The organism is Streptomyces sp. NBC_00483 (genome assembly GCF_036013745.1).
Taxonomy (GTDB): domain Bacteria; phylum Actinomycetota; class Actinomycetes; order Streptomycetales; family Streptomycetaceae; genus Streptomyces.
Window position 1 is genome coordinate 3,704,963 of record NZ_CP107880.1, and the last position, 56,893, is coordinate 3,761,855.

50 protein-coding genes and 1 pseudogene (2 of these 51 cut by a window edge) are annotated in these 56,893 nt (G+C 71.2%); 25 read left to right on the plus strand and 26 right to left on the minus strand.

Annotated features, from left to right (window positions below):
* On the plus strand, positions 1 to 231 hold the 3' portion of the coding sequence (locus tag OHA73_RS16375; protein WP_266719645.1) for a cation:proton antiporter. It extends 951 nt beyond the left edge of the window; 231 of the gene's 1,182 nt are visible here — the last part of the coding sequence; its start codon lies beyond the left edge, outside the window; its stop codon occupies positions 229 to 231.
* A 21-nt stretch (positions 232 to 252) separates the two neighbouring features.
* Here OHA73_RS16375 and OHA73_RS16380 read toward each other — a convergent pair whose 3' ends face one another.
* The gene (locus OHA73_RS16380; protein WP_266719643.1) at positions 253 to 1,425 is read right to left on the minus strand and encodes a PP2C family protein-serine/threonine phosphatase; all 1,173 of its coding nucleotides are present in this window, start codon (positions 1,423 to 1,425) and stop codon (positions 253 to 255) included.
* A gap of 150 nt (positions 1,426 to 1,575) precedes the next feature.
* Between OHA73_RS16380 and OHA73_RS16385 the strand changes: the two genes are divergently transcribed.
* The gene (locus OHA73_RS16385; protein WP_327655399.1) at positions 1,576 to 2,808 is read left to right on the plus strand and encodes a GNAT family N-acetyltransferase; all 1,233 of its coding nucleotides are present in this window, start codon (positions 1,576 to 1,578) and stop codon (positions 2,806 to 2,808) included.
* Here OHA73_RS16385 and OHA73_RS16390 read toward each other — a convergent pair.
* Complete coding sequence (locus OHA73_RS16390; protein ID WP_327655400.1) at positions 2,805 to 3,620, minus strand: Fpg/Nei family DNA glycosylase; 816 nt, start codon at positions 3,618 to 3,620, stop codon at positions 2,805 to 2,807. The genes OHA73_RS16385 and OHA73_RS16390 overlap by 4 nt on opposite strands.
* Positions 3,621 to 3,863: 243 nt before the next feature.
* Complete coding sequence (locus OHA73_RS16395) at positions 3,864 to 4,352, minus strand: ribose-5-phosphate isomerase (protein WP_266719637.1); 489 nt, start codon at positions 4,350 to 4,352, stop codon at positions 3,864 to 3,866.
* A 161-nt stretch (positions 4,353 to 4,513) separates the two neighbouring features.
* Here OHA73_RS16395 and OHA73_RS16400 point away from each other — a divergent pair, with 161 nt between their 5' ends.
* Positions 4,514 to 5,938: an amino acid permease gene (locus OHA73_RS16400; protein WP_266719635.1), complete on the plus strand. Its 1,425-nt coding sequence runs from the start codon at positions 4,514 to 4,516 to the stop codon at positions 5,936 to 5,938.
* Between the two features lie 83 nt (positions 5,939 to 6,021).
* On the opposite strand, the gene OHA73_RS16405 is transcribed toward OHA73_RS16400, so the two are convergent.
* A complete protein-coding gene (locus tag OHA73_RS16405) occupies positions 6,022 to 7,527 on the minus strand; it encodes a serine/threonine-protein kinase (protein WP_443063086.1) in 1,506 nt (501 codons plus the stop codon).
* Positions 7,528 to 7,704: 177 nt separating this feature from the next.
* Between OHA73_RS16405 and OHA73_RS16410 the strand changes: the two genes are divergently transcribed.
* Positions 7,705 to 8,478 (plus strand): LPXTG cell wall anchor domain-containing protein, encoded by a 774-nt coding sequence (locus OHA73_RS16410; protein ID WP_327655401.1) that lies wholly within the window; start codon positions 7,705 to 7,707, stop codon positions 8,476 to 8,478.
* A gap of 23 nt (positions 8,479 to 8,501) precedes the next feature.
* Here OHA73_RS16410 and OHA73_RS16415 read toward each other — a convergent pair whose 3' ends face one another.
* Entirely contained in the window at positions 8,502 to 9,107 is a 606-nt protein-coding gene (locus OHA73_RS16415) for a biotin transporter BioY (protein ID WP_267070452.1), read from the minus strand.
* A gap of 282 nt (positions 9,108 to 9,389) precedes the next feature.
* Between OHA73_RS16415 and OHA73_RS16420 the strand changes: the two genes are divergently transcribed.
* The 4 genes from OHA73_RS16420 to OHA73_RS16435 all read left to right on the plus strand — a co-directional run bounded on the left by OHA73_RS16420 (position 9,390) and on the right by OHA73_RS16435 (position 13,459).
* The gene (locus OHA73_RS16420) at positions 9,390 to 10,745 is read left to right on the plus strand and encodes an amino acid permease (protein ID WP_327655402.1); all 1,356 of its coding nucleotides are present in this window, start codon (positions 9,390 to 9,392) and stop codon (positions 10,743 to 10,745) included.
* A 167-nt stretch (positions 10,746 to 10,912) separates the two neighbouring features.
* Positions 10,913 to 12,331: an amino acid permease gene (locus OHA73_RS16425; protein ID WP_327655403.1), complete on the plus strand. Its 1,419-nt coding sequence runs from the start codon at positions 10,913 to 10,915 to the stop codon at positions 12,329 to 12,331.
* 131 nt (positions 12,332 to 12,462) lie between these two features.
* A complete protein-coding gene (locus OHA73_RS16430; protein ID WP_266719625.1) occupies positions 12,463 to 13,104 on the plus strand; it encodes a superoxide dismutase in 642 nt (213 codons plus the stop codon).
* 133 nt (positions 13,105 to 13,237) lie between these two features.
* Positions 13,238 to 13,459, plus strand: a complete 222-nt coding sequence (locus OHA73_RS16435; protein WP_266719623.1) for a hypothetical protein — start codon at positions 13,238 to 13,240, stop codon at positions 13,457 to 13,459.
* Here OHA73_RS16435 and OHA73_RS16440 read toward each other — a convergent pair.
* Positions 13,456 to 14,088, minus strand: coding sequence for a mycothiol-dependent nitroreductase Rv2466c family protein (locus OHA73_RS16440; protein WP_267070449.1), 633 nt, complete (start codon positions 14,086 to 14,088; stop codon positions 13,456 to 13,458). The genes OHA73_RS16435 and OHA73_RS16440 overlap by 4 nt on opposite strands.
* Before the next feature lie 138 nt (positions 14,089 to 14,226).
* On the opposite strand from OHA73_RS16440, the gene pepN (OHA73_RS16445) reads away from it, so the two are divergent.
* Together pepN (OHA73_RS16445) and OHA73_RS16450 are read left to right on the plus strand one after the other, a co-directional pair.
* On the plus strand, positions 14,227 to 16,812 hold the full coding sequence (gene pepN, locus OHA73_RS16445) for an aminopeptidase N (protein WP_327655404.1): 2,586 nt from the start codon (positions 14,227 to 14,229) through the stop codon (positions 16,810 to 16,812).
* 243 nt (positions 16,813 to 17,055) lie between these two features.
* A complete protein-coding gene (locus tag OHA73_RS16450; RefSeq protein ID WP_327655405.1) occupies positions 17,056 to 18,117 on the plus strand; it encodes a hypothetical protein in 1,062 nt (353 codons plus the stop codon).
* Positions 18,118 to 18,126: 9 nt separating this feature from the next.
* Here the strand turns inward: OHA73_RS16450 and OHA73_RS16455 are convergent, their stop codons facing one another.
* Positions 18,127 to 19,269 (minus strand): serine hydrolase domain-containing protein, encoded by a 1,143-nt coding sequence (locus OHA73_RS16455; protein WP_327655406.1) that lies wholly within the window; start codon positions 19,267 to 19,269, stop codon positions 18,127 to 18,129.
* A 98-nt stretch (positions 19,270 to 19,367) separates the two neighbouring features.
* Positions 19,368 to 21,134 (minus strand): TIGR03767 family metallophosphoesterase, encoded by a 1,767-nt coding sequence (locus OHA73_RS16460; RefSeq protein ID WP_327655407.1) that lies wholly within the window; start codon positions 21,132 to 21,134, stop codon positions 19,368 to 19,370.
* 507 nt (positions 21,135 to 21,641) lie between these two features.
* On the opposite strand from OHA73_RS16460, the pseudogene OHA73_RS16465 reads away from it, so the two are divergent.
* Positions 21,642 to 22,055 (plus strand): annotated as a pseudogene (locus OHA73_RS16465) (IS630 family transposase); the annotation flags it as partial.
* A 72-nt stretch (positions 22,056 to 22,127) separates the two neighbouring features.
* Here the strand turns inward: OHA73_RS16465 and OHA73_RS16470 are convergent.
* Positions 22,128 to 22,505, minus strand: coding sequence for a nuclear transport factor 2 family protein (locus OHA73_RS16470; RefSeq protein ID WP_266719611.1), 378 nt, complete (start codon positions 22,503 to 22,505; stop codon positions 22,128 to 22,130).
* A gap of 678 nt (positions 22,506 to 23,183) precedes the next feature.
* On the minus strand, positions 23,184 to 23,633 hold the full coding sequence (locus OHA73_RS16475) for an NUDIX hydrolase (protein WP_327655408.1): 450 nt from the start codon (positions 23,631 to 23,633) through the stop codon (positions 23,184 to 23,186).
* Between the two features lie 214 nt (positions 23,634 to 23,847).
* On the opposite strand from OHA73_RS16475, the gene OHA73_RS16480 reads away from it, so the two are divergent.
* Positions 23,848 to 27,171: a S8 family serine peptidase gene (locus OHA73_RS16480; protein ID WP_327655409.1), complete on the plus strand. Its 3,324-nt coding sequence runs from the start codon at positions 23,848 to 23,850 to the stop codon at positions 27,169 to 27,171.
* 123 nt (positions 27,172 to 27,294) lie between these two features.
* Here OHA73_RS16480 and OHA73_RS16485 read toward each other — a convergent pair whose 3' ends face one another.
* Positions 27,295 to 28,008: a hypothetical protein gene (locus OHA73_RS16485; RefSeq protein WP_267070442.1), complete on the minus strand. Its 714-nt coding sequence runs from the start codon at positions 28,006 to 28,008 to the stop codon at positions 27,295 to 27,297.
* Position 28,009: 1 nt separating this feature from the next.
* On the minus strand, positions 28,010 to 28,603 hold the full coding sequence (locus OHA73_RS16490) for a sigma-70 family RNA polymerase sigma factor (protein ID WP_443063087.1): 594 nt from the start codon (positions 28,601 to 28,603) through the stop codon (positions 28,010 to 28,012).
* 117 nt (positions 28,604 to 28,720) lie between these two features.
* Between OHA73_RS16490 and OHA73_RS16495 the strand changes: the two genes are divergently transcribed.
* Positions 28,721 to 29,740 (plus strand): aspartate-semialdehyde dehydrogenase, encoded by a 1,020-nt coding sequence (locus tag OHA73_RS16495; RefSeq protein ID WP_266719602.1) that lies wholly within the window; start codon positions 28,721 to 28,723, stop codon positions 29,738 to 29,740.
* A 27-nt stretch (positions 29,741 to 29,767) separates the two neighbouring features.
* Here OHA73_RS16495 and OHA73_RS16500 read toward each other — a convergent pair whose 3' ends face one another.
* Positions 29,768 to 29,947: a hypothetical protein gene (locus tag OHA73_RS16500; protein ID WP_266719600.1), complete on the minus strand. Its 180-nt coding sequence runs from the start codon at positions 29,945 to 29,947 to the stop codon at positions 29,768 to 29,770.
* Positions 29,948 to 29,987: 40 nt separating this feature from the next.
* Complete coding sequence (locus OHA73_RS16505) at positions 29,988 to 30,494, minus strand: DUF1203 domain-containing protein (protein ID WP_327655410.1); 507 nt, start codon at positions 30,492 to 30,494, stop codon at positions 29,988 to 29,990.
* Between the two features lie 138 nt (positions 30,495 to 30,632).
* Here OHA73_RS16505 and pepN (OHA73_RS16510) point away from each other — a divergent pair, with 138 nt between their 5' ends.
* A complete protein-coding gene (gene pepN, locus OHA73_RS16510) occupies positions 30,633 to 33,206 on the plus strand; it encodes an aminopeptidase N (RefSeq protein WP_267070439.1) in 2,574 nt (857 codons plus the stop codon).
* 46 nt (positions 33,207 to 33,252) lie between these two features.
* On the plus strand, positions 33,253 to 33,477 hold the full coding sequence (locus OHA73_RS16515; RefSeq protein ID WP_267070438.1) for a DUF6332 family protein: 225 nt from the start codon (positions 33,253 to 33,255) through the stop codon (positions 33,475 to 33,477).
* A 46-nt stretch (positions 33,478 to 33,523) separates the two neighbouring features.
* On the opposite strand, the gene alc is transcribed toward OHA73_RS16515, so the two are convergent.
* Together alc and OHA73_RS16525 are read right to left on the minus strand one after the other, a co-directional pair.
* Entirely contained in the window at positions 33,524 to 34,654 is a 1,131-nt protein-coding gene (gene alc / locus OHA73_RS16520) for an allantoicase (protein WP_266719592.1), read from the minus strand.
* Positions 34,655 to 34,763: 109 nt separating this feature from the next.
* Positions 34,764 to 35,684 carry a LysR family transcriptional regulator gene (locus OHA73_RS16525; RefSeq protein WP_267070437.1) on the minus strand — a complete coding sequence of 307 codons (921 nt, stop codon included), beginning with the start codon at positions 35,682 to 35,684 and terminating at the stop codon, positions 34,764 to 34,766.
* Positions 35,685 to 35,728: 44 nt separating this feature from the next.
* Between OHA73_RS16525 and OHA73_RS16530 the strand changes: the two genes are divergently transcribed.
* Together OHA73_RS16530 and OHA73_RS16535 are read left to right on the plus strand one after the other, a co-directional pair.
* Positions 35,729 to 36,055, plus strand: coding sequence for a hypothetical protein (locus OHA73_RS16530; RefSeq protein WP_323187272.1), 327 nt, complete (start codon positions 35,729 to 35,731; stop codon positions 36,053 to 36,055).
* 192 nt (positions 36,056 to 36,247) lie between these two features.
* Positions 36,248 to 36,463 carry a hypothetical protein gene (locus OHA73_RS16535; protein WP_267070436.1) on the plus strand — a complete coding sequence of 72 codons (216 nt, stop codon included), beginning with the start codon at positions 36,248 to 36,250 and terminating at the stop codon, positions 36,461 to 36,463.
* Here OHA73_RS16535 and OHA73_RS16540 read toward each other — a convergent pair.
* From OHA73_RS16540 to OHA73_RS16580, 9 genes are all read right to left on the minus strand, one after another.
* The gene (locus OHA73_RS16540) at positions 36,430 to 37,395 is read right to left on the minus strand and encodes an arsenic resistance protein (protein WP_267072898.1); all 966 of its coding nucleotides are present in this window, start codon (positions 37,393 to 37,395) and stop codon (positions 36,430 to 36,432) included. The two genes, OHA73_RS16535 and OHA73_RS16540, sit on opposite strands and share 34 nt — an antisense overlap.
* Positions 37,396 to 37,879: 484 nt before the next feature.
* Positions 37,880 to 38,863, minus strand: a complete 984-nt coding sequence (locus OHA73_RS16545; protein ID WP_327658472.1) for an alpha/beta hydrolase — start codon at positions 38,861 to 38,863, stop codon at positions 37,880 to 37,882.
* Between the two features lie 48 nt (positions 38,864 to 38,911).
* The gene (locus tag OHA73_RS16550; protein ID WP_327655411.1) at positions 38,912 to 39,886 is read right to left on the minus strand and encodes a DMT family transporter; all 975 of its coding nucleotides are present in this window, start codon (positions 39,884 to 39,886) and stop codon (positions 38,912 to 38,914) included.
* 141 nt (positions 39,887 to 40,027) lie between these two features.
* Positions 40,028 to 40,672, minus strand: coding sequence for a response regulator (locus OHA73_RS16555; RefSeq protein WP_267070434.1), 645 nt, complete (start codon positions 40,670 to 40,672; stop codon positions 40,028 to 40,030).
* Positions 40,636 to 41,898, minus strand: a complete 1,263-nt coding sequence (locus OHA73_RS16560; protein ID WP_327655412.1) for a sensor histidine kinase — start codon at positions 41,896 to 41,898, stop codon at positions 40,636 to 40,638. The genes OHA73_RS16555 and OHA73_RS16560 overlap by 37 nt, the downstream gene beginning before the upstream one ends.
* A 43-nt stretch (positions 41,899 to 41,941) precedes the next feature.
* On the minus strand, positions 41,942 to 43,441 hold the full coding sequence (locus OHA73_RS16565; RefSeq protein ID WP_327655413.1) for an FAD-dependent monooxygenase: 1,500 nt from the start codon (positions 43,439 to 43,441) through the stop codon (positions 41,942 to 41,944).
* Positions 43,442 to 43,568: 127 nt separating this feature from the next.
* Positions 43,569 to 43,808: a hypothetical protein gene (locus tag OHA73_RS16570; RefSeq protein WP_266719579.1), complete on the minus strand. Its 240-nt coding sequence runs from the start codon at positions 43,806 to 43,808 to the stop codon at positions 43,569 to 43,571.
* Positions 43,809 to 43,828: 20 nt separating this feature from the next.
* Entirely contained in the window at positions 43,829 to 45,871 is a 2,043-nt protein-coding gene (gene malQ / locus OHA73_RS16575; RefSeq protein ID WP_327655414.1) for a 4-alpha-glucanotransferase, read from the minus strand.
* A 5-nt stretch (positions 45,872 to 45,876) separates the two neighbouring features.
* Positions 45,877 to 46,095, minus strand: coding sequence for a hypothetical protein (locus OHA73_RS16580; RefSeq protein ID WP_266719575.1), 219 nt, complete (start codon positions 46,093 to 46,095; stop codon positions 45,877 to 45,879).
* Between the two features lie 258 nt (positions 46,096 to 46,353).
* Here OHA73_RS16580 and OHA73_RS16585 point away from each other — a divergent pair, with 258 nt between their 5' ends.
* The 4 genes from OHA73_RS16585 (at position 46,354) to OHA73_RS16600 (ending at position 52,027) form a co-directional block, all read left to right on the plus strand.
* Positions 46,354 to 49,329, plus strand: coding sequence for a beta-N-acetylglucosaminidase domain-containing protein (locus OHA73_RS16585; RefSeq protein WP_327655415.1), 2,976 nt, complete (start codon positions 46,354 to 46,356; stop codon positions 49,327 to 49,329).
* A 111-nt stretch (positions 49,330 to 49,440) separates the two neighbouring features.
* Positions 49,441 to 49,983 (plus strand): PadR family transcriptional regulator, encoded by a 543-nt coding sequence (locus OHA73_RS16590; RefSeq protein ID WP_267070429.1) that lies wholly within the window; start codon positions 49,441 to 49,443, stop codon positions 49,981 to 49,983.
* Positions 49,980 to 50,678, plus strand: a complete 699-nt coding sequence (locus OHA73_RS16595) for an ABC transporter ATP-binding protein (protein WP_327655416.1) — start codon at positions 49,980 to 49,982, stop codon at positions 50,676 to 50,678. The genes OHA73_RS16590 and OHA73_RS16595 overlap by 4 nt, the downstream gene beginning before the upstream one ends.
* Complete coding sequence (locus OHA73_RS16600) at positions 50,675 to 52,027, plus strand: FtsX-like permease family protein (RefSeq protein ID WP_327655417.1); 1,353 nt, start codon at positions 50,675 to 50,677, stop codon at positions 52,025 to 52,027. Before OHA73_RS16595 ends, OHA73_RS16600 begins: the two co-directional genes overlap by 4 nt.
* Before the next feature lie 69 nt (positions 52,028 to 52,096).
* Here OHA73_RS16600 and OHA73_RS16605 read toward each other — a convergent pair whose 3' ends face one another.
* Positions 52,097 to 53,170 (minus strand): mechanosensitive ion channel family protein, encoded by a 1,074-nt coding sequence (locus OHA73_RS16605; RefSeq protein WP_266719566.1) that lies wholly within the window; start codon positions 53,168 to 53,170, stop codon positions 52,097 to 52,099.
* Between the two features lie 316 nt (positions 53,171 to 53,486).
* On the opposite strand from OHA73_RS16605, the gene OHA73_RS16610 reads away from it, so the two are divergent.
* The 4 genes from OHA73_RS16610 to OHA73_RS16625 all read left to right on the plus strand — a co-directional run.
* A complete protein-coding gene (locus OHA73_RS16610; protein WP_266719564.1) occupies positions 53,487 to 54,023 on the plus strand; it encodes an HNH endonuclease in 537 nt (178 codons plus the stop codon).
* Positions 54,024 to 54,224: 201 nt separating this feature from the next.
* The gene (locus OHA73_RS16615) at positions 54,225 to 55,409 is read left to right on the plus strand and encodes an ROK family transcriptional regulator (RefSeq protein ID WP_327655418.1); all 1,185 of its coding nucleotides are present in this window, start codon (positions 54,225 to 54,227) and stop codon (positions 55,407 to 55,409) included.
* Positions 55,410 to 55,487: 78 nt separating this feature from the next.
* Entirely contained in the window at positions 55,488 to 56,837 is a 1,350-nt protein-coding gene (locus OHA73_RS16620) for an extracellular solute-binding protein (protein ID WP_266719560.1), read from the plus strand.
* An 18-nt stretch (positions 56,838 to 56,855) separates the two neighbouring features.
* Positions 56,856 to 56,893 carry the 5' portion of a carbohydrate ABC transporter permease gene (locus OHA73_RS16625; protein ID WP_266719558.1) on the plus strand. Its footprint extends 898 nt past the window's final position, so only the first 38 of its 936 coding nucleotides appear in the window; the start codon lies at positions 56,856 to 56,858; its stop codon lies off the right edge, out of view.

Below are 56,893 nucleotides of genomic sequence, written 5' to 3' on the forward strand. Positions count from 1 at the left end.
AACATCTCGACCACGTTGCTGGCGCGCGGCGAGTTCGCGCTGATCCTCGCCACGATGGCCGCGGGCGCGGGGCTCGACGAACGCCTGTCGCCGTTCATCGCGGGATACGTGCTGCTGCTCGCGGTGCTCGGGCCGCTGGCCGCCGGCCGGTCCGAATGGCTGGCCAGGATCCTGCCGCTCAAGGAGCGGGCGCCGGTGCTCGATGAGCCACGGGTGGGCGCCGGGGTGTAGGGCGCTGGGGTAGGGAAACCCTCACGCGTCCCGGCAGATCAGCAGCAGCGCCCGGTCGTCGTTGACGTCCTTGGCCACCGCCTCGATGAGGTGCCAGGCCGCGCCGTGGAAGCCGCCGGTCACATACCGGTCGGCTTCCCCGGTGAGGCGGTCCATGCCCTCGCTGATGTCCCGCTCGGAGGTCTCGACGAGGCCGTCCGTGAACAGCATCAGCACGTCACCGGGGCGCAGCGTCCCCTTCGTGGCGTCGAATTCGGCCCCGTCGTAGACGCCGAGGAGCGGGCCCTCGGCCGCCTTCTCCTCCCAGCGGCCCGTGCCCGCGCTGAGCTGCAGGCCCGGCGGGTGGCCCGCCGAGTACAGCTCGTAGTCCCCGGACTCCAGGTCGAGGACGAGGTGGATCGAGGTCGCGAAGCCCTCGTCCCAGTCCTGGCGGAGCAGATAGCCGTTCGCCGCGGGCAGGAAGGCGTGCGGCGGCAGCGAGCCGAGCAGGCCGCTGAAGGCGCCGGCCAGCAGCAGGGCCCGGCTGGCCGCGTCCATGCCCTTGCCCGACACGTCCGTGAGGACGACCTCCAGCGTGCGGCCGTTGTTCGTACGGGCCGCCACCACGAAGTCGCCGGAGAACGACTGGCCGCCCGCAGGACGCAGCGCCATCTCGCGGTGCCAGCCCGGCGGCAGCTTGGGCAGCCGGCTCTGCGTGCGGATACGTTCGCGCAGGTCGAAGAGCATCGTTCCGCCACGCCGCCAGGGCACGCCGACCCGGCTGCGGAACTGGGCGATGAGCAGGCCGAAGAACCCGCAGGCCGCGACCGTGAGCACGGTGCCGGGCGTGACCCCGGCCGCGCGCTGCGTGTAGGGGCCCAGCTGGAACGATTCCACGATCAGCGCCGCGGCCGCCGCCGCGTACAGGCCGAGCAGGCTGGCGGGGCGCAGCAGCAGGCCGCCCGCGACGATCGGCAGGACGAGGACGGCGGGCGCGCACCACACCGGATTGAGGATGGTGGCGAAGGCGATCACCGGGATGGTGATGAGCAGCCCGACGAGCGCGATCCAGTCGGAACCGTCCCCGCGGAAGTAGTCCACTCCGGATTTGCGCACGGCTGTGCGGACCCGGTGTACGCGCATTCTCAACCGGGCCGGGAACGTATCGGCCTCCGCGCGCTGTTTGCGCCCGCGCCGCTCTCGTCGTAGCGCCATTGTTCGTGGACCCTATCCACCGGGTCAGGACCTGTGCACGGGAGGTCCCACTTGTCCCCCTTTCCGGGCACGCCCGTCAGCCCCGGTACAGCCCCGGTGCAGGGAGTAAATTCCCTCGCCCGCCGCTGCCCGCCCTGGTAGGGATGGCGTATGGCGACCGATCTGCGCACCTTGCGGGACAGCGAGTGGGACCACTGGTACGGGAAGCTGGAGCGGGCCTTCGGCGGAGTGGCCGAGGCGGCCGAGGAGCGCGGGCTCTACCGGGAGCTGACCGTCCTCGACCGCTCGCTCGGGGTCTGGGACGGGGCCGAGTGCGTGGGCACGGCGGGCGCCTTCCCGTTCCGCGTCGCGGTGCCCGGCGGGGCCTTCGTGACCGCGGCGGGCGTGACGATGGTCAGCGTCGCCGCGACGCACCGCAGGCGCGGCATCCTGACCGGGATGATGCGCCGTCAACTCGACGACGTACGAGAGTGGGGCGAGCCCCTCGCGGTCCTCACGGCGTCCGAACCCGTCATCTACGGGCGGTTCGGCTACGGCATCGGGACCCGCAAGGCCGCGGTGCGCATCGAGTCCCGGCAGGTACGGATCGAGGCGCCCGCCGAGGCCGACCAGGTGCGACTGCGGTACGTGGAGGTCGCGGAGGGCGCCGAGCGGTGCGAGTCCGTGTATCTGCGGACCGTGGGGACGCGGCCCGGGATGCTCGCCCGGACGCCCGGCTGGGAGCGGCTTCCGCTGCTCGACCCGGAACAGGAGCGGGACGGGGCCTCGCCGCTCCAGTGCGTCGTGGCCGAACGGGACGGGGAGGCGGTCGGGTTCACGCGTTTCCAGGTCCGGCCGGACTCCGCGGGCGGGGTGGAGCGCAACCGGGTCCTGGTGCGCGAGGTGACCTCGGTCGAGCCCGCGGCGTACGCGGCGCTGTGGCGGTTCCTGTGCTCCATCGACCTGACGGAGACCGTGGAATGCGGGAACCTTCCGGTGGACGACCCGCTGTTCTCGCTGGTCTCCGACATCCGGCGGTGCGGCGTACGGGTGCGTGACTCGATGCACGTACGCCTGGTGGAGGTGGGCGAGGCGCTCGAAGCGCGTACGTATCTCACGCCCGTGGACGTCGTGTTCGAGGTGGCGGACGCCTTCTGCCCCTGGAACGAGGGGCGTTGGCGGCTCACCGGCGACGCGAAGGGCGGCGCGTCCTGCAAGCGGACCGAGGAGCCGGCCGATCTCGCCCTGTCCGTACGGGAGTTGGGCGCGGCCTATCTCGGCGACGTGTCACTGATGGAGCTGGCAGGGGCCGGGCGGGTGCGGGAGCTGCGGCCCGGAGCGCTCGCGGAGGCGTCGGTGGCGTTCGGCTCGACCGTCGCGCCGTGGCTGCCGCACGGGTTCTAACGGGGCGGTTGGCACGTGGGGCACCAGAAGAGGTTGCGGGCCGCCAGTTCCGCCGTGCGGATCTCGGTGCCGCACAGGTGGCAGGGCTGTGGCGCGCGCCGGTAGACGTAGACCTCGCCGCCGTGGTCGTCGACGCGCGGCGCGCGGTTCATCGCCTCGGGGGTGTGCTCGGGGCGGACGGTGTCGATGCGGTTGGCGCGGACGCCGTCGTGCATCAGCGCCACCAAGTCGTCCCAGATGGCGTGGAGTTGGGACTCGGTGAGGTTCTTTCCCGGGGTGTACGGGTCGATGCCGTGGCGGAAGAGGACCTCGGCGCGGTAGACGTTGCCGACGCCCGCGATCACCTTCTGGTCCATGAGGAGCGCGGCGATGGTGGTGCGGCTGCGGGAGATCCGGGCGTAGGCCCTGGCGGGGTCCTCGCCCTGGCGCAGCGGGTCCGGGCCGAGGCGGTCGTGTATCGCCTGCTTCTCGGCGTCCGTGATGAGCGCGCAGGTGGTGGGGCCGCGGAGGTCCGCGTAGTGGGTGTCGTTCGCGAGGCGCAGGCGGACGGTGTCCGTGGGGGGCGGGGCGGGGGTCGCGCCGAAGGTGTACTTGCCGAAGAGGCCGAGGTGGATGTGGATCCAGGCGCCCTCGTCGCCGAAGCCGAGGAAGAGGTGCTTGCCGATGGCCTCGGTGTGGGTGAGTTCTTGGCCGGTGAGGAGCGCTGCCGCGTCGGAGAACTTGCCCTGGGGGCTGGTCACGGTGGCCTTGCGGCCGGCGAATTTCTCGGCGTGGTCCTTGGCCAGGCGGTGGATGGTGTGGCCTTCGGGCACGCCGGTTCCTTTCGGCTAACCGTGGTTGACGTCACGGGGCTCTGCCCCGGACCCCGCGGGCTCTCGTCACCAGAGCGGGGCTGATTTGGGGCTCTGCCCCATACCCCGCTGCTCAATCGCCGCAGGGGCTTAAATGGCCGGCGGGGCTTGGTATTTCAAGCCCCGCTCTTGTGACGAGAGCCCGCGGGGTCCGGGGCGGAGCCCCGGGGGCGCAACCCCGGTGCGGGTGCGGACCCGGAGGGGCTAGTCCTGCTGCGGGTGGTGCGCGGGGATCGCGGGGAGCACGCCGGACGTCTCGTAGGCCGACAGCATGTCGATGCGGCGCTGGTGGCGCTCCTCGTTGGAGTACGGCGTCGCCAGGAAGATCTCGACGAACTTCGTCGCCTCCTCCTCCGTGTGCATCCGCCCACCGATGGAGATCACGTTCGCGTTGTTGTGCTCACGGCCCAGCGCAGCGGTCTGCTCGCTCCAGGCGAGAGCCGCACGGACGCCCTTCACCTTGTTCGCGGCGATCTGCTCACCGTTGCCGGAGCCGCCGATCACGACGCCGAGGGCGTCCGGGTCCCCGGCCGTCCGCTCCGCGGCGCGGAGGCAGAACGGCGGGTAGTCGTCCTGGGCGTCGTAGATGTGGGGCCCGCAGTCGACGGGCTCGTGGCCGTGGGCCTTGAGCCATTCGACCAGGTGGTTCTTGAGTTCGTAGCCGGCATGATCCGAGCCGAGGTACACGCGCATGGGTCCGAGTGTGGCACGACGCGCGCCGGGTAGCCGCCTCCGGGTGCCCGCCGGGGCGCCCGTCGTGGCCTTGACAACAATCCGGACTCAAAGCTTCCGCACGGGCGACCCGGTGCGTTGAATGCGAACCCACGTTTACCGCAAACGTAAGGACCCAGTGCATGACCACGCAGTCGCCCCCCACCACCGGGGCCTCCTCCGGTACGCCGCCCACCGGCGGCGACGGTGACGGACTCAAGGCAGGGCTGAAGAACCGGCACCTGTCCATGATCGCCATCGGCGGTGTCATCGGAGCCGGTCTGTTCGTCGGCTCCAGCTCCGGCATCGCGGCCGCAGGACCCGCCATCCTCGTCTCGTACGCCCTCGTCGGCGCGATGGTCGTCTTCGTGATGCGGATGTTGGGCGAGATGGCCGCCGCACGGCCCTCGTCCGGCTCCTTCTCCGCCTATGCCGACCAGGCCCTCGGCCGCTGGGCCGGCTTCTCCATCGGCTGGCTCTACTGGTTCTTCTGGGTCGTGGTGCTCGCCGTGGAGGCGACGGCGGGCGCGAAGATCCTCAACGGCTGGATACCGGGCGTCCCGCAGTGGGGGTGGGCGCTGATCGTGATGATCGTGCTCACCGTCGTGAACCTGGCGGCCGTCGGCTCGTACGGAGAGTTCGAGTTCTGGTTCGCCGGGATCAAGGTCGTCGCGATCGCGGCGTTCGTGATCGTGGGCCTGCTCGCCGTCTTCGGGCTGCTGCCCGGCTCCGACAACCCGGGGTCCGGGCTCCAACACCTCACCGATTCCGGCGGCTTCTTCCCGAAGGGGCCCGGAGCGATCCTCACCGGTGTCCTGATGGTCGTCTTCTCCTTCATGGGCTCCGAGATCGTCACGCTCGCCGCCGGTGAGTCCGAGGACCCGCAGAAGGCCGTCACCAGGGCCACGAACTCCGTGATCTGGCGCATCGGCATCTTCTACCTGGGCTCGATCTTCGTCGTGCTTACGCTGCTGCCGTGGAACGATCCGTCGATCGTCAAGGAGGGGTCCTACGTGGCCGCTCTGAACTCCATCGGCATCCCGCACGCCGGGCAGGTCATGGACGTCATCGTGCTGACCGCGGTGCTGTCGTGTCTGAACTCGGGGCTGTACACCGCTTCCCGTATGGCCTTCTCGCTCGGGCAGCGCGGTGACGCGCCGAAGGCGTTCGCGAAGACCACGTCGCGCGGTGTGCCGCGGGTCGCGATCCTCGGGTCCGTCGTCTTCGGGTTCCTCGCGGTCTGGTTCAACTACCAGTGGCCGGACACCGTCTTCAACTTCCTGCTGAACTCCTCCGGAGCCGTCGCGTTGTTCGTGTGGCTCGTCATCTGTTTCACGCAGTTGAAGATGCGCGGGATGATCCTGCGGGACCAGCCGGAGAAGCTTGTCGTCAAGATGTGGCTGTTCCCGTATCTGACGTGGGCGACGATCGCGATGATCTCGTTCGTGCTTGTGTACATGTTGACGGACAAGGACGGGCGGGAGCAGGTTCTGCTTTCTCTGCTCGTTGCGGCGTTCGTTGTCGGGTTCGCGCTCGTACGCGAGAAGGTTCAGCGGGCGAAGGCGTGAGTGTTGCGGGGTCCGGGGTCGGCGTCTCGGGGCGCTGCCCCGGGCCCCGCGGGCTCTCGTCACCAGAGCGGGGCTGGATTGGCTCAATCGCCGGCGGGGCTTGATTGGGGCGTGAACGTCTTCTTCACCCGCTCGTACGTTGCCTTCGCCTGCCCCGCCACCTCCGGTCGGTACCACGTACCCACCTGGTAGGACCTGTTTCCGCGGTCGAAGCCCAGGAGTTCCGCGTGCCAGCGGGCGCCCTTCAGGGTGAAGAGGTACTCCCAGACCACCGCGGGGCGGCCGCGGAACGTGGTGCGGGTCAGGCGGAGCTTCTCGTAGTCCTGGCCCTGGTGCGCGGCGCGTTCGGACTTCTGCCACGTGGCCAGGAGGTCGTCCTTCGCGAGGGCCGACTGGGCGACGAGCTCCTGGGTGCCGTCCGGTGACGTGTAGTGCACCTCGGACGCCGTCTTCACCACCCGCTCCCAGCCCTTCGGCGGCACCCACGCGTACCCCGCCTCCCGGCGCGCGCCCGCGGGGAGGCTCTCGGCGGGCGGCCGGGACGTGCCCTCGACGGTGGGCGGGCGGGATGTCGTGGGTGTCGAGCCGCCCGCCTGCGGGTCCCCGTTCGGCAGCGTGAGGGCGAGGGCCGCCGCGAGGCCCACGGCCAGTACTCCCCCGGTCGCGATGAGCGTGGTCCTGCGGCGGTTCCCGCGCGGAGGCTGTGCGGGCGCGGGCGCAGGTGTGGGCTCCGGGCGGCGCAGGCCGATGTCGAGGGTGCGGGTCCCGGGCGCCGGCGCCTCCGGGAGTTCCGGGGCCTCGGTGGGGGCCAGCGCCCCGGTCACCGTGTCGACGTCGGGGCGGTCCTGCGGTTCCTTCGCCAGCAGGCCCGCGAGGAGCGGACCCAGCGGACCCGCGTCGGGCGGCAGGCGCGGCTCCTCGTAGAGGACGGCGTGCAGCGTCGCGAGGGTCGTCTCCCGGGAGAACGGCGAGCTGCCGCCGAGCGCCGCGCAGAGCGTCGCCCCCAGCGACCAGAGGTCGGACGGCGGGCCCTGTAGATGGCCCGAGACCCGCTCCGGGGCCATGTAGTCGGGCGAGCCGACCAGCATGCCGACCATGGTGAGCGCCTTGGCGTCCTGGATCGCGGCGATGCCGAAGTCCGTGAGCATGACGCGGCGCTGCCCCACGCGCTCCATCAGTACGTTGCCGGGCTTGATGTCCCGGTGCAGCACGCCGCCCGCGTGCACCTGCCGCAGCGCCCCGGCCAGGCTCAGTCCGATCCGCGCGACCTCGTCCGCCGGCAACGGCCCGTCGTCGACGAGGAGTTGCTCCAGGGAGCGGCCGTCGACCAGCTCCATGACGATCCACAGGCGTTCGCCCTCGTCGACGACGTCATAGACGCGCACCACACCCGGGTGGTCGATGCGGGCGGTGGCGCGGGCCTCGCGCAGCGTGCGCTCGCGGCGGGTGCGGGCGTCCTCGGGGTCGAGCCCGTCGATGCGCATTTCCTTGACGGCGACCCGGCGGTCGAGCATTTCGTCCACCGCGCGCCACACGCGCCCCATTCCACCCTGGCCTATGGATTCGTCCAGGCGGTAGCGGGACGCCACCAGTAACCCCTGAACGCCTCCGCTTGTATTTCCAGGCAATCGACTGCACCCCCGGCACACAACGTCGACACTTCCCGCCGCCCCAGCATAGTGCGGAGAAATCTTGTGGTACCTCTTCAAGTGCCGCGAATTCGGCCGCGGTTGGGGGAAGTGGAAATACCTAGGGGGACGACGAGTATGGGTTCACGACGTCAGGTCAAAATCGCCGGGACACTGTGCGCGGGCGCCGTGACGGCGTTCATGGTGCTGCCGGGCGCCGCGCTCGCGGACCACGGGCCTGGTCCGGGCAGCGGCGAGGGGGGAAAGGCGGTGGACGCGGCGCCCTCGGGCGTGAAGCTGACCACGGCGCTGCCGAAGAAGATCTCGGCCGACAACTCGACCGGGGAGACGCAGAATCTGATCGCGAGCGTCAGCAATCAGGGCAGCAAGGGAAGCGGCCGGATATTCCTGGCCGTGGTGGGGTTCGACGGGCTCGTGGTGAAGGATGTTCCGAACTGCACCGCGATTCCGGAGAACAAGCTGCCGAAGGGCTCCAACAGCGGATTCTCCTGCCCCATCGACAACCTCAAGGCAGGAAAGACGCAGTCGTACAAGGTCGCCGCGACATTCGATCTGAAAAAGACCGGGAAGATCTGCCTGCCGGTGCAGAGCGGGGACACGAAGAAGACGTTCTGGCAGCAGGGCCCGGTGCCGTTCGGCACGACGAGCCCCTCGCCGAACGCACCCGTCACGCCGCTGCTGCTCAACACGGAGAACGAGCCGGCCGCCCCCGCGGGCGACAAGGGCGACGAGGGCGGAGGCGGGGGCGGCGGGGGCAACGATCAGGAGAACCTGCCGTCGACCGGCGTCGGTGACGCCGCGCTGCCGCTGGGCGCGATCGGCGCGGCCCTGATGGCCGCCGGCGGGGCGGGCCTGTGGTGGACCCGCCGCGGCAGCTCCGAGGTGCGCTAGCCGACTAGAGGTGCACCAGCGGACTACTTGTCGGCGAGCTTCCAGGCGGTGGGCAGCGCGCCCATCGCCAGGGCCGCCTTCAGGACGTCGCCGATCAGGAACGGGGTGAGGCCCGCGGCGATCGCGGCCGTGAGGCCCATCCCGGTGGACAGGGCCAGGTACGGGACACCGACCGCGTAGACGATGGCCTCGCCGAGCAGGAACGTGCCTGCGGTGCGCAGCATCGAGCGGTCGGCGCCGCGCCGGGCGAGCGCACCGACCGCGGCCGAGGCCAGCATCAGGCCGATGACGTAACCGAACGAGGCCGTCGCCATGCCCGAGCCGCCCTCCGCGAACCACGGCACGCCGGCCATGCCCGCGAGCGCGTAGACGGCGAGCGCGAGGAAGCCGCGGCGGGCGCCGAGCGCGGTGCCGACGAGCAGCGCGGCGAAGGTCTGACCGGTGACCGGCACAGGCGAGCCCGGGACCGGGAGCGCGATCTGCGCGGCGATGCCGGTGAGGGCGGCGCCGCCGAGGACAAGCGCCGTGCTCTTCAGGGCCACGGCGGACTTGGTGCGGGAGGCGGGCAGGAGGTCGGCCAGGACCTTGCCCGGACGGGCGGCGGTCGCGACAGCGGCGGCGGTACTCATGGGGACTCCGCGTTCAGTGAGAGGACCTTGCGGTCGGGCAGGGCAGGACTTTGTGACGCTATCCCAGGGGAGTTGGGCCGATCACGGTCGCCGGTCGACAAAGGGGCCCACGCCGTGTTGGTGGGCTCTGAACAAACAACGGCACCTACACCTCGTACAAGGTGATGCTCGTCACTGGGAGAGTCTGTTTTGCGTGCGGAGGTGCTTGAACGGGAGACTGTAGGTTCCCGCCAAACCGCGCACGCCCGCGCGACCAGCACATCCGAGATCGGCTGAAGCCCCATGCACGACGAACCACTCTCCGCCGGGCTGAAGCAGCGCCACCTCACGATGCTCGGCCTCGGCGGGGTCATCGGCGCGGGCCTGTTCGTCGGCTCGGGAGCCGGTATCGCGGTCGCGGGGCCCGGCATCGTCGTCTCGTACCTGATCGCGGGCACACTCGCGATGCTGGTGATGCGGATGCTCGGCGAGATGTCCGCCGCGATGCCCGCGTCCGGTTCCTTCTCGGTGCACGCGGAGCGGGCGCTCGGCCGGTGGGCCGGGTTCACTGCCGGATGGCTCTACTGGTTCATGCTCGTGGTGGTGCTCGCCGTCGAGGCGACGGGCGCGGCGCAGATCGCGAACGGGTGGGTGCCGGGCGTCCCGCAGTGGGCGTGGGTGCTGCTCTTCATGGTCGTGTTCACCGTCGCCAACCTGACGGCGGTGAAGAACTTCGGCGAGTTCGAGTTCTGGTTCGCGGCCCTCAAGGTCTTCGCGATCATCGCGTTCCTGGTGCTCGGCGCCCTCGCGATCTTCGGGATCCTCCCCGACACGGATCCGGTCGGCCTCACCCATCTGACCGGGGACGGCGGGTTCCTGCCGCACGGCTGGGAGGGCGTCGTCTCCGGCGTCCTCGCGGTCGTCTTCGCGTTCGGCGGCCTGGAGGTCGTCACGATCGCGGCCGCCGAGTCCGAGGACCCGGCCCGCTCGGTGGCGCGCGCGGTGCGCAGCGCGGTGTTCCGGATCCTGTTCTTCTACGTCGGTTCGATGCTGGTCATCGTGACCGTGCTGCCCTGGACGGAGCAGAAGGCGGGGATCAGCCCGTACGTCACCGTGCTCGACTCGATCGGTGTGCCGTCGGCGGCGCAGATCATGAACATCGTGGTGTTCGTGGCGCTGCTCTCCGCACTGAACGCCAACCTCTACGGCTCGTCCCGCATGATCTTCTCGCTGGCCGAGCGCGACGAGGCGCCGAAGTCGCTGCTGAAGGTGAGCGGTGGCGGGGTGCCGCGCCGCGCGGTCCTGGCCTCGGTGGCCTTCGGCTTCATCTCGGTCCTCCTCAACCTGGAGTGGCCGGACACGATCTTCCTCTACATGCTCAACTCGGTCGGCGCGGTGCTGCTGTTCGTGTGGGCGCTGATCGCCGTGTCGCAGCTGCGTCTGCGGCGGCGCATCGAGCAGGAGGCCCCCGAGCGCCTCGTGTTGAAGATGTGGGCGTTCCCCTGGCTGACCTGGGTGGCGATCGCCGCGATGGCCGTGGTCTTCGGCCTGATGCTGACCGACGACACGGCGCGGCCGCAGTTGATGTGGTCGACCGGGGCGACGCTGCTCGTCCTCGCGGTCGCGGGCGCCCGGGAGTTGCGCGCACGGCGTGCCTGAGCGGTGTCCACGCGTTCACCGAACGTCGACATGATCATTGCGGCGTGTGAGCGTCGTGTCCGTATACCGGAAACCTATTCCCTCTGAGCGGGCCGCCCACCCAGACTGTGGCAGTTTTACGTTCCGTTTACGCCAGGACCGTCACAGCTACTGAACAGGGCACACCCATGTCTCGGAACTCAGCGCAGTCCCCTGCGGAGGGGACGGACGCGCGGCCGGTCGAGCAGGCGCCGGCCGAGCCGTCGCTGTCGCACGGCCTCAAGCAGCGCCATCTTTCCATGATCGCGCTGGGCGGCGTGATCGGCGCGGGCCTCTTCGTGGGCTCCGGCACCGCGATCGCCGCCGCGGGCCCGTCGATCATCCTCGCCTACGCGATATCCGGCGCGCTCGTCATGCTCGTGATGCGCATGCTGGGCGAGATGTCGGCCGCGTACCCGGCGTCCGGATCGTTCTCCGTGCACGCCGAGCGGGGCATCGGGCCGTGGGCCGGATTCACCGCGGGCTGGTCGTTCTGGTTCCTGCTCTGCGTGGCCGTCGGCCTGGAGGGCATCGGCGCGGCGGGCATCGTGCACGGCTGGGTGCCGGGCGTGCCCGAGTGGGCCTGGGTCGCCCTGTTCATGCTGCTGTTCACGATCACGAACCTGTCGGCCGTGAAGAACTTCGGCGAGTTCGAGTTCTGGTTCGCCGCGCTCAAGGTCGGCGCGATCGTGCTCTTCCTCGTCATCGGCATCCTCGCCATGCTCGGCGTGCTGCCCGACGTCGGCGCACCCGGCATGTCCAACCTCACCGGCCACGGCGGCTTCATGCCGAACGGCACGGAAGGGTTGATCGTCGGCCTGCTCGCGTCGGTCTTCGCGTACGGCGGTCTGGAGACGGTGACGATCGCCGCCGCCGAGTCGGAGCACCCGGTGCAGGGCGTCGCGAAGGCGGTCCGCACGGCGATGTGGCGCATCGCCCTTTTCTACGTCGGCTCGATGGCGGTCGTCGTGGTCCTCCTGCCCTGGACCGCGAAGGAGATCCCGACCAAGGGTCCGTACGTCGCCACGCTGGACTACCTGGGCGTGCCCGCGGCCGGCCAGATCATGAACGTGGTCATCCTCGTCGCGCTGCTCTCCGCCATGAACGCCAACATCTACGGCGCCTCCCGCATGGCCGCCTCGCTGGTCGCCCGCGGCATGGGCCCGAAGGCCATCGGCAAGGTCACGAACGGGGTGCCGCGGGTCGCGGTGCTGCTGTCGGCGGTCTTCGGCTTCGTGTGCGTGCTGCTCAGCTACTGGCGCCCGGACGACATCTTCGCCTGGCTGCTCAACACCATCGGCGCGATCATCCTCGTCGTCTGGTTCTTCATCGCCGTCTCCCAGCTGGTGCTGCGCCGCAAGCTGGAGCGCGAGGCGCCGGAGAAGCTGGTCGTGAAGATGTGGGCGTACCCCTACCTGACGATCATCGCGCTCGTCGGCATGGTCGCCGTCTTCGTCCTGATGGCCCGCGAGCACGACACGCGGGTCCAGCTGTACTTCTCGGGCGGCCTGGCGATCATCCTCGCGGCGGTCGGGTACGCGCGGCAGAAGCTGGCCGAGAAGAAGTAGCCGTACCGAGTTCAACGCAGAGGGCCCCCGGACCACTTGGTCCGGGGGCCCTTTCGTTGCGTCCGACACTCCTGCTGTTAGCCTGCACTTGCAATAGAGTTGCAATAAGCAGTCGGAGGGCACGGAGAGACATGGCCACGTACACGCTTCCTGAGCTTCCGTACGACTACGCGGCGCTTGAGCCGGTCATCAACCCGCAGATCATCGAGCTGCACCACGACAAGCACCACGCGGCGTACGTGAAGGGCGCGAACGACACCCTGGAGCAGCTGGCCGAGGCGCGCGACAAGGAACAGTGGGGCTCGATCAACGGCCTGGAGAAGAACCTGGCCTTCCACCTCTCCGGCCACATCCTGCACAGCATCTACTGGCACAACATGACCGGTGACGGTGGCGGCGAGCCGCTCGCGGCGGACGGCGTGGGCGAGTTGGCCGACGCGCTCACCGAGTCCTTCGGTTCCTTCGCCGGGTTCAAGGCGCAGCTGACGAAGGCCGCGGCCACCACGCAGGGCTCCGGCTGGGGCGTCCTCGCGTACGAGCCGGTGAGCGGGCGGCTCATCGTCGAGCAGATCTACGACCACCAGGGCAACGTCGGCCAGGGCTCGACCCCGATCCTCGTCTTCGACGCGTGGGAGCACGCGTTCTACCTGCAGTACAAGAACCAGAAGGTCGACTTCATCGAGGCGATGTGGCGGGTCGTCAACTGGCAGGACGTGGCCAAGCGGTACGCGGCCGCGAGGGAGCGGGCGTACAACCTGCTGCTGGTGCCGTAGCGCCGTGATGCGTCCCGCCTCGTGATCGTCTTCTCAACCTTCACGTTGGCGGGCGGCGGAAACGACGGACCCCCGTGAGGATGTGACTCACGGGGGTCTGTTGGTGTGCGGGATTCCGGGGGACCTTGGCGGGATGACAGCGGAGTTCTTGAACCTGCACTGCGACACGTGCCACGGCGGCCCCCGACCCTTCCGTCGCCTCAAGGCCCACGAGAAGGCACACCTGGCTGCCAAGGGACAGATCGAGGCCGACATCCACGCGACGTGGCGATGTGACACCGAAGGGTGTCTCACCTACCGGCGCCACGGCCGCACGTGGGGCGGCGGGAGCTTCCCGCCGAGCATCGACGACTAGTCGAAGATCGGGCCCACCGTGCGCGTGCGCTTGATTTCGTAGAAGCCCGGGACCGAGGCGACGAGGAGCGTGCCGTCCCAGAGCTTGGCCGCCTCCTCGCCCTTGGGCGCCGGGGTGACGACCGGGCCGAAGAAGGCGATCTGGTTGCCGTCGGCGCCCGGCACCGCGATGACCGGCGTGCCGACGTCCTGGCCGACCTTGTCGATGCCCTCCTTGTGCGAGGCGCGGAGCTCTTCCTCGTACTTGGTGGCGTCCCAGTGGTCGAGGAGGGACTCCGGCAGGCCGACCTCCGCCAGAGCGCCGGCGACGGCCTCCTTCGTGGGGCCCTCGCCGCGGTTGTGGATACGGGTGCCGAGCGCGGTGTAGAGGTCGCCGAGGACCTCCGCGCCGTGCTCCTGCTGCGCGGCGATGACGACACGGACCGGGCCCCAGGCCTGGGTGCGCATCATCTCCTGGTACTCCTCGGGCAGCTCGTCGAGGCGCGGCTCGTTGAGCACCGCGAGGCTCATCACGTGCCAGCGGACCTTGATGTCGCGGACCTTCTCGACCTCCAGGACCCAGCGCGAGGTCATCCAGGCCCAGGGGCACAGGGGGTCGAACCAGAAGTCGACGGGGGTCTTCTCGGACATGGTTCTCCTCAAGATTCACCGGGTGGTCTCGGCAGCGCCAACGCGGCCCGTGCCCGGTCCATTCCCCGATGTCCGGTGTCGGAGCCGCGTGCGAGGATCGTAGGCGGCTGAACAGTTACGTCACAAAGGAGTGCCGCCGTGCCCGGTGAGAATCTGTCCCGCGACGAGGCCCGCGAGCGGGCGGGTCTGCTGTCCGTCGACGGGTACGAGGTGGCGCTCGACCTGCGCTCCGCGGTCGGCGACTTCGCCGGCGAGGGGCCGCGCACCTTCCGTTCCGTGACCACGATCCGGTTCCGGTCGAACGAGGCGGGGGCGGCCACGTTCGTCGACCTCATCGCGCCGTCCGTGACGGCCGTGTCGCTGAACGGCGAGGACCTCGACCCGGCGGCCGTGTTCGACGGCAACCGCATCCAGCTGGAGAACCTGGCGGAGGACAACGAGCTGGTGGTCGACGCCCAGTGCGCGTATTCGCGTACGGGTGAAGGCATGCACCGCTTCGTCGACCCCGAGGACGGCGAGGTGTACCTGTACACGCAGTACGAGCCCGCCGACTCGCGCCGCGTGTTCGCCAACTTCGAGCAGCCCGACCTGAAGGCGCCGTACCGGTTCAGCGTGCAGGCCCCCGAGGGGTGGACCGCATGGTCGAACGGCACGGGCGAACTCGTCGACGGCGTCTGGCAGTTCGCCGAGACCAAGCCGATCTCGACGTACATCACGGCGGTCGTCGCCGGGCCGTACCACTACGTGACGGATTCCTACGAGCGGACCTTCGATGACGGGTCGAAGCTCGTCGTCCCGCTCGGCGCGATGTGCCGCAAGGGGCTCGCCCCGTACTTCGACGCCGATGACGTCTTCACGGTGACCAAGCAGGGCCTCGACTTCTTCCACGACCACTTCGACTACCCGTACCCCTTCGGGAAGTACGACCAGGCCTTCGTGCCCGAGTACAACCTGGGCGCCATGGAGAACCCGGGGATGGTGACCTTCCGCGAGGAGTTCATCTTCCGCGGGAAGGTCACGCAGGCGTCCTACGAGCGGCGCGCGAACGTGATCCTCCACGAGATGGCCCACATGTGGTTCGGCGACCTCGTCACCATGCGCTGGTGGGACGACCTGTGGCTGAAGGAGTCCTTCGCGGACTTCATGGGCGCGTTCTCGATGGTGGAGGCGACGCGGTTCACGGACGGCTGGATCACCTTCGCCAACAACCGGAAGTCGTGGGCGTACCGGGCGGACCAGCTGCCGAGCACGCACCCGATCACGGCCGACATCCGGGACCTGGAGGACGCGAAGCTCAACTTCGACGGCATCACGTACGCCAAGGGCGCCTCTGTACTGAAGCAGCTCGTCGCGTACGTCGGTCGGGACGCGTTCCTGGAAGGCGCGCGGCGGTACTTCAAGCGGCACGCCTACGGGAACACCGAACTGGGCGATCTGCTGTCGGCACTTGAGGAGACGAGCGGGCGCGACCTCGCGGCCTGGTCGCGGTCCTGGCTTCAGACCGCCGGCGTCAACTCCCTTACCCCGCAAGTCACGTTGAACGCCGAGGGGCGGATCACCGAGCTGGCGGTGGTGCAGGAAGCGGCCGAGTCGCACCCCGAACTGCGCCCGCACCGGGTGGCCGTGGGCCTGTACCGGCGTGCGGCAGGCGGCGCCGTCGAGCGGTACGCGCGCGCCGAGGTCGACGTGGACGGGCCGCGGACGGTCGTGGGCGAGCTGGCCGGGGCCGAGGCTCCCGAGCTCGTACTGGTCAACGACGACGACCTCACCTACTGCAAGATCCGGTTCGACGAGGGGTCGCTGGCGACGCTGCGGGACCACCTCGGGGACATCTCCGACCCGCTGGCGCGGGCCCTGTGCTGGTCGGCGCTGTGGAACGCGACGCGGGACGCGTTGATGCCCGCGCGTGACTTCATCGATCTCGTGCTGCGGTTCGCGGGGCGCGAGTCCGACATCGGGGTGCTCCAGACGCTGCACGCGTGGGCGCGTTCCGCGCTCGTGCACTACGCGGTGCCCGAGTGGCGCGAGGCCGGCGGCCGGCTGCTCGCCGAGGGCGCGCTCAAGGAGCTGCGGATCGCGGAGCCGGGGAGCCAGCACCAGCTGACGTGGGCCCGGTTCTTCGGAGCGGTCGCGTCGAGCGAGGCCGATCTGCAGTTGCTGCAGGGGCTGTTGGACGTTTCCGGCGGCGCGAAGATCGACGGGCTCGACGTCGACCAGGAGCTGCGGTGGGCGTTCCTGGAGACGCTCGCGACGTACGGGGTCGCGAACGAGGGCGTACTGGCGGCGGAACTGGCGCGGGACGACACCGCCTCCGGCAAGCGGCACCAGGTGCGGTGCCTCGCGGCGCGGCCGTCGGAGGCCGTGAAGGCGCAGGCCTGGGCGCAGGTCGTGGAGTCGGACGCGTTGAGCAACGCGCTGGTGGAGGCCACCATTTCGGGGTTCCAGCAGCCGTCGCAGCGGGCGCTCACCGCGAAGTACGCGGAGAAGTACTTCGCGGTGATCGAGCGGGTGTGGGAAGAGCGGTCGATCCAGATCGGGATGGATGTGGTGCGGGGGCTGTTCCCCGGGCTGCAGGACTCGCAGGCGACGCTGGATGCGACGGACGCGTGGCTGTCCGGGCATGAGGGGGGTGCGCCGGCGTTGCGGAGGCTTGTGCTTGAGGCGCGGGACGACTTGGCGCGGGCGCTGCGCGGGCAGGCGTGTGACGGGGCTGCGGGCATGTAGTCGGGGCGGTTGCGGTACCCCGGGGTTTCGGCCTCGGGGCTCTGCCCCGGCCCCCGCGGGCTCTCGTCCAAGAGCGGGGCTTAAGTGGTGTTACTGAATGCTGGCAATCGCGGCCGTAACCCCCGGTGCCGCCTGGTCTTTTCGGCAGGAGGTGGGGACACCTTTAGGGCGACGATGTCCGGAGTTTCCTACGGGGGTGTAACAGCGGTTAGTGGGGGGTTCTTGGGCGGGAATGGGCGGGTCATGAACCAGAACACCCCCGCCCCGCTGTCGCCCCGCCCCCTGCGCCACCTCAACCAGAACCAGCGGCAGCTGATGAGCGCCGCGCAGCTGAAGGCGCACGGCGTGGGCGCCGCCGCCGTGTCCGAGCAGTGCCGGGCCGGTGGGACCTGGCAACAGTTGCTGCCAGGTGTGTATTTGTTGCACCCCGGCCAACCCGGCGACGAGGAGCGGCTGCACGCCGTGCTGATGTACTCGGGGCGGGCCCCCGAGCGGCGCGGGCGCCCGGACGGGGTGCCCACGCAGCACGCCCCCGGTCGCGCGCCGTACTCCGACACCATCGTCACCGGGCTCGCCGCCCTCGCGCTGCACGGCTTCTCCGCCGCTCCCCCGCTGTCCTCGCTCGACCACATCGACGTGCTCGTCCCGCGCACCCGGCGGCTGCGCTCCACCGCCTTCGCGCGGCTGATCCGGACCACCGCCCTGCCGACTCCCGTACAGCTGAAGGGAGTTCCGGTCGTCCCCGTGCCGCGGGCGCTCGCCGACGCGGTGTCCCGGCTGTCCGACGCGGGCGCCGTACGACGGCTGCTCACCGAGGCCGTACGGGGCGGGCACTGCGAACCGGCCGCCGTCGTACGGGAGTTGTCGGCGGCCCGGCTGCTGACCAGGCCGCACGTCATCGACGCCGTCGACTCGCTGCTCGCCGAGGGGCGGACCATCGCCGAGGACCGGCTGTACGCGATGGTGCGCGAGTACGGGCTGCCCGACCCCGTGTGGAACGTGGATCTGCGGCTGCCCGGCGGCCCGCACCTCGGCGGCGTCGACGCGTTCTGGCCCGATCACTCCGTCGCCGTGGAGCTGGACACCCGGGCGCCGCGCCATGGCCTTCGACAGGACGACGACGCGCTGTGGAGCGAGTACGCCCGTAAGCGCGAGCACCTGGAGCGGCTCGGGATCACCGTCGTGCACATCTCCCCGAAGAAGCTGCGCGAGTCGATCGAGCAGCAGGCCGCCATCGTGCGGACCGCGTTGATGGCTTCCGGCGACCGGGACCCGGCGGCGTACGTCGTGGTGCTGCCGCGGTGAGTCGGTGGGCTACTTGCCGCAGAACTCCGCCTCGGCGACCTTCGTCATGTCGCCCGTCCAGTCGCCGTTGAAGTTGAGGGCGAGGGAGTGGCTGCCGTCGGGCGTCGTCAGGACGAGCGACGACGAACCGTGGATGCCGCCGCCGTGGCCCCACACGACCGTGCCGCACTCCAGCTTCCAGCGCTGCAGGCCGAGGCCGTAGGCGGAGTCCGGTCCCTGGGTGCCGCCCGGCGCCGTGGTCCGCATCTCCTTCATCTGCTCGGGCGGCAGCAACTCGCCGCGGACCAGGGCGGTGTAGAAGCGGTTCAGGTCGGCGGAGTCGGAGACCATCTCGCCGGATCCGAAGGAGCCGCTCGGGTTGAACTCGGTGACGTCGTACGTCGGCCCGGCGCTGTCGCCCAGCTTGGAGTACGCCCGGGAGGCGGGGCGCGGCATGCGTGGGTCGGTGCCGGGGACCTTCGTGGCGCGCAGGCCCAGGGGCTCGATGATGCGGTGTTCGATCTCGTCCCCGTACGCGCGGCCGGTCGCCTTCTCGATGACCATGGCGGCGAGCGCGTAGTTGGTGTTGGAGTAGTCCCAGCCGCCTCCCGGGTCGAAGCGCGCCTTGTTGCGCACGCCGATGCGTACGAGCTCCTCCGGCGCGAAAGTGTCGTTGCGGTGGTCGAGGAAGTTCTTGGTCATGTACGCCTCGTTGAACCGCGCGTCCTCCAGGTAGTCGGCGATGCCGCTGGTGTGGTTGAGCAGATGCCGCAGGGTGATGCGCTCGGCGTCGTATCCGTCGCCGGTGACGAGGCCGGGCAGCCAGTGCTCGACGGTGTCGTCGAGGTCCAGCTCCCCTTCGGCCTCCAGCTGGAGGAGGACCGTGGAGACGAACGTCTTGGTGACGGAGCCGACGCGGTAGTGGTCGTGGGCGCCGCGCGGCTTGTGGGTGGCGAGGTTTCCGACGCCCGAAGTTCCCTTCCACGTACGGCCGTTGTCGCGGACCTGAGCGGTGGCGCCGGGGACGCCCTCGCGTACGGCGGCGTCCAGGGCCCGCTGGGTGGCTCGGTGGCCGTCGCGGGCCGGGCCCGATGCGAGGGCCGGAGTGGCGAGCGCCCCGGTCGTGATCGCCAGTACCGTCGCCGCCCCCAGCAGGGCCGTGCGCTTCAGCATGTGTCTCCTCCGTTGCCGTGCCGTGGTGTCGCGTTCGACCGGAGGGACTTCGGGGGTGGGTGCGGGAGTTGAGCCGGTGTCGGCCGGTTGAGCCGGAATCAGCCCTTTCGGAGGACGAGTTCGGTATTGCGGTCGCCCGGGGTGCCGGAGAGCGTGGCGCGCGAGCCGGGCGCGTTGTAGGAGAGCTCGCGGTAGAGGGCGGCAAGACCCGTCTGCGTGAGGTCCGTGAAGTCGGTGCGGTGCGGGGCCGAGGACTCGATGAGCGTCGTGAAGACGGACAGCGTGCCGTCGCGGTTGTCGGCGACCTCGATGATGCGGGCGAGCTGCGGAAAGTCGACGTGGGATGCGGTGGAGATCTCCCAGAAGCCGGTGCCGTCGCCGGTGCCCGCATGTGGCGTGATGTCGTTCTTGTGACTGTGGCCGTTCACCCAGGCGAGGACGGGGCGGTGGGCCGCGAGCAGGGCGGTCAACTCCTCGCCGCCGTGCCGTCGTTCGCCGCGGCGGTCCGGGTCCTCGCGGAGGTTGCGCATCGTCTTGGAGGTGTGGTGGGAGAAGACGAGGACGTGGTCGCCACGCCGCTCGGCGGCCTTCAACTCACCCTTGAGCCAGTCCAGTTGGGACGCACCGATCGAGCCTTCGTAGTGGCCGGCCGGGTCCGTGGTGTCGAGGCTGATGCCGAGGACGTCGTCGGAGATCCGGAACGCGTAGTGCTGCGTCGCGTCGGCCAGGTTGGCCTGGGTGTAGCCGTGGCCGATCGGGCCCGGCCCCATGTGCGCGGGGTCGAGGTGGGCCGCGACGTACTCGACCGGCGTGAACGGGGCGCGCGACTCGTCGGGCGTCACCCGGCGCATCTTCCGCTTGTGCGAGACGAGCAGTTCCTTGAACGCCTTGCCCTTCGGGTCCCCGCCGTTCTGTACGTTGTCCCAGATCGCCTTGCCCGTGGCGGTGTCGAGGTCCATCAACTTGCGGTCACCCACCGCGAATTCGGCGAAGTACGGGTCCGCGGGCGCGTAGCAGCCGCCGGGCAGCGAGTCGTGGTTGCCGACCGTGGAGTACCAGGGGACGTTCAGGCCGGGGCTCTGCAGTTCGGAGATCGCGGCGTCCAGGAAGCCGGGGATGCGGGGGAAGCCGTGGTCCCGCTTGTCGCCGTCCCGGAATGCTTCGTCCGGCTGCCAGTAGAGGGGGAGCCCGCTGTTCTGGACGCCCTCGTAGTGGCGGGGGTCGCCGGTGTTGGGGCTGATGCGGCCGCCGCTCATCGCTTTGAGGAACCAGTCGAGTTCGGAGCGGGCGTTGTTGTCGGTGTTGTCGCCCGTCGTCATCACGAAGTGCAGCGGCGAGGCGGTGACGGGTGCGCCGCGCAGGGCGTTCACCCGCTCCACGAGGGCGACGGCCCCGGCGACGCTCAGCGCCTCCTGCGGCCGCCAGGCGCTGGCGGTCTGCGACCTCAAGTACTCGTAGCGCAGGGGGTGTTGTACGTCGACCAGGTGGAGGTCGGTGAACTGGACGAACGCGGCGAGCGGCTTCCGCTTGGCCTCGCGGTCGCTGCGGGCGGAGCCGAGTTCGGTGCGGACGACGCGGGTCCAGGCCGGTCCGTCGCCCAGGCGCCGGTAGCCGGAGCCCGCGGCGGCGGTCGCGACGGCGGCGAGGGTGGTGCCGCGGGTGTAGGGGGCGAGTGGGGCGGCGGGCGCCTTGCGGGACATCGCCCGTGCCGGGGCGGCGGCCGGGTGGGCGGCGGCGCTGGTGCCGCCCGCGGGTCCGAGGGCGTATCCGATACCGGCAGAGAGGGTCACCGCGCCGGTCGCGGTCAGGAATGCGCGGCGGTCGATCTCTGCGGCGGCTGTGGTGACAGAGCGTATGCGCGGCATGGCGCGGTCTCCCCGAGTGCGAACGCGTCGACAGTGACGGCCGGGCCGGTCCGGTCGAACCGCCCCTCCGTACTGGATGGTTGGCAGTGGGGATGACCTGCGCGTGAACGGCGACGCAACGCGTGGCGCCGATCACGTACGTGGATCTAGGGCCGGGTGTGGGGGTGCCGCATCGTCACGCGGGGGTGGGCCGTGGGCGCCCTGTCGGTCACGCCGTGTTCATCTTTCGGGGAAGGGGGGCGGTGCGCGGGGGCGGTGGTGGGGGGGGCGGTGCCGTGGCCGGGGGCCGTCGTGAGGGGTGCGCGGCACCGGGGGATGCGGGGCTGCGCCGTGGCCGACGCCCGCCGCGAAGGGTGCGCGGCACCCGGGGGTGCGGGGCGGTGACGTGGCCGACGCCTGAGGTGACTGGCGCGCGGCGCCGGTCCTTGTCCGGCTGCGCCGGTGCCGGGTCGTCTCCCACCCACCCGCCCCCTCCGGGGGCTTCGGCCCCCGTGGCTGGGGCTGTGACAGTTCGGGCCGTTGGGGATCCGGCCCGCCGCAGGCTCCTGCTGGGCGAAGCAGTGCAAGCCGAACCGGCTGCCGGCGACCTACCGCCGCACCCACGGCGTCACCTGCTTCCACGGCTGCTACTCCGTGGGCGACGACCGCCTGTGGGGCGTCAACCGTCGCCGCAAGGGCACCGCCAACACCCTGGCCGCGCTGAAGTCGATCCGTGCCGCCCGACCCGACGGCGCCCCGATCCACATCATCCTGGACGACCTCTCCGCCCACACCGGCGCCGACATCCGCCGCTACCTGCGCCGGCGCAACGCCAACGCCCGTCACCCCGACGTAGTTGCCGCCCAACGCAAGGAACGCGCCCGCATCCGCAGCGAGAAGGGCATTCGCTGGGGCGGACGCTCCCTCAACGCCGCAGCCTGACCGACCGTGAACCGCAGCCCCGGAGTGCCGAAAGGGACAAGTTCACGAGAGGGACAGCGACAGAAGGACGACTCAGGAGGCGGACGGCTTGATCTCCCCCGCAAAGACGATGACCTGGTCGATGAGGCTCCGCCGCAGATGGACGACGTCCGTTCCCGCCAGGCGGGGGCCTCCATCCGGCGTGGTGAAGACCCACTGGTACCGGGCCCACTCGTCCGGCATGTCCACCGCCGAGCAGCGCACCATCGTGCCGGTCCCCGCCGGGTGGCGCCGGATGTCCAGCACGAACCGCTCGACCGCCGCGATTCCTTCGCTGCGACCCAACGGCCCCCAGAAGACCACGTCCGAGGTCAGAGCCTGGGAGAGCAGGGCAGTCACATAGCCGTCGTCCGAGGCGTTGAACGCGGAGATGAACGTGTCGATCGCGGAGCGTGCCGTCTCTTCCTGCATGCCCCAGTAATACCAGCCGTTGCGCGTGCGCTCGTCCCGCGAGCCGCCTTCCGATCACGGTGGACCATCCCGGTAACAGCGCTGGGGCTGTGCCGGGGCCGGGGCCTGTGGTGGTGGGTGCGGGTGCGCGGCGCCGGTCCTTGTCCGGCTGTGCCGTTGCCCGGTTACCTCCCGCCCGCCCCCTCCGGGGGCTTCGGCCGGTGGTCGGGGGCGCTTCGGCCCGGGGCGGGAGTTCACCGGGGCCGGTGTGCAGTGCTGGCCGTTCCGGGGTCGGGCCCCGCGTCATGGGGCGCGCGGCACCGGGGTGCCGCCTTGCCCACCCTGCCGCCCCAGGCGGCAGATTGCCCAAGACGGCGACGGCCGGCCGCCATGGGAGGGCAGCCGTGGCTGCCGTCGGATCGCCCAAGGCGGTGGCGCACCCCGTCGAGCCGAAGCCCCCGGAGGGGGCGGGCGGTGGGAGATGGGCGGGAGCCGGGCCAATGCCTGCGAGTGGGCGAGACAACTCAAGCCCCGCTCCGGGACGAGACTCGCAGGGTCCGGGGCGGAGCCCCGTTCTCTTCAGCCCCGCCGGCGATTGAGGCGCGGGGACCGGGGCAGAGCCCCGTGGCCGGGGACCGGTGGGCCGTCATGGGCGGATGTGGCCGGGGCAGCGCCCCGTGGCCGGGAGACGGGGAGCCGTCATGGGTGGACGTGGCCGTCCCCCGGCCGATCCCGCCACAAGTCCATGCCCACGTCGACCAGTTCCACCCGCGGGAGGTCCTGGACCGCGGCGAGGTCGTGCCAGGCCGCCATGTCCGTGGAACCGTTCTGCTCGTGGCGCAGGGCACCGCCCGTGATCACCCCTTCGTAGACGAGACGCAGACCGTGGAAGTCCGCCATCTTGCCGAGCTTGCGGGGGTAGCGTCGCAGCACGGAGTGGACGCCGAGGAGGACGACCGGGTCGACGACATAGCCGGTCTCCTCGTCGACCTCGCGGATCACCGTGTCGTAGGGGTCCTCACCGTGGTCCATCCCCCCGCCCGGAAGCGTCCACCGTTTGCTTCCGTCCCCCGCGATCCAGCGGGCGAGCAACACCTGCCCCTCTCTGACGCACACGGCGTAGGCCGCCACCCTCAGCTCTTTGTTCATCCCCCGACGCTAGAGGCATCCGCCCCCTGGTGCAGGTGTTACGCGCCTTGCCGGTCCCGTCACGGTTTGGGCGGGATGGCGCATGGCGGAAGTACGCCATGGCGAGTTCCCGGCCCGGGCAACTCTCCCCAAACTGTGGTCACTTGCGTAAAGCTGAGCGGTCATCCGGCACCGAAATCCGGATTCCTTTCTCCATTTACGTACAGGGATGCAGATGACCACCGATCCCCAACGCGCTCCCATATCCGGCGCGAGACGCGCGGCCCGGCTCGCGGCGGCCGCCGGACTCGCGGCCGCGCTCACCGCGACCGGGCCGATACCCATGGCCTTCGCCGCGGACGCGGACCCGGCCCCGACCCAGGCCCCCAAGTCCGCGAGCGACAAGCTCGGCGCGCACGACGCCGAACTGCTCGCCGACGCCGAGGCCGACGGCACGAAGAACGTGACCATGATGGTCGCGACCACTCCCGGGCAGACCGAGCAGGTCGCGAAGCAGCTCGACGCCGTCAAGGGCGGCTCCGTGGGCCGCACCTACGACAAGCTCGGCTATGTGCGGGCGACCGTGCCGACGGGCCGCGCCGATTCCGCGATCAGGTCCGCCGAGAAGCTCGGCTCCGTGCGCGGCATCGATCTGCGCCAGGAGATCGCGCTCGACGATCCGACGCCGTCCGCCGACACCGCCAAGGGCGCCAAGGCCTCGGCGGCCAAGGCCACCGGCTCGTACAGCGGGCCCGGCAAGGACACCCCCGCCAAGAACCCGTACAACCCGTCCTTCGAGACGGGCGCCGTCGACTTCGTGAAGCAGCACCCGAAGGCGGACGGCCGCGGCACCACCATCGGCATCCTCGACTCGGGTGTCGACCTCGGCCACCCGGCGCTGCAGAAGACCACGACCGGCGAGCGCAAGATCGTCGACTGGGTCACCGCGACCGACCCGATCGTGGACGGCGACGCGACGTGGCGGCCGATGGTCACCAACGTGACCGGGCCTACGTTCACGTACAACGGCCGTACGTACAAGGCGGCTTCGGGCTCGTACGGGATCTCCACCTTCGCCGAGTCCGCCACGACCGGCGGCGACGCCAAGGGCGACGCGAACCGGGACGGCGACACCACCGACAAGTGGGGCGTGCTGTACGACGCGGCCAAGGGGACGGTGACCGTCGACCTCAACGACAACGGCGACTTCACCGACGACACCCCGATGAAGCCGTACAAGGACGGCCACCAGGTCGGCTACTTCGGCAAGGACAACCCGTCCACCGACGTCGTCGAGCGCCAGCCGTTCGTGGTGGAGTTCCGCAAGGACGTCCCCATGGACCCGTACGGCGGTGACTGGGTCGGCAAGAAGGCCGACTTCGTCAACATCGGCGTCATCGAGTCCGAGCACGGCACGCACGTCGCGGGCATCACCGCGGCCAACGGCCTGTTCGGCAACAAGAACATGAACGGTGCCGCGCCCGGCGCCAAGCTGGTCTCCTCGCGGGCCTGCACCTGGACCGGCGGCTGCACCAACGTCGCGCTCACCGAGGGCATGATCGACCTCGTGACGAAGCGCGGCGTCGACATCGTCAACATGTCGATCGGCGGGCTCCCCGCGCTGAACGACGGCGCCAACGCCCGCGCGGTGCTCTACACGCGTCTCATCGACGACTACGGCGTGCAGCTGGTGATCTCGGCCGGTAACTCCGGCCCCGGCGCCAACACCATCGGCGACCCGGGCCTCGCCGACAAGGTGCTGTCCGTCGGCGCGTCCATCTCGAAGGACACCTGGGCCGCCAACTACGGCTCCAAGGTCGAGAAGTCGTACGCCATGATGCCGTTCTCCTCGCGCGGCCCGCGTGAGGACGGCGGCTTCGCGCCGCTCATCACGGCGCCCGGCGCGGCCATCAACTCCACCCAGACCTGGCTGCCGGGTTCGCCGACCCCGGAGGCGGGGTACTCGCTTCCCGCCGGCTACTCGATGCTCCAGGGCACCTCGATGGCCTCGCCGCAGGCGGCGGGCGCGAGCGCGCTGCTGATCTCGGCGGCCAAGCAGCAGAAGGTGTCGCTGAACCCGGCGAAGCTGCGCACCGCGCTCACCTCGACCGCGAAGCACATCTCGGGCGAGCAGGCGTACGCGGAGGGCTCCGGCCTCATCGACATCGTCGATGCCTGGGACTCCATTGAGGACAAGGCGAGCGCCCACACGTACACCGTGAAGGCGCCCGTCGACACCGCCCTCGACGACCAGCTCAAGACGCCGGGCTTCGGCACCGGCATCTACGACCGCGAGGGCGGCCTGAAGGCCGGGCAGAAGAAGACGTACGAGGTCACTGTCACGCGGACGTCGGGCTCTTCGAAGCCGGTGGCGCACAGGCTGTCGCTGAAGAACAACTCGGGTGACACCTTCTCGATCGTCGGGTCGAGCACCGTCTCGCTGCCGCTGAACAAGCCGGTCACCGTGAAGGTCGCGGCCAAGCCGAAGTCGGCCGGGCTGCGCAGCGCGATCCTGCGCGTCGACGACCCGAAGACCGAGGGCGTCGACCAGCAGATCATGGCGACGGCCATCGTCTCCTCGCCGGTCAAGTACACGTACCAGGCGAAGGGTTCGGTGCAGCGCAACGGCGTGAAGTCGTACTTCGTGACGGTGCCGAAGGGCGCCACGTCCCTCGAGGTGCGGATGGGCGGCCTCGCGTCCGGCAGCCAGACCCGCTTCATCTCCATCCACCCGTACGGCGTTCCGGTCGACACGACGTCGACGCCGAACTGCTACCCGAACTACGGGGACGGTTCGGGCAACGGCTGCCGTCCCGACCTGCGTTCGTACGATGCGCCGCAGGCGGGCGTCTGGGAGATCGAGGTCGAGGCGCGGCGTACGTCGCCGGTGCTCGACAACCCGTACACGCTGGACGTCGCCGTGCTCGGCGCGGACTTCGACCCGGCGGTGCAGACGCTGCCCGAGGCGAAGGTGGGCACGCCCGCCGATGTCTCGTGGAAGGTGGCGAACAAGTTCGCGGCCATCAGCGGCGGCAAGCTGAAGGGCGGCGCGCTCGGTTCCTCGAAGACGACGCGGCCGACGATCGCGGGCGGTGCCTCGCAGACGTCGACCGTCGAGGTCCCCGAGGGTGCCGACAAGCTGGACGTCACGATCGGCAACGTCTCGGACCAGGCCGCCGACCTCGACCTCACGGTTCTCGACGCGGCGGGCACGGTTGTCGGGTCCTCCGCCGACGGTGACTCCGAGGAGTCCGTGAGCATCGCGAAGCCGGCCGCCGGTACGTACACGGTGCAGGTCGACGGGTACTCGGTGCCGTCCGGCTCGACGGAGTACGACTACGTCGACGTCTTCTTCGCGCCCTCGTTGGGCACGGTGAAGGTCGACGAGTCGAAGCCGGTGTCCCTGGCGACCGGGGCGTCGACGTCCGTCTCCGCGCAGGTCGTCGCGGCGGCTGCGGCGCCCGAGGGGCGCGAGTTCTTCGGGCAGGTGCAGTTGCTGAACGAGCGGGGTGTTGTCGCCGGCGCGGGCAGCGTAAAGATCGAGAAGGTCACGCCGTAGCCTCCGGCTGAGCGAGATCTGGGGGGCGGTCACCTCGGGTGACCGCCCCTTCCGGCGTTACGGCCTCGGGGCTCCGCCCCGGACCCCGCGCCTCAAACGCCGGCGGGGCTGAAAAAGGCTGCTTTATGTGGCGCAGTCCAGGCCCCGCGCCTCCGGCAGCGCCCGCAGGATGTCCCTGCGGGTGTCGGCCATGCCCCGGCCCGTCTTCCAGTCCTGGCCGTCCTCGGGGTGAACCGGGACCCGGATCAGGGTGTACGTGCCGGGCTTGAGGTCCTGACGGGCCGAACCGTCGAGGGTGACGGTCGTCGTGGGCTCGTCCCGTGGTGACCGTTCAGGCCGGTAGTAGCGCTCGACGTCGAGGACGACCCGCACGTCACCGTCGGCCCGCGGCGTGACACTGACCACCCGCCCCTCCGCCAGCACCCGCGAGCAGGCGATCCGCATCGCGGCGCGGGAGCCGGACTTCGCGTTCCCGCCCCCGTCGGGCGCCACCGCCTTGCTGTCCGCGGAGCCCGCGTCGTCGCCCCCGCCCCCCGGCGCGTTCACGCCCAGCCACACGATCCCGCCGAAGAGAGAGGCAGCGCAGGCCACGACGAGCCCCCCGAAGGCGAGCCGCAGCGGGCGCCGACGCGTGCGTACCGGCGCAGGCGGCACCGACTCCGCCACCGGATCCGCCCCCCGGCGGGCCCCCAACGCATCCCCCAACCCCCGCACCTGCTCCCGCAGCAGCGCGACATCCGCCGCGGCCGCCGCCGCGGCGGGGTCGTCGTCGGGCAGTGGCTCCCCGGTCACGGCCAGCATCAGCAGCCGGTCGTCGGACGCAGCGTCGTCGTTCATGTCACACCACCTCCCCTTCGCGCAGCCGCACCCGCAGCATCCGCACCGCCGTGTGCAGGCGGCTCTTGACCGTGCCCTCGGGCACACCCAGTTCCGCCGCGATGTCCCGCACCGGCAGATCCGCGTAGAACCGCAGCACGACCACCTGCCGCTGCTCGTCCGGCAGCTGGTCGAGCCCCTGTGCCACCGCCATCGACAGCACGCGCGTGTCGGCCGCGTCCCTTCCGTCCTCCTGGCGCAGCGCCGCCAGCCGCTCCCCCAGCCGCGCCTGGCGGGCCCGCGCCCGGTGCCAGTCCATGGCGAGGTTCGAGGCGACGACCGCCGCCCAGGCCGAGACGTCGCGGGGCGCCTCCTGCCCCTTCGCGGCCCGCTCCAGCAACCTCAGGCGCACCTGCTGCACGCCGTCCGGCAGATCCGCGTACGGCACCCCGCCGAGCGACAGCACGGCCCGCACCCGGTCCTCGACGGCGGCGTCCAGGGGGTCGTCCGGCCGGCCCCTCGGTTTTCTGCGCAGCACTGCGCCTCCCCTCCCCGCGTACGCCCTACGACGCAGGAGAAGACGGAAACGTTCAGGCGAAACTGTGGCCAGCGCCATACCGTCCCGGACCACGGACAATGGATTGGACAAGGCGGGCCTGGACAGACGCATCATGGACACACCCGCCGGGCCGGATGGCCGGCTGCGCGGAAACACGAAAGCTCGGAGGACCCTGTGAAGGTCGGAATCGTCGGCGCCACCGGTCAGGTCGGCACGGTCATGCGCAAGATCCTTGTCGAGCGGGACTTCCCGATCGACGAGCTGCGCCTGTTCGCCTCGGCCCGCAGCGCCGGCAAGGTGCTGGACGGTGTGACGATCGAGGACGCGTCGACGGCCGACTACAGCGGGCTCGACATCGTGCTGTTCTCCGCAGGTGGCGCCACGTCCAAGGCCCTCGCCGAGAAGGTCGCCGCCCAGGGCCCCGTCGTGATCGACAACTCCTCGGCCTGGCGCAAGGACCCCGAGGTCCCGCTCGTCGTCTCCGAGGTCAACCCGCACGCGATCGCGAACCGCCCCAAGGGCATCATCGCGAACCCGAACTGCACGACGATGGCCGCGATGCCGGTCCTGCGTCCGCTGCACGACGAGGCGGGCCTCGAGGCCCTGACCGTCGCCACGTACCAGGCGGTGTCCGGTTCCGGCCTCGCGGGCGTGGCCGAGCTGCACGGCCAGGCGCAGAAGGTCATCGCGGAGGCCGACAAGCTGACGCACGACGGCGAGGCCGTCGACTTCCCCGAGCCGAACGTCTACAAGCGCCCCATCGCCTTCAACGTGCTGCCGATGGCCGGCGCGATCGTCGACGACGGCCTGAACGAGACGGACGAGGAGCAGAAGCTCCGCAACGAGTCCCGCAAGATCCTGGAGATCCCGGAGCTGAAGGTCTCCGGCACCTGTGTGCGTGTCCCGGTCTTCTCCGGCCACTCCCTCCAGGTCAACGCCCGCTTCGCCCGTCCGATCAGCCCGGAGCGCGCCACGGAGCTGCTCGCGAAGGCGGACGGCGTCGAGCTCTCCGACATCCCGACCCCGCTTCAGGCGGCCGGCAAGGACCCGTCGTACGTGGGCCGTATCCGCAACGACGAGACGCTGGAGAACGGCCTGGCGCTGTTCATCTCCAACGACAACCTCCGCAAGGGCGCCGCGCTGAACGCGGTGCAGATCGCGGAGCTGGTGGCCAAGGAGCTGTCGGCCAAGTAGGCCGCTGCACGCAGCCCAAGGGGGCGGTCACCGTTCGAGGTGACCGCCCCCTTCGCGTACGTCGTCGGGCTGTGCCACGCGCGCCCGCAGCAGCTCGACGGCGGCGCGGAGCGCGGCGGACCGCGACGCGAGCCCGTTCGACGCCACGTACGCGTCGATGAACGCGATGTCGTCCTCGGGCAGATCCAGATCCAGGCTGATCTCCATGGCAGCGAGCCTGCCAGGTGGTTCGGACGGACGCGGCCGGTCAGGGCCGCCGCACCGCAAAGTGGTAACACCCGTACTCCAGCGCCCGTACGTGCACGTGCCCCACACGCGGGTCACTGAACGCTTCGTCGAAAGCGGCGTCGAAGCCAGCCGTCGTCTCCTCCGGGATCTCCAGGAGCGCGCCCCCGACGATGTGCCCGCTGGCGTCGTAGCGCCGTACGGTGCGCAGCGCGCCGGGTCGGTCGAAGGGGTAGCGCTCCTCCGGTGCGTAACCGCCGCAGTCCTCGGCGTGGATGAAGACCGGGCCCTGCTCGTCGTACGCGCCGGGGGTCGCGCCCGTCCGGTCCGCCCAGCGGCGCAGCGGCGCGTACGACACGAGGGCGATGTGCTCGCCCTCGGCGACGGGGCGGAGGCAGCAGCGCAGCGGCGAGCCGACCGAGGCGTCACCGGCCGCGGTGAAGGGACGCATGGCGCGGCCCGCGTCGTCGGTGGCGCGGAGTTCCTTGAGGGCCGTCGGGTCGATGGGCAGTGCGGTGTACCTGGTCATGGCTCCAGGCTCGCTCCGCGCGCGGGTGTTCACCGGCGGGAAACGGACATCGCCTTCGCGTACCCCGCGTGGAAGGATGACCGGAAACGTCACAAACGTAGAACGTAGAACGTAGACCGCTTACTAGGAGATGACCGCGTGCCTGGCACCAATCTGACCCGTGAAGAGGCGCAGCAGCGGGCGAAGCTGCTCACCGTTGACTCGTACGAGATCGATCTCGACCTCTCCGGCGCGCAAGAGGGCGGCACGTTCCGGTCGGTGACCACCGTGCGCTTCGACAGCGCGGAGGCGGGCGCCGAGACGTTCATCGATCTCGTCGCCGACGCCGTGCACGAGGTGCTGCTCAATGGGCGGTCGTTGGATGTGGCCGCCGTGTTCCGGGATGCCCGGATCGCGCTGAAGCGCCTGGAGGCGGGGCCGAACGAGCTGAAGGTCGTCGCCGACTGCGCGTACACGAACACGGGTGAGGGGCTGCACCGGTTCGTCGATCCCGTCGACCAACAGGCTTACCTGTATACGCAGTTCGAGGTTCCGGACGCCCGGCGCGTGTTCGCGTCGTTCGAGCAGCCGGACCTCAAGGGCACCTTCCAATTCACCGTGAAGGCGCCCAGCGGTTGGACCGTGATCTCCAACTCGCCGACGCCCGAGCCGAAGGACGACGTCTGGGCCTTCGAGCCGACGCCGCGCATCTCGACGTACATCACGGCGCTGATCGTCGGCCCGTACCACAGCGTCCACTCCTCGTACGAGAACGCCGAGACCGGGCAGAGCGTGCCGCTGGCGATCTACTGCCGGCCCTCGCTCGCCGAGTTCCTCGACTCGGACGAGATCTTCGCGGTGACGCGGCAGGGCTTCGACTGGTTCCAGGAGAAGTTCGACTACGCGTACCCGTTCGCCAAGTACGACCAGCTGTTCGTGCCCGAGTTCAACGCGGGTGCCATGGAGAACGCCGGTGCCGTCACCATCCGCGACCAGTACGTGTTCCGGTCGAAGGTGACCGACGCCGCGTACGAGGTGCGGGCCGCGACGATCCTGCACGAGCTGGCCCACATGTGGTTCGGCGACCTGGTCACCATGGAGTGGTGGAACGACCTGTGGCTGAACGAGTCGTTCGCGACGTTCGCCGAGGCCGCCTGCCAGGCGTACGCGCCGGGCTCGAAGTGGCCGCACTCGTGGACGACGTTCGCCAACCAGATGAAGACGTGGGCGTACCGGCAGGACCAACTGCCGTCCACGCACCCGATCATGGCGGACATCAGCGACCTCGACGACGTGCTCGTCAACTTCGACGGCATCACGTACGCGAAGGGCGCGAGCGTCCTGAAGCAGCTCGTCGCGTACGTCGGCATGGACGAGTTCTTCCAGGGCGTGCAGGCGTACTTCAAGCGCCACGCGTTCGGGAACACGCGGCTGAGCGATCTGCTCGGCGCGCTGGAGGAGACCAGCGGGCGTGACCTGAAGTCCTGGTCGAAGGCGTGGCTGGAGACGGCCGGCATCAACATCCTGCGGCCGGAGATCGAGACCGACGCGAACGGTGTCATCACCTCGTTCGCCGTCCGCCAGGAGGCCCCGGCGCTGCCCGAGGGTGCCAAGGGCGAGGCGACGCTGCGGCCGCACCGCATCGCGATCGGCTTCTACGACCTCGACGACGAGTCCGGCAAGCTGCTGCGCGGCGAGCGCGTCGAACTCGACGTCACGGCAACGGAGTCGACGCAGGTGGCGCAGCTGGTCGGCAAGCGCCGCCCCGCGGTGATCCTGCTCAACGACGACGACCTGTCGTACGCGAAGGTCCGCCTCGACGAGGAGTCCCTCGCGTTCGTCACGCAGCACCTCGGCGACTTCGAGGCCTCGCTGCCGCGCGCGCTGTGCTGGGCCTCCGCCTGGGACATGACGCGCGACGCGGAGCTGTCGACGAGCGCGTACCTGGACCTGGTGCTCAGCGGGGTCGGCAAGGAGTCCGACATCGGCGTCGTGCAGTCGCTGCACCGCCAGGTGAAGCTCGCCGTCGACCTGTACTCGGCGCCCGCCCACCGGGACGCGCTGCTGACCCGCTGGACCGAGGCGGCGCTCACGCACCTGCGGACCGCCGATGCGGGCAGCGACCACCAGCTGGCGTGGGCCCGCGCGTTCGCGGCGAGCGCCCGCACGCCGGAGCAACTCGACCTTCTTGAGGCCCTGTTGGACGGCTCCCAGACGATCGAGGGCCTTGCCGTCGACACCGAGCTGCGCTGGGCGTTCGTGCAGCGGCTCGCGGCGGTCGGGCGCTACGACGAGGGGGAGATCGCCTCGGAGTACGAGCGGGACAGGACGGCCGCCGGTGAGCGGCACGCCGCCAGCGCCCGCGCGGCGCGGCCGACCCCCGAGGCCAAGGCGGAGGCGTGGGCCTCGGTCGTCGAGACGGACAAGCTGCCGAACGCGGTGCAGGAGGCGGTGATCGGCGGCTTCGTCCAGACCGACCAGCGCGAGCTGCTCGAGCCGTACACGGAGAAGTACTTCGCGGCGCTGAAGTCCGTCTGGGACTCCCGGTCCCACGAGATGGCGCAGCAGATCGCGATCGGTCTGTACCCGGCGATCCAGGTCTCGCAGGAGACGCTGGCCGCGACGGACGCGTGGCTGTCGTCCGCCGACCCGAGCGCGGCGCTGCGCCGCCTGGTGTCGGAGTCGCGGGCGGGCGTCGAGCGTGCGCTGAAGGCACAGGACGCGGACGTATAGCACCGCAGCCCGGCCCCCGTGCCCCCACTCGTGTGAGACTGGGCGCATGGGGGCCGGGCGGGAGTCGCGGGCGGAGAAGGACGCGATGACGGTGGAGATCGTCTACGCGTTGGTGAGCGGCGCGCTGATCGCCGTCGCGGTGACGGTGGTCGCCGTCGCGGTGACGCTGCCTGTCACTCCGCACGGAGTGGCGCTCGGCGGCCTCGTCGGCCTGGCACACATCGTGCGTGTGCTGCGCCGGTTCGACCGGGAGCGCCGCCTCGGGCGGTGACATCCCGTACGTACGGGGGCTGTTGCTGCCCGTACGTACGGGGCTTTTACTGCGTGAAGCGGTCGCGCAGCGCCTGGCGGCCCGTCTCCGTCAGCGACCCGTGCACGCGCATCCGGGCCACGCCCCCGTCGGGGAACGCGTCGAGGCGTACGTGGGTGGCCACGGCCTCCTTCGGGAGCGGGAAGCGGTGCAGGGTGTCGGGCTCCAGCTTGGTGCGGGGGATGATCTCGAACCACTCGCCGGTCTCGCCGTCACGGCCGCTCAGGGCTATCCAGCCGGCCGAGTTGCCCTTCAGGTACGCGGTGTCGATCTCGACGGCGCGGATGGTGCCCTGCGCCGCGAGCCGGAAGCGGACCCAGTCGTTGGTGCCGTGGACGCGACGGCGGCGGTTCTCCCAGCCGTCGTCCATCTTGCGCGAGGTGCCCGGCAGGATGATCTGCGTCGGCGAGGAGTAGAACTTGTCGGACGCGTCCTCGTAGGAACCGCCGTTGAGCACCGACGCCAGGTCGAACGTGCCGAGCAGGTCGAGCCACTCGGGGTCCGGGACGACCTCGCCGTGCACGCGGAGGCGGGCGATGCCGCCGTCGGGGTGCTGGCAGACGCGGATGTGCGTGTAGCGGCGCTCGCTGGTGATCGTGAAGGCGTTCGCCGCGTGGCCCTTGACCTGGCTCTTCGGGACGATCTCCTCCCACTTCACGTCGTCGGCGAGCAGCTCCGCGGGGCCGGGGGCGCCGGGCACGTTCGTGGCCTGGATGCTCACCTTCTGCGGGTAGTTGCCGCGGAAGTGGGCGGTGTCGACGATCACGCCGCGGACGACGCCGGGCGCGCCGAGCCGCACGATGGCCCAGTCGTGGTCCTCGGGCGCCGGGAACGGGGAGTCCGCGGTCCCCCGCCGCCTGCGGGTCTCCCAGCCGTCCATGACCTTGCCCTTGTGCCCGAAGTGCTCCGGGTCGAAGACGGCCCGCTCGCGCAGCAGCAGGTTCTCGCGCATCGCGAAGAACTCGTCGTTCGCGGCGATGACACCGCCGCCGAGCCGCCGGTCGGCGAGGTCGACGAGCTCGCTGAAGGCGTCGGCGTCACCGAAGGTGCGGTAGTCGGCGTACGGGTCGCCGCCTCCGTAGGGGGCGGCGTCGTTGGCGTGCGGGTCCTGGTCCTGGGCGGGTGTCGTCTGGGTCATGGGCCCACTGTCGCGCGCGACGAGCCGACAGGTCCATCGAAAGTTTTCGAGGTGGCCTTTCAGTTCTGCTGAACGGTCGGCGTGTCAGCTCTGCTGAACGGTCGGCGTGTCAGCTCTGCTGAACGGTCAGCGCTTCCAGGACCCTGCGCACCGCCGTCCCCTCCTCCGACCCCTTCCGTACGGCCGCCACCACATGCCGTACGGGACGGTCCGCGCCGAGCGGGCACATCACGACGCCGTCCCGGCGCGCCGCCGCCATCCGCGGCACCAGCGCGACTCCCATCCCGGCCTCGACCATGGCGAGGATCGCGGTCCACCCGGCCGCGCTGTGCGCCTGCTCCGGCACGAACCCGGCGGCCTCGCACGCGGCCGTCGTGATCTCCGACCAGGGCCCGGACCCGCCGAAGATCCACGGCTCACCGGCGAGATCGGCGAGCCGCAGGCCCGGCTCGCCCGCCAGCGGATGGCCCACCGGCAGCGCGACGTCCAGCGGGTCGGCGAGCAGCGGCACCCGCGTGAACTTGGGGTCGCGGGGCGTCGGCGCGTGCGCGGCCAGCGACAGGGCGAGGTCCACGTCGCCGGTGGCGAGCAGCTCGTACGCCTGCCCGGCCTCCGCCTCCCGCACCCGGACGGTGATGCCGGGGTGTGCGGAGCGCAGCTGCCGCACTGCGGGCACCACGAGCGCGGGCACGGCGGTGGAGAACGCGGCGACCCGCACCGTCCCCGTCTCCCCGTGCACCCACTGTGCCAACTCGGCGTCGGCGCGCTCCAGTTGGGCGAACACGGCCTCCGCGTGCCGCAGCACGAGCTGCGCGGCGTCGGTCAGCCGCACCCGCCGCCCCTGCGCCTCGAGGAGCGGCACGCCGAGCTGCTTGGCGAGGTTGGTGAGCTGCTGCGAGACGGCGGACGGCGTCATGAGCAGCGTCTGCGCGGTGGCGGTGACGGTGCCGCACTCCCGCAGGGTGCGCAGGATCACCAGCTTCTTCACGTCCCACCGGTCGGGCCCCGGCACTCGCTTCTCGCTGCTCATACGCCACAACGTATCCGCTCGCGGCCGCGTCCTACGCTGACCCCATGACCCCCACATCGCCCTCCGCACGCCTTCGCCCGGCCCGCCCCGACGAGGCGGAGCGGCTGTCGGCCCTCGCGCTGCGCTCGAAGGCGCACTGGGGTTACGACGAGGTGTTCATGGCGGCGTGCGTGGACGAGCTGACGCTGCACCCGTCCGAGGTCACGCGCCGCCGTACGACCGTCGCCGAGGGCACGGACGGCCGGCTGCTCGGCCTGGTGACGCTCGAAGGGGCGCCGCCGGTGGGCGAGCTGGGCCTGATGTTCGTGGACCTCGACGCGATGGGGCTCGGGCCTGTCGTTTGGATCAGGCCGGATCAGGGAGCGGGGTAATGGGGCCTCCCCTGCTCGAGCGAAGCCGAGAGCTTGGGGAAGCGTGCGATCGCAAGGCGGAGGAGGGAGGCGACGCGGAGCGTCGTCGACCGACGACAACGCCGAAGGGGGTCCCCCCTGCTCCTTAAGAGCTTGGGGGAGTGCGTGCCGGACCCCGCGAGCCCGGCCTGATCCAAACGACAGGCCCTAGGGGTGGGCCGGCTGCTCTTCGAGCACGTGCGGGACACGGCGCGCGAGGCGCGGTTCACCAGGGTGAGCTGGGCGGCGGATCCCAACGCCGTCCCGTTCTACGAGGCGATGGGCGCGCGGCACGCGGGCGCGATCCCGTCGGGCTCGGCCCTGGGCCGCATGCTTCCGCTGATGGAACTGAGGCCTCAGGCGAGCAGCCGCGGGACCGCCCGTACGTAGACCACCATGCCGACGACCTCGACGAGTGTCTGGGTGACGACGACCACCGCGGCGACGGCCAGCGGGTCCGGCAGGGACAGGGCGAGGGGCAGGACGACGAGGGAGTTGCGGGTGGCGCCGGTGAACACGACCGCCCGTCCCGAGGGCACGTCGAGCCGGTAGAGGCGGGCCACGGCGCGGCCCGCGAACGCCATCACCAGCAGGAACAGCACGTAGAACGGCACGACGCGCGCCACGTCCCCGAGGTTGTCGTCCAGTTTGGGGATCTGGGAGGCGACGACCGTCAGCAGCGTGGCGGCCATGAGCGGCACCATCGTGATGCCCACGGCTTCGGAGAAGCGCCGCCCGGCCGGGCGGCGGGCGGCCCACGCCTGGGTGAGCCAGGCGAGGGCGAGCGGCACGACGATGAGCGTGAGGAACGCCTCGACGAACGGCCCCGCCTCGACGAGGTCACTCAGCCCCGCGCCCATGAACAGGTACAGATACCCCGGCAGCAGCACCATCTGCGCGAGCAGCAGCAACGGCGTCGCCGCGAGCAGCCGCTGACTCGCGCCGCCCGCGAGGCCGCTGAAGACGATCACGTAGTCGACGCAGGGGCAGAGCAGCACGAGGAGCACGCCGAGGCGTACGGCCTGGTCGTCGGGGAGGAACGCGAACATGGCGGCGACGACGAGCGGCACGACGACGAAGTTGACCGTGAGCGCGGCGGCCAGGAAGCGCCCGGCGCGCAGCGATCGGAGCAGCTCTGCGGCGGGGACCTGGAGGAAGGTCACGTAGAGGAGCGCGGCGAGAACGGGGTTGATGGCACGCTCCAGCCCGGGCCCAATGCCGCTGGGCGCGACGAGCCCGACCACGGCGCCGACCGCCAGAGCCCCCAGATAAACGGCTACCTGCCGCCGCTCCATAACCTCGCCCACCTGGGCCATACGCATCGCACTCACGCCCCGACCGTAGCCCGGCTCCTTCGTTGCGCGGCACCGGGGTTCTGGGACGGTGCCGCGGCCGACGCCCTCCATATGTGCAACCTGCACCGGGGTGCCGCCTTGCCCACCCTGCCGCCCTAGGCGGCAGATTGCCCAAGGCGCGTGCGGCCGACCGCGGCGGGTGGGGAGCCGTGGTGGGCGTCGCCCAAGGCGGTGGCGGCACCCCGTCGGACCGACGCCCCGGAGGGGGCGGGTGGGTGGGAGATGGGCGGGAGCCGGACGATTGCCCGCGGGCGGGTTGGCACTTCCAGCCCCGCGGCGGGTGGGCAATTAAAGCCCCGCCGGCGATTGAGGCGCGGGGTCCGGGGCGGAGCCCCGTGGCCTGGGCCACGGCAGGCCGCAAGCCACGTGGCACCGAGCCCATCAAGCCCCGCCTCTCGCACGAGAGCCCGCGGGGGCCGGGGCAGAGCCCCGTGGCCGGGGGACGGTGTGGCTATCGGAGCGCGGTCAGCCAGTCCACGAGCAGACGGTTGACCTCCGCAGGACGTTCCTGCTGGAGCCAGTGACCCGCCCCGGGCAGAACGTGCGACCCCGCGAGGCCCGGCAACGTCTTCGGGTACGCGGCAATCGCCTCCGCCAGCCAGGTCGTCGAGGCGTCCCGCCCCCCACCGATGAACAAGGACGGCTGCACGATCGGCGCACCGTCGTACGCCTCCAGGTCCTCCCAGTCCCGGTCCATGTTCCGGTACCGGGCAAGCGCACCCCCCATCCCCGTACGCTCGAACTCCCCCGCATACACGTCGAGTTCATCCTCGCTCAGCCACTCGGGCCGACCCCCGGGGAACCGGTCCCGCATCAGCCCACCACGCGTGACGAAATGCGGGTCAGGCGCATCCGCCCCCGGCATCGTGTCCGCGGAGAGCGCGGCATAGATCCCGCCCAGCCACCCCCGCACATCCGGCTCGATCTCCCCCTCCGCGCGCCCCGCCTCCTGGAAGTAGGAGACGTAGAACTCCTCCTCGCCGCCGCCCATCTGGGCGAACACCTCACTGGGCCTCGGCCCGCCCCGCGGCGCGTACGGCACGCTCAGCAGCCCCACCGCCCGAAAGACCTCCGGACGGACCAGCGCCGAGGTGGCGGCGATGTTCGCACCCCAGTCGTGGCCGATCACGACCGCCGACTCCTCACCGAGGGCACGGACCACGGCGACGTTGTCCTCGACGAGCTCGATCATCCGGTACGCGGCGATGTCGTCCGGCCGCGACGACCTCCCGTACCCCCGTACGTCGATCGCGGCCGCCCGATATCCGGCGGCGGCGAGCGCCGGAAGCTGCCGCCGCCACGAGTACCAGGACTCGGGGAACCCGTGCAGGAGCAGGACGAGCGGCCCCGTCCCCTGCTCCACGAGATGGGTGCGGCCCGCCGGTGAGGGCACAAGACGGTGGATCGGTTCGGGCAGGTCGGACAGGTCGGGCATCGTTTCCTCCAGCTCCGGGGAACTCCACGTCACCCTTCGATCCTGCCTCTACGACCGCCCGGCCCCCCGCCTTGTTGCCGGTTCGGCAAACCGCGGCGAGGCGACCGACGCCAGCACCACTCCGCCCAGGATCAGCACCATGCACCCCACCTGCGCCCACCCCATCGACTCCCCGAGGACGACGTACGACAGCGCGGCCACGCACACCGGCTGGAGGTAGTACACGACCCCCGCCCGCGCCGCCCCCACCATCGCGATCGCCTTGTTCCACGCGAAGAAGGCGACCGCCGACGACACCACTCCCACGTACAGCAGCGGCAGCGCCGTGCCCGCCCGCACCTCGAAGCCGCCCTGCACCGCCACGCTCGCCGCGTACACGGGCAGCAGCATCAGCGCGCCGAGCACGAAGGTCGCGAACAGGAAGGCCACGCCGCCGAGTTCACGCGGCTTGCGGCGCAGCAGCGCGCTGTACGAGCCGAAGCACACGGCCGCCACGACCACCCACAGGTCGCCGGGCGCGAAGTCGGGCGTGAGGGAGCCCTTGCTGACGAGGAGGACGACCCCCGCGCAGGCGATCAGCGTTCCGGCAACCCGGCGCGGCCCCAACCGCGCCCCGCCGATCCGCTCGTACACCGCCATGAGCACCGGCGACGCGGCCATGATCATGCCCATGTTGCCGGCGGAGGTCGTCATGCCGGCCTGGTTGACGAGGGTGTTGTAGACCGCGATGCCGAGCAGCGAGGCCAGCGCCACGAACCCCACGTGCCGCCGCAGCACCGCCCGTTGGCGCCACGCCGCCCGCGCCCCGAACGGCGCCACCGCCAAGATCGCCACCACCCAGCGCCAGAACGCGTGCTGGATCGGCGGCACACTGTCGTGCAGACCCCGCGCGGTGACGAAGCTGCCGGACCAGACGACCGTCGCGAGCGCGGCGAGCGCGAGGCCGACGCCGAGCCCGCCGGCCGCGCGGCCCGCCGCCGCGCTCGGTTCCACCGGTGTACGGGTACGGTCCAGGACTGCCATCAGGGTCGGGGCCTCTCTCGATCGGGTTCCGTTGCCCCATTACCGTGGCAGCGCCCCACCCATCACGTCCATCGAATCTTTTCGCCGCTTACATTCAGAATTACTGAACGAATGCCAGCCCTCAAAGCTGGCCCCTCCCAGCTACCCCTCCAAGTACGCCAGCACCGCCAGCACCCGCCGGTTGTCGCTCTCGCCGGGATACAGGCCGAGCTTCGTGAAGATGTTGCCGATGTGCTTGGTGACGGCCTTCTCCGTGACGACCAGGGACTCGGCCACCCCCGCGTTGGACCTGCCCTGCGCGAGCAGCGCGAGCACCTCGCGCTCGCGGCCGGTCAGGGAGCCGAGCCGCCGGTCGCGGACCTTGCGGGCGAGCAGCTTCGACACCACCTCGGGGTCCATCACCGTGCCGCCGCCCGCCACCTGGTGGATGGTGCGCAGGAACTCGGAGCCGTTCGTGACCCGGTCCTTGAGTACGTATCCGACCGCGCCCGCGCCGTCCGCCAGCAACTCCCGTGCGTACAGGGGCTCCACGTACTGCGAGAGCAGCAACACCGGGAGCCCCGGCACCTGTTCGCGGGCTTCGAGGGCCGCGCGCAGGCCCTCGTCGCTGAAGTCCGGCGGCAGCCGTACGTCGACGATCGCGACGTCGGGACGCTCGGTGACGAGGACCTTGCGCAGCTCAGGGCCGTTGTCCACGGCGGCGACGACCTCGTGCCCGTACGCGCCGAGGAGCCGCACGAGACCGTCCCTCAGCAGGAAGTGGTCTTCGGCGACGACAACGCGCACGGCACCTCCATCGAGATCTGGGTCGGGCCACCGGCCGGACTGTTGACGGCGAGGACGCCGTCGAAGGTGGCGAGCCGCCGCTCGATGCCTGCGAGACCGCCGCCCCGGGCCGGGTCCGCGCCGCCGCGGCCGTCGTCGATGACACCGACGCGCAGGGCCCCGGTCCCCGCGTCGTAGGTGATGTCGATCCACAGGCGCTCGGCCTCCGCGTGCTTGGCCGCGTTCGTCACGGTCTCGGCGACCGCGAAGTAGACCGCCGATTCGACCGGGGCCTCCAGGCGGGCCGGCAGGTCGACCGTGACCTCCGCGGCCAGCGGGCTGAGCAGTGCCAACGACCGTACGGCGTCGGCGAGTCCACGGTCGGCGAGGACCGGCGGGTGGATGCCGCGGACCAGGTCGCGCAGCTCCTGGAGCGCGGCGGACGAGGAGGCGCGGGCCTCCGCGAGGAGCGCCCTGACCGCTTCCGGGTCGTCGTTCAGGCGGTGCTCGGCGGCGTCCAGCGTCATGCCCATCGCGACGAGGCGGGCCTGCGCCCCGTCGTGCAGGTCCCGCTCGATACGGCGCAGTTCGGCGGCGGAGGTGTCCACGGCGTCGGTGCGGGTCGCGGACAGGTGGGCGATGCGGGCCGCCATCAGCTCCTGCTCGCTCGGGGAGAGCGTCGAGCGGACGAAGCGGGCGTGGCAGTCGACGCTGCCGGGCGCGAGCCACAGGCCGACCTTGCCGACGCCGAGGCCGAGCAGACCCGCCATCAGGCCCGTCGGGATGTTCTCGACGTGGACGAACATGTACCAGAGGCCGTCCCAGCCGGCGTCCCGCGCCAGGTAGGAGCCGAAGACGGCGAGGAAGAGGCCCCACAGTCCGTAGAGGACGAGCGCGCCGGGCAGGCAGGCGATGAGGCCGCCGACGAAGGAGTACATCGTGGTCCAGCGCCACTCGCGGAACCGCTGGGCGTCCCCGAACACCCAGCGGTAGCGGGCGAGCGGCCCGAAGCTCTCCTTCTCCCCGCCGGCCGTCGGCGCGGGTGTCGCCTCGACGGCGATGCCCGACCACGCGGCCGCGAGGCCCCGCTCGCGGTCCACGACGCGGCGCATGCCCGCCGCGGCCCAGGGCAGCATGCCCGGGATCGGTGTCCACACCGCGATGTGCACCATCGTCGACCAGTGCATCGCCACCATGGACAGCCACCACAGCCGGTTGCACCGCCTGACCGCCTCGACCCGCTTCATGTCCCGTCTCCCCCAACTCGACCGCGTCCTCGGCTACTTGCCGTTACCGCAATGAGTATCCGGCGAACATCTCGGGGACGTCGGTGGACTTAACTCCCCCATCGGTTCCTTCATCCGCGCCCTCGTCCGCTCCCCCTTCCTTGCCCGGGTCGCGGGCCCACGCCGCGTATCCGTCGGGCCGCACGAGGAGCGCGGTGCGCCGGTCACTCGCCCAGTGGGCGACCTGGACGCCGTCCATCTTGTCCGGCGACCCCTGGGGCAGGATCAGGACGAACTCGCCCGCGCGCAGGGCCTCGTAGAGCCGGGTCCCGCCCTGAAGCGCGACGTCGGGGACGCGCCTGCCGACGAGCGGGTGGGAGCCCCTCGGAGCCGGGTAGCGGAAGCCGATGCCGGTGATCTGGCCGACCGCGCGGGTGCGGGCGGGGCGGGCGCGGGTCACGGCGGTGGCGAGGACCGAGCGGGCCGCGAGCGTCCAGGGGCGCTTGGCCATCGCGAGGCGGACCAGGCCGCCGCTGCTGCGCAGCACCGCCTTGCCGACGGGGTGGCGCTCCGACTCGTAGGTGTCGAGGAGCTCTTCGGTCGCCCGGCCGCCCACCACCGCCGCCAGTTTCCAGCCGAGGTTCGCCGCGTCCTGGAGGCCCGTGTTCATGCCCTGGCCGCCCGCCGGGGTGTGCACGTGGGCGGCGTCCCCGGCCAGCAGCACCCGGCCCACGCGGTACTTCGGCGCCTGCCGTTCGTCGCTGTGGAAGCGGGACATCCAGCGGGCGTCGTGCATGCCGTAGTCCTGGCCGAGGGCGAGCCGGGCGGTCTCCTTGATCTCGTCGAGGTCGAGCGGGGCGTCGTCCGACACGTCGTGCGCGCGGTTCCAGGCGATCACCCGGTAGTAGCCGTCGCCGAACGGGGCGATGAAGGCGAAGGCGTCGCCGACCGTGTTCACGGTGAGGACGTTGTCGGGCTGTTCGCCGAGCCGTACGTCGGCGAGGACGACCGAGCGGATGACGGACTTGCCCGGGAACGGAAGGCCCACCGCGGTGCGCACCGAGCTGCGCATTCCGTCGGTGCCGACGACGTACGCCGCACGCAGGTCCTTCGCCTCCCCCTGCGCGCGTACGTGGAGCGTGACGCCGTCCGCGTCCTGCGCCAGGCCCGTCACCTCGGTCTCGTACGCGAAGGTGACCCCGGCGTCGACGGCCCGCCGCTCCAGGAGCCTCTCGACCTCGTACTGCGGGACGACGAGGAGGTGGTTGAAGCGCGAGGGCAGCTCGCCCAGTTCGAGGACGAGGCTGCCGAACAGGCGCAGCCGTTGCAGCTGTTGGCCCTTCGTCTCCAGCTCGTCGGCGAGCCCCCGCGCGTCGAGCTGTTCCAGCGTGCGGGCGTGCACGGCGAAGGCGCGGGAGAGGTTGCTGATCTCCTGGGGGCGCCGCTCGACGAGGGTGACGGGAACGCCCGCGGCGGCGAGGTCCCCCGCGAGCAGCAGTCCGGTCGGGCCCGCGCCGACCACGATCACTGAGCCGGTGGTGCGGGATGAGCCTGTGCTGTCCATGAGGCCTCCAGATGCGGTGACGCCCGGATCGACCCGCCCATCCTGCCCGTACAGACGCGTCGAGGGCACCCGCCGCGAAAGAACGCGGCGGGTGCCCTCGACGGGGAAACCGTGTGGAAGCCGGGCCTCAGCCCTGCTTCGGCTGCTTACGGGACTTGTCGCCCAGCGAGACCAGTCCTGCGATCACCAGGAACAGGACGATCGGCGTCACCACGTAGAGGCCGAGCGTCTCGATCACGCTCAGGCCGGTACCCGGGTCGTCGCCGTCGTCGCGCGTGAGCGCGAGCGCGGGGGACGACATCAGCAGCATCATCAGCGTCGTACCGGAGGCCAGGGCGCCGGCGCGCAGGGCGTTCTTCTTGTCCACGGTGCCAACGTAGCGAACGCCTAAACGGGCCGCGCGTCCGGGGGGCCTGTAAGGGGCACTTCGGCTCCCGCGGACGCCTCCGCGAACACGCCGAGCAGGGCGTGCGCGCGGGGGGACGCGGCCAGTTCCTCCAGGGTGACGGGCCGGCCCTCGGCGTCGGCGACGGGCAGCCGCCAGTTCGGGTACTCGGCCCAGGTGCCGGGCAGGTTCTGCGGGCGCCGGTCGCCCACCAGGTCGGGCAGCCACACCCCGGTCATCCGGGCGGGTGTGCGCCACAGGAACCGGTGGACCGCACGCACCGCCTCCTCCTCGTCGCGCGTTCCGTGCGCGAACAGGCCCATCCGGGCGAACAGGGCGAGCCACTCCGCCACCTCGGCCGCCGCCTCCGCCCCGCTCGCCGACGACAGGCCGAGCCGCTCGCGCAGCCGTACGTCGTCGCCGCTCAGGCGGGCGGCGGTGGACGGCAGGTCGTGGGTGGTGGCGGTGGCGACGCAGTCCGTGCGCCAGGCCTCGGCGGGGACGGGGCGTCCGTCGCCCTCCCAGTCGCGCTCGAACCACAGCACGGACGTGCCGAGCACCCCGCGCGCGTGCAGCGTCCCGCGCACGCCCGGCTCGACGGTGCCGAGGTCCTCCCCGATGACGTACGTGCCCGAGCGCGACGCCTCCAGGAGCAGCACGGCGAGCATGGCCTCGGCGTCGTAGTGGACGTAGCAGCCCTCGGTCGGCGGCAGGCCCTCCGGGATCCACCAGAGCCGGAACAGGCCCATCACGTGGTCGATGCGGATGGCGCCCGCGTGCCGCATCAGATTGCGGAGCAGGTCGCGGAAGGCGGCGTAGCCGGTCTCCGCGAGGCGGTCGGGGCGCCACGGCGGCAGGCCCCAGTCCTGGCCGCGCGCGTTGAAGGCGTCCGGGGGCGCGCCCACGCTGATGCCCTGCGCGAAGATGTCGCGCTGCGCCCACGCGTCGGCGCCGCCGGGGTGCACGCCGACGGCGAGGTCGTGCACGAGCCCGATCGGCATGCCCGCCTCGCGCGCCGCACGCTGGGCGGCGGCGAGTTGCCCGTCCGTGAGCCAGGCGAGCCGGCAGTGGAAGTCGACGCGGTCCATCAGCTCCCGGCGGGCGTGGCCGGTCTGCGGCGAGCGCGGGTCCTGGAGGGCGGCCGGCCAGGTGTGCCGGTCGGGGCCGTACCGCTCGGCGAGCGCGCAGTACGTGGCGTGGTCCTCCAGGGCCGTGCCCTGTGCGGCGAGGTAGTCCCAGTAGGAGGCGCGCCTGCCGGGGGTGAGCGGCACCTCGTGGATCGCTTCGAGCGCCGTCCGCTTCAGCGCCCACACCGCGTCCCGGTCGATCAGCGCGCCCTGGGTGAGCACCGCCTCGCGCAGCCGGGCGGCCTCCCGGGCGTGCTGAGGGACGTATGCGTACTCGGGTATGTCCTCGATCCGCAGGTGGACGGGGTCGGGGAAGCGGCGCGAGGAGGGGCGGTACGGGGACGGGTCCGTGCCGCCGTCGGGCCCGGCGGGGACCGCCGCGTGCAGCGGGTTGACCTGGAGGAATCCGGTGCCGTGGGTGCGGGCCGACCAGGACGCCAGGTCGGCCAGGTCCGCGAGGTCGCCCATGCCCCAGGAGCGGGTGGAGAGCAGCGAGTAGAGCTGGACGAGCAGTCCGTGGGTGCGCGGCGGCGGGGCCGGCGCTGTGGGCGGCGCGGCGATCAGATGGGCTTCGGCGCGGCGCCCGTCGGGCGTGCTGACGCGCAGCCGGTGCGTGCCGGGCGGCGTCGCGGTGCCGGGGTCCCAGGGGTCGAAGCGGTCCCCGCCCTCCGGCCGCAGCCGCAGCTCGGCCCCTTCGGGCAGGCCCGTCACCCAGCGCGGGACGCTGCCGTCGGCCCACACCACCACGGTCGGCGGCAGCAGCCGCTCGGGCGGCTCGGCGGGATCCGCGCTCACGTCCACGCCGAGCGCGGCGAGGGCCGCCGCCACCGCCGCGTCCGAGGCGTGGACGGTGCGGCCCGGCGCCGGGGAGTAGGAGGTGGCCACTCCGTGCAGCGCGGCGATCCGGGCCTGCGTCATCGAACTCAGCCCGCGGCGAGACCGGTGGGTGTGGGCTCGGAAGTGAGGGGGGACTCGTCCGTCATGGGCGGCTCGGAAGTCAGGGGGGCGTAGTCCGCGAAGGCGGGTTCGCTGGTGAGGGGCGCTTCGAAGGAGCAGGTGCTGGTGACGTCGGCGTCGTCGATCATGCTGAGGTCCGCCTGTTTGGAGAGGGCCGAGAGCAGGAGCTGTGCTGATGCGGCCACGGGGGCCTCCTTCGTCGTAAGGCGTCGGGAGTCGAAAGACCTACCCAGAAGCTACGACCTCAGGCCTCTTTCACCGAACAACGTGTTACTGGTCACAGTGTGTACAACGAAAGGAACTTTGCCCGAGGGCCTGAACAGCCGAAAAAAATCCCGTTCGACCAGGCAACTCGTCGGTAGGGCCGGTTACCGCCCATCGACGGCCTCCTCCCTTCTATCCTTGTGCCTCTTGAGTCAGGTTCGAACCACAGGGAGTACGCCGTGCAGCTCCGGCGCAGGAAGAGGGCGGCTGCCCTCGCGGTCGCCGTCATCGCCGGGACGCTGGGCGGGGCCACGGGGGCCGTGGCCGCTCCCCCGACGCCGGGGACGACCACCGGGGACCTGAAGTCGGACGCGAAGCTGCCCGCGGTGTGGCCGCGCCCGCAGTCCCTCAAGGCGTCGGACGACGCGGACGGGGTCGCGGTCCCGGACGAGGTGACGCTCCTGGTGCCGCCGGGCTCCGACTCGTACGCCGTGGACGCGCTGCGCAAGGCACTGAAGGGCGCGGGGGCGCGGGACATCCGGCAGGTCTCCGCCGAGCACGACGTGCCCCGCGACGCGCGGCTCGTGGTGCGGCTCGCCACCGAGTCCCCGCAGGCCAGGACGGGCGCGGGCGACTACCGTCCCGACTCGGGCAAGGGGAGGGCCGGCTCTCTCGACGCGACCCTGCGCGGCCTCGGCGCGAGCGCCCGCGGCGATCTCCCGTCCGGCGGCTACCGGCTCGCCGTGGGCCGCGCGGCGGGGACGCCGACCGTCGCCATCGAGGGCATCGGCGACGACGGCCTGTTCCACGCGGCGCAGACGTTCCGGCAACTGATCGACCGGCGGACCGTCGCGGGGGTTGTCGTACGGGACTGGCCGGGCACGGCCGTACGCGGTCTGACGGAGGGTTTCTACGGCACGCCGTGGACGACGGAGCAGCGCCTGGACCAGCTCGACTTCATGGGCCGCACCAAGCAGAACCGCTACCTGTACGCGCCCGGCGACGACCTGTACCGCCAGGCCCGCTGGCGCGAGCCGTACCCGGCCGACCAGCGCGCCGACTTCCGCAGGCTCGCCGAGCGGGCCCGCGCCAACCACGTGACGCTCGGCTGGGCCGTGGCGCCGGGGCAGGCGATGTGCATGTCGTCGCCGGACGACATCAAGGCGCTCACCCGCAAGCTCGACGCGATGTGGGCGCTCGGGGTGCGGGCCTTCCAGCTCCAGTTCCAGGACGTGTCGTACAGCGAGTGGCACTGCGCGTCGGACGCGCGGGAGTTCGGCTCCGGTCCCGACTCCGCGGCGAAGGCGCAGGCGAAGGTCGCGAACGCGGTGGCGAAGCACCTCGCGGCCCGGCACCCGGGCGCGGGGCCGCTGTCCCTGATGCCGACCGAGTACTACCAGGACGGCACGACGGAGTACCGGACGGCGCTCGCCCGCGATCTGGACGACGCGGTGGAGGTCGCGTGGACGGGCGTCGGCGTGGTGCCGCGCACGATCACCGGCGGCGAACTGGCAGGTGTGCAGGGCGCGTTCGGCGGCGGGCACAAGCTGCTCACGATGGACAACTACCCGGTCAACGACTACGCGCAGGACCGGATATTCCTGGGCCCGTACATGGGCCGGGAGCCCGCCGTGGCCTCCGGTTCCGCGGCGGTCCTCGCCACGGCCATGGAGCAGCCCGCTGCCTCCCGCATCCCGCTGTTCACGACCGCGGACTACGCCTGGAACCCGCGCGACTACCGGGCGCAGGAGTCCTGGCAGGCGGCGATCGACGATCTTGCGGACGGCGAGAAGCAGACCGAGGAGGCGCTCTCCGCCCTCGCGGGCAACGACGCGTCTTCGGTGCTCGGCGCGGACGAGTCGGCCTATCTGAAGCCGCTGATCTCGGCGTTCCGGAAGGCGCGCACGACGACGGACGCGGACAGCACCAAGAAGACGGCGGCGGCCCTGCGCGACGCGTTCACCCAGATGCGCCGCACACCTTCGGCCCTCGACGGCACGGAGCTGGACTCCGAAGTCCGGCCCTGGGCCGACAAGTTGGGCCGCTACGGGCAGGCGGGCGAGGCCGCGGTCGACATGCTGGAGGCCGCAAGCCGCGACGACAAGGCGGCGGCATGGAAGGCGGCACGCCACTTGTCGTCCCTCCGCAAGGAGTTGGCCAAGTCGAGCGCCACGGTCGGCAAGGGAGTGTTGGACCCGTTCCTGACGAAGGCCGAGAAGGAGTTCGCCTCCTGGTCGGGTACGGACCGCGCGGACGCGTCGAAGGGCGCGAAGGCCGAACTCCCGCGCGCCCGCGCCCTGTCCACGGTCACGGTCCTCGCCGACCCCGGCACCTCGGGCACGGTCGAGGCGCACGCCCCCGGCGAGGGCTGGAAGCGGATCGGCGCGCTCACGGACGGCGGCTTCACGGAGCTGGACGCCCACAACACCCGCGCGGACGCGGTACGCGTCACGGGCGCGTCGTCCGACGCGGTGACCCACGTGGTCCCCTGGTACGCGGACTCCCCCGCGGCCTCCGTCACCCTGGCCCGCACCGAGACCGACGCCGAAATCGGCGGCGCACCCCAGCGACTGACGGCCCACCTGACGGCGCAGCGCCCGGGCGCCGTGCGCGGCCGCCTGACGACGAAGGCCCCGCACGGCATCAAGGTCGACCTCCCGCACCAGTCCGAACTCCCGCGCGGCACAAAGGTCGACGTGCCCGTCGAGGTGACAGTTCCCGCGGACACCCCCGCGGGCACGTACTCCATCCCCTTCACCTTCGGCGACGAGACCCGCACCCTCTCGGTCCGCGCCTACCCCCGCACGGCGGGCCCCGACCTGGCCCGCTCCGGCAAGGCCTCCTCCTCCGCGGACGAGACCCCGGACTTCCCGGCGAAGGCCGCCAACGACGGCAAGACGTCGACGCGTTGGTCCTCCCCCGTGAAGAACGGCGAATGGTGGCAGGTCGAACTCGCCAAGCCCACCCGCCTCGGCCTGGTCACCCTCCACTGGCAGGACGCCTACGCCAAGCACTACCGCGTCCAGACCTCCCCCGACGGCCGCACCTGGCGCACGGCGGCAACCGTGCGAGACGGCCAGGGCGGCCACGAGTCGGTCCGCATGGACGCGAAGGACGTGCGGTTCGTCCGGGTCGTGGGCGACAAGAGGGCGACGCAGTACGGGATTTCGTTGTGGAGTGTGGGGGCGTACGGGGTGGCGGACGAGGACGAGTGAGCGGCGGCGCGTGAACCGCACGCGCCGCTGAGCCGGAACGGACCTTCCCACTTCCGGCACTTCTCGCGGCAACTATGTACTCGATACATATACGCGGTACATACTCCTCGCATGAGCACCCGCCACGTCCTCCTTGGGCTGCTCGCCTCCGGTCCGCGCCACGGCTACGACCTCAAGCGACGCCACGACGAACGTTTCCCGCAGGCCCGCCCGCTCGCGTACGCGCAGGTGTACACGACACTCCAGCGCCTGGTCCGGGACGGCCTTGTGGAGGTCGAGGGCACCGATTCCGACGGTGGCCCGGAGCGCACCCTCTACCGCGTGACGGCCGACGGGTCGCGCCAACTTCTCGACTGGACACGGGAGATCACTCCGCCCGCCCCGCACGTCACCAACGAGATCTTCGCCAAGGTCGTCGTCTCCATCCTCGTCGCGGAGCAGGGCGCCGACCCGGACACCCATCTGCACGAACAGCGCGCCGCCCACATGGCACGCATGCGTGAGCTCACCGCACTGAAGACCGACCCCGGCGCGGACCTCACCACCGTCCTGTCCGCCGACTACGCCCTGGCCCACCTCGACGCCGACCTGCGCTGGATGGCGTCCACGGCGGCCAGGCTCGCCACTTTGACCGCGGAGGTCACTGCAACATGAGCACTCCCTCCCTCCTGTCCGCCGTGGGTCTGACCAAGGCGTACGGAAAGACTCCGGCGCTGCGCGGCATCGGCATCGACGTGCGCCCCGGCGAGTTCGTCGCCGTCACGGGCGCCAGCGGCAGCGGAAAGTCGACGCTGCTGCACTGCCTGGCCGGCATCGCCCGCCCCGACGAGGGCACGGTGACGTACGCGGGCGAGCCCCTGCACCGGTTCGACGAGGAGCGGCTGAGCGAGCTGCGCCGCACCGAGTTCGGCGTCGTCTTCCAATTCGGCCAGCTCATCCCGGAGTTGTCGGCCCTGGACAACGTGGCGCTGCCGCTGCTGCTCGCGGGACGACCGCGCGCCGCGGCGCAGGCGGAGGCCGATGCGTGGCTGGAGCGGTTCGGCGTGCGCGGGCAGCGCGAGCTGCGGCCCGGCGCGATGAGCGGCGGACAGACCCAACGGGTGGCCCTGGCAAGGGCGTTGGTGACGGAGCCGAAGGTCGTCTTCGCCGACGAGCCGACCGGCGCGCTCGACTCGCTGGCCACCGAGCAGGTCCTCGCCTCCCTGGTCCACGCGACCCGGGAGACGCACACGGCCGTGGTCCTGGTGACGCACGAGGCGCAGGTCGCGGCGTACGCGGACCGGGAGGTGCGGCTGCTGGACGGAGCGACGCAGGACACGTCCGCGCCGTCGACGGCGGTGACCCGATGAGCGTCTCCTCCGATCTGCGCCTCGCCTGGCTGCTGACCCGCGGCGCGGACCGCCTGGAGCGGCGGCGGGCGGTGCTCACGGCGCTCGGCGCCACGGCGGCGACCGGGTTCGCGTGCGCGGCCGTGGCCCTCGCGAGCGTGCGCGGCCAGGTCCAGTTCCCTTATGGGAACGGCCTGTTGGACCAGCCGGGCACACGGCGGGGCGTCGTCGCCGGGCTGCTCCTGCTCCTCGTCCCGGTGCTCGGCTTCCTCGGGCAGTGCGCCCGGATCGGCGCGGTCCACCGCGACCGGCGGCTCGCCGGGCTGCGGCTCGCCGGGGCGGGCCCGAAGCAAGTGCGGCGGATCGCGGCGTTGGAGGCCGGGCTCGCGTGCCTGGCGGGGGCGCTCATCGGATACGCGGGGTTCGCGACGGCCGCGCTGAGCGTGGACCGGGCGGTGGACCCCGTCGCATGGCTGGGTGCCGCCGTCGTGACGCTCGCGGTGCCGGTGCTCGGCGTCCTGGTGAGCGCGGTGGCGCTGCGCCGGGTCATCGCCTCGCCGCTGGGGCACGTGCGGCGGGAGGGGGCGGGGCGCGGTCCCGGGCTCCTCCTCGGGCTTCTGCTGCCCGTCGTCCTCGTCATGCTCGGCGCGGGCCTGGTCCTCGTCCGCGGCAGCTCCGGTACGGCCGCGTCCCTGCCGCTGTTCGTGGTCGGCGCCGTGGTGCTGAGCGGGACGGGCGCCATCTGGGTCGCGGGGACGGCCGCCCGGCTCATCGGGCGGCGGTTCGCTCCGCGCACCGAACGTCCCGCTGTGCTGCTGGCCGCGCACCGACTGCAGGAGGACCCTTGGTCGGCGGCCCGCAGCCACGCGGCCGTCATCCTGGTCACCGTCGTCGGGGTCGGCCTGGCCGGGCTCCGTGAGGTGATGCTCGACCAACTGGCGGCGAACGAGGCCGAGACCGGCGTGCCGCAGGACGTCGGCTACTACACGTACGGCCTGAACCTCACCGCCACCGCGGTGCTGATCGCCCTGCTGATCAGCCTGGCGGCGCTCGCGGTCGGCACCGCCGAGTCACTGTCCTCGCGGCGCCGAGCACTCGCCGCGCAGGTCGCGGCCGGGGTGCCGCGCCGGATCCTGACGCGGGCGCTGCTCCTTGAGACGGCCCTGTCGCTGACCCCGGCCCTCGTCCTCGCGACACTCGGCGGCACGGCGATCCACACGGCGTACGCGAGGATCGCGGGGCAGTCCGTCCCCTGGGCGCTGCCACTCCTCGTCCCGGTGGGCGTCGGCGCGGCCTGCCTGCTGGCCACCGCCACGGCGCTGCCGCTGCTGCACCGCTCGACACACCCGTCGCGGCTCAGGGTGGCGTGACGGCTTCGGATACGAGGACGGGGGCGCGGGAGAAGTTCTCCCGCACCCCCGTCCTCGTAGGCCCGTTGGCTACTTCGACAGATTCGCCGGCGGTATCGGCGACGCCGCAAGGGACTGCGGGGACGTGGCCGACGCGTAGGCCGACGGGGCCGAGACGCCGGCCGACGGGTCGGCGGACTCGCCGTCCACCTGGGCCGGGACGCCGCCGACGATGCGGATGCCCGCCTCGTCGAAGGCCCGCTTGATGCGCCAGCGCAGCTCGCGCGAGATGGTCAGGGACTTGCCGGGCATGGTCTTGGCGGAGACGCCCACCACCATGGAGTCGAGCAGCACGCTGTCCAGGCCGAGCACCTCGACCGGGCCCCACAGCATCTCGTTCCACGGCTCGGACTTGCTCATGGTCTCGGCGACCTCGGTCAGGGTCTCCTTGACCTTGTCGAGGTCCTCGTCGGCGCGGACGGTGACGTCGACGGCCGCGGTGGACCAGCCCTGGGAGAGGTTGCCGATCCGCTTGACCTCGCCGTTGCGCACGTACCAGATCTCGCCCTCGGCGCCCCGCAGCTTCGTCACGCGCAGGCCGACCTCGATGACCTCGCCGGAGGCGACGCCCGCGTCGATCGTGTCCCCGACGCCGTACTGGTCCTCGAGGATCATGAAGACGCCGGAGAGGAAGTCGGTGACGAGGTTGCGCGCGCCGAAACCGATCGCGACACCGGCGACACCGGCGGACGCGAGCAGCGGTGCGAGGTTGATCTTGAACGCGCCGAGCACCATGAGGGCGGCGGTGCCCAGGATCACGAACGAGGCCACCGAGCGCAGCACGCTGCCGATGGCCTCCGAGCGCTGCCGGCGCCGCTCCGTGTTCACAAGAAGACCACCGAGCGCGGACGTGGCACCGGCCTCGCTCCTGCGGTTCATCCGGTCGACGAACTTGGTGATGGTGCGGCGTATCACGGCGCGCAGCACAAAGGCGATGACGACGATCAGCAGAATCCGCAGGCCGACACTCAGCCAGGTGGACCAGTTCTGCTCGACCCAGCCGGCGGCCTGTCCGGCCTGCTCCTGGGCGTCCTTGAGTGTGGGTTTCGCGGGGTCGGACGAGACATCGCTCGTCCCCGTGGCCGACAGGACGGACAAGATCACGGCAGGTACCTCCAGGCGTAGCCATCTGCCCGCCTCGGGACGAAGCTCGGGGACAGGAGCGGGCAGAAACACCACACTAACGGGGCATCGTGTGTGGATCGTCGTCACATTCCACGGAGAGACAGTGGTCACGTGAACCCGCGCGGCGCACCAAGGGTCTTCACCAGGTCCGGGCGGGGAATGAAGGAGTGTGTGCTCGAAAACACTCCAAGGCCGTTACGCGGACATGGTGGCGCCACGACCAGCCGTGAGGGGAGACTGGCTAGGAGATCGTCCCGGCGCGAGCCACGCGCCGCCGGCGTACAAGGAGGCATCCGTGCCGCATGTCCTGGTCCTCAACGCGTCGTACGAGCCCCTCGGCGTCGTACCGCTCCGCCGCGCGCTCGTACTCGTTCTCGAGAACAAGGCCACGTGCCTCGAGGAGTCCGGCGCCTTTATGCACAGCGCAACACGTACTGTCGCCGCTCCCAGCGTCGTCCGGCTCAAGCGGTTCGTCCGGGTTCCCTACCGGGGGCCCGTTCCTCTGACCCGACGCGCACTGTTCGCCCGTGACGGCGGCCGGTGCATGTACTGCGGTGGCGTCGCAACCAGCGTCGACCACGTGATCCCGCGCAGCCGCGGGGGTCAGCACGCCTGGGAGAACGTGGTGGCGTCGTGCCGCCGCTGCAACCACACCAAGGCCGACCGCCACCTCGTGGAGATCGGCTGGCGCCTGCGCCACAAGCCGGCTCCGCCGTCGGGCCTGGCCTGGCGCATCATCGGGACCGGGCATAGGGATCCGTGCTGGCTGCCGTACTTGCAGCCGTTCGGCGCGGACGAGGCCCTGGCCCGGATCGAAGGCATCTCAGCCTGAACTTCGATCCGGGTCTTTGTCGTCCCAGCTGCCTTGAGGAGTCGAAGGGGCCGTGCACACACAGTGCGCGGCCCCTTCCCTCTGGGCGGCCCTCCCCTATTGGGGCCCCGCACCTATTGACGTCCCCCACACACGCGCCTTACGTTCCTCGCACCCCGATAGGAAAGTTTCCTAACAGTGCGAGGAGGCGGGTCCCCCACGATGGCTGCCAACCCAGGCATCCCCGGTACCCCCGGCACCCCCAGCGTCCTGCGCGCCATGAACGACCGCGCCGCGCTCGACCTCCTCGTCGCCCACGGCCCGCTCACCCGCACCCGGATCGGTGAGCTGACCGGCCTCTCCAAACCGACGACCTCGCAGCTCCTCGGCCGCCTCGAAGCCGCCGGGCTCGTCCGGACCACCGGCAGCCAGACCGGCCGCCCGGGTCCCAACGCCCTGCTGTACGAGATCGACCCCGGTGCCGCGCACGTCGCCGCCCTCTCCGCCGACCCGACCGGCATCACCGCCGTCGTCGCCGACATCACCGGCGCCGAACGCGGCCGCCGCCGCATCGAGGCCCACGCCGTGAGCGAGGACGTGCGGCACCGCACCGCCCAGCTCGTCGCCGAGGCCGTCGACGGGGCGCTGCGCCAGGCGGGGCTCGGGCACGGCGACCTCACCGCCACCGTCATCGGCACCCCCGGCGCCATCGACCCGGGCACCGGCCAGCTCCGCTACGCCCCGCACCTGCCGGGCTGGCACTCCCGCACGCTGCGCGACGACCTCGCCCAGGTGCTCGGGACGCCCGTCTCCATCGAGAACGACGTCAACCTCGCCGCGATCGCCGAGCAGTACGAGGGCGCCGCGCAGGACCACGACGACTTCGTGCTCGCGTACGTCGACGAGGGCGTGGGTGCCGCGATCGTGCTCGGCGGGACGCTGCTGCGCGGGGCGACCGGCGGCGCGGGCGAGATCGGTTACATGCCGCTGCCGGGGGCTCCCCTGGCGCGCGGCGGGTCGGATGCCGTGGCACGTTCGGACGGGGGCGGCGGGCTGCAGAGCCTCGTCGCCGCCGCCGCGGTGCGTGAACTCGCCGGTGGGGTCGCGGACTTGGCCGAGGCACTCGACAAGCAGGACGTCCTCGACGAGGTGGCCCGGCGGCTCGCCACCGGACTCGCCGCCGTCGTCGCCGTCGTCGACCCCGAGCTCGTCGTCCTGTCCGGGCAGGTCGCCCGGGCCGGCGGCGACGCCCTGCGCGACCGCGTCGAGGAACAGCTCACCGGACTCGCCCTGCCCCGGCCCCAGTTGCGCATCAGCGACCTCGCCGGCGACCCCATCCTCACCGGCGCCCTGCGCACCGCCCTCACCCAGGCCCGCGCCACCGTCTTCGACACCAGCAACGCCTGACCGCTGGAACACTCCCCCAACCCCCGTACACGTACTGGACCACTCTCCCAACCCCCGTACACGTAAAGGACGTTCGCCATGCCGCGATGGCGCATACCCCTGCGCGCGCCCGTAGGGCTCGCCGCGGCCGGACTGCTGCTCGCCGGCTGCGCCAATCCGAGTACCGGCAGCGCCGCCGACGACCCGACCAAGCCCGTCACGCTGAAGTTCTGGCACGGCTGGTCGGCACCCGGCGAGGTGAAGGCGATCAACGAGTCGATCGCCCGCTTCGAGAAGCTGCACCCGAACATCAAGGTGCAGGCCACCGGCAACGTCACGGACGCCACCACCAATCAGGCCCTGCGGGCCGGTGGCGACGAGGCCCCCGACGTCGTCTCCTCCTTCACCACGAACAACGTCGGCCAGTACTGCGACTCCGGCATGTGGGTCGACCTCGACCCGTTCATGAAGAAGACGGGAATGGACAAGACGAAGGTCTTCCCCAAGTCCCTTCTCGACTACACGAGTTATCGCGGCAACCAGTGCGCCCTGCCACTCCTCGCCGACGCCTTCGGCATGTACTACAACAAGGACGCCTTCAAGAAGGCGGGCATCGATCGGCCGCCCCGGACCATGTCCGAGTTCATCGCCGACTCGAAGAAGCTCACCGTGAAGGACGGGTCCTCCCAAAACTCCTCGTACAAGCGCGTCGGTTTCATGCCGAACTTCCGGCTCTACCAGAACAGCCCGGACCGGATGTTCGGCCAGTGGGGGCCCAAGTACTTCGACGCCAAGGGGAATTCGCGGCTCGCCGAGGAACCCGACACGTACGACTACTTCAAGACGACGAAGAAGCTGATGGACGCGCAGGGCGGATACGGGGCCCTGGAGAAGTTCCGGACCTCGTTCGGCGACGAGATGTCGAACCAGAACGCCTTCCTCAGCGGCAAGTTGGCCATGCACATGGACGGTGAATGGCGCGGGCTCATGCTGAAGGACGCCAAGGCGAAGTTCGACTGGGGCGTCGCACCGCTGCCCGTCCCCGACGACCAGGCCGAGACGTACGGGCGCGGCTATCTGACCGGCACCGTCACCGGCATCGCGCACAGCAGCAAGCACCAGAACGCGGCCTGGGAGCTGGTGAAATTCCTGACCTCCGACACCGATCAGGTGGTCGGTTTCGCCAACGCCATTCACAACGTGCCGTCCACGTTCGCCGCGCTCAAGTCACCGAAGCTGGACGCCGATCCGACGTTCCGCACCTTCCTCGGCATCGCGAAGAACAAGTACAGCCAGGTGATGCCGCCCTCCACGAACGGCGGCATGTACATCACGCAGCTGCAGGACTTCAGTTACGGCGAGGAGGCCGGCGAGGTCCACGACCTGAAGGCCGGTCTGCGGCGCCTCGACAAACTCATCGACGCCGACACCCTGCAGTCGCAGAACTGAGGAACGGGACATTCTCGTATGGCACTCACCCTTTCCAGGCCTGCCCGCCGCAGACT

Coding starts and splice junctions, on each gene's coding strand:
- OHA73_RS16380 (WP_266719643.1), bottom strand. CDS start 1,425: ATGGCGCTACGACGAGAGCGGCGCGGGCGCAAACAGCGCGCGGAGGCC.
- OHA73_RS16385 (WP_327655399.1), top strand. CDS start 1,576: ATGGCGACCGATCTGCGCACCTTGCGGGACAGCGAGTGGGACCACTGG.
- OHA73_RS16395 (WP_266719637.1), bottom strand. CDS start 4,352: ATGCGCGTGTACCTCGGCTCGGATCATGCCGGCTACGAACTCAAGAAC.
- OHA73_RS16400 (WP_266719635.1), top strand. CDS start 4,514: ATGACCACGCAGTCGCCCCCCACCACCGGGGCCTCCTCCGGTACGCCG.
- OHA73_RS16410 (WP_327655401.1), top strand. CDS start 7,705: ATGGGTTCACGACGTCAGGTCAAAATCGCCGGGACACTGTGCGCGGGC.
- OHA73_RS16415 (WP_267070452.1), bottom strand. CDS start 9,107: ATGAGTACCGCCGCCGCTGTCGCGACCGCCGCCCGTCCGGGCAAGGTC.
- OHA73_RS16420 (WP_327655402.1), top strand. CDS start 9,390: ATGCACGACGAACCACTCTCCGCCGGGCTGAAGCAGCGCCACCTCACG.
- OHA73_RS16425 (WP_327655403.1), top strand. CDS start 10,913: ATGTCTCGGAACTCAGCGCAGTCCCCTGCGGAGGGGACGGACGCGCGG.
- OHA73_RS16430 (WP_266719625.1), top strand. CDS start 12,463: ATGGCCACGTACACGCTTCCTGAGCTTCCGTACGACTACGCGGCGCTT.
- OHA73_RS16435 (WP_266719623.1), top strand. CDS start 13,238: ATGACAGCGGAGTTCTTGAACCTGCACTGCGACACGTGCCACGGCGGC.
- OHA73_RS16440 (WP_267070449.1), bottom strand. CDS start 14,088: ATGTCCGAGAAGACCCCCGTCGACTTCTGGTTCGACCCCCTGTGCCCC.
- OHA73_RS16450 (WP_327655405.1), top strand. CDS start 17,056: ATGAACCAGAACACCCCCGCCCCGCTGTCGCCCCGCCCCCTGCGCCAC.
- OHA73_RS16455 (WP_327655406.1), bottom strand. CDS start 19,269: ATGCTGAAGCGCACGGCCCTGCTGGGGGCGGCGACGGTACTGGCGATC.
- OHA73_RS16460 (WP_327655407.1), bottom strand. CDS start 21,134: ATGCCGCGCATACGCTCTGTCACCACAGCCGCCGCAGAGATCGACCGC.
- OHA73_RS16470 (WP_266719611.1), bottom strand. CDS start 22,505: ATGCAGGAAGAGACGGCACGCTCCGCGATCGACACGTTCATCTCCGCG.
- OHA73_RS16475 (WP_327655408.1), bottom strand. CDS start 23,633: ATGAACAAAGAGCTGAGGGTGGCGGCCTACGCCGTGTGCGTCAGAGAG.
- OHA73_RS16480 (WP_327655409.1), top strand. CDS start 23,848: ATGACCACCGATCCCCAACGCGCTCCCATATCCGGCGCGAGACGCGCG.
- OHA73_RS16485 (WP_267070442.1), bottom strand. CDS start 28,008: ATGAACGACGACGCTGCGTCCGACGACCGGCTGCTGATGCTGGCCGTG.
- OHA73_RS16490 (WP_443063087.1), bottom strand. CDS start 28,603: ATGGCGCTGGCCACAGTTTCGCCTGAACGTTTCCGTCTTCTCCTGCGT.
- OHA73_RS16500 (WP_266719600.1), bottom strand. CDS start 29,947: ATGGAGATCAGCCTGGATCTGGATCTGCCCGAGGACGACATCGCGTTC.
- OHA73_RS16505 (WP_327655410.1), bottom strand. CDS start 30,494: ATGACCAGGTACACCGCACTGCCCATCGACCCGACGGCCCTCAAGGAA.
- OHA73_RS16515 (WP_267070438.1), top strand. CDS start 33,253: ATGGGGGCCGGGCGGGAGTCGCGGGCGGAGAAGGACGCGATGACGGTG.
- alc (WP_266719592.1), bottom strand. CDS start 34,654: ATGACCCAGACGACACCCGCCCAGGACCAGGACCCGCACGCCAACGAC.
- OHA73_RS16525 (WP_267070437.1), bottom strand. CDS start 35,684: ATGAGCAGCGAGAAGCGAGTGCCGGGGCCCGACCGGTGGGACGTGAAG.
- OHA73_RS16530 (WP_323187272.1), top strand. CDS start 35,729: ATGACCCCCACATCGCCCTCCGCACGCCTTCGCCCGGCCCGCCCCGAC.
- OHA73_RS16540 (WP_267072898.1), bottom strand. CDS start 37,395: ATGCGTATGGCCCAGGTGGGCGAGGTTATGGAGCGGCGGCAGGTAGCC.
- OHA73_RS16545 (WP_327658472.1), bottom strand. CDS start 38,863: ATGCCCGACCTGTCCGACCTGCCCGAACCGATCCACCGTCTTGTGCCC.
- OHA73_RS16550 (WP_327655411.1), bottom strand. CDS start 39,886: ATGGCAGTCCTGGACCGTACCCGTACACCGGTGGAACCGAGCGCGGCG.
- OHA73_RS16560 (WP_327655412.1), bottom strand. CDS start 41,898: ATGAAGCGGGTCGAGGCGGTCAGGCGGTGCAACCGGCTGTGGTGGCTG.
- OHA73_RS16565 (WP_327655413.1), bottom strand. CDS start 43,441: ATGGACAGCACAGGCTCATCCCGCACCACCGGCTCAGTGATCGTGGTC.
- malQ (WP_327655414.1), bottom strand. CDS start 45,871: ATGACGCAGGCCCGGATCGCCGCGCTGCACGGAGTGGCCACCTCCTAC.
- OHA73_RS16590 (WP_267070429.1), top strand. CDS start 49,441: ATGAGCACCCGCCACGTCCTCCTTGGGCTGCTCGCCTCCGGTCCGCGC.
- OHA73_RS16595 (WP_327655416.1), top strand. CDS start 49,980: ATGAGCACTCCCTCCCTCCTGTCCGCCGTGGGTCTGACCAAGGCGTAC.
- OHA73_RS16600 (WP_327655417.1), top strand. CDS start 50,675: ATGAGCGTCTCCTCCGATCTGCGCCTCGCCTGGCTGCTGACCCGCGGC.
- OHA73_RS16615 (WP_327655418.1), top strand. CDS start 54,225: ATGGCTGCCAACCCAGGCATCCCCGGTACCCCCGGCACCCCCAGCGTC.
- OHA73_RS16620 (WP_266719560.1), top strand. CDS start 55,488: ATGCCGCGATGGCGCATACCCCTGCGCGCGCCCGTAGGGCTCGCCGCG.